This window comes from Sporosarcina aquimarina (assembly GCF_019748715.1).
Taxonomy (GTDB): domain Bacteria; phylum Bacillota; class Bacilli; order Bacillales_A; family Planococcaceae; genus Sporosarcina; species Sporosarcina newyorkensis.
Genome location: NZ_JACLBZ010000012.1, coordinates 57,672 through 115,342 on the forward strand (window position 1 = coordinate 57,672; position 57,671 = coordinate 115,342).

48 protein-coding genes (2 of these 48 cut by a window edge) are annotated in these 57,671 nt (G+C 42.4%); all 48 read right to left on the bottom strand.

The annotated features are described in order from the left end of the window. Positions 1–838: the 5' portion of a tRNA (adenosine(37)-N6)-dimethylallyltransferase MiaA gene (gene miaA / locus H7J92_RS06125; protein ID WP_009497288.1), read on the bottom strand. The gene continues 95 nt to the left of window position 1, outside the view; the window shows 838 of its 933 coding nt (coding positions 1–838); it begins with the start codon at positions 836–838; the stop codon falls past the left edge of the window. After that, on the bottom strand, positions 831–1,751 hold the full coding sequence (locus tag H7J92_RS06130) for an alpha/beta hydrolase (RefSeq protein ID WP_221835983.1): 921 nt from the start codon (positions 1,749–1,751) through the stop codon (positions 831–833). Before H7J92_RS06130 ends, miaA begins: the two co-directional genes overlap by 8 nt. Further along, complete coding sequence (locus H7J92_RS06135) at positions 1,733–3,388, bottom strand: glycerol-3-phosphate dehydrogenase/oxidase (RefSeq protein ID WP_009497292.1); 1,656 nt, start codon at positions 3,386–3,388, stop codon at positions 1,733–1,735. Before H7J92_RS06135 ends, H7J92_RS06130 begins: the two co-directional genes overlap by 19 nt. Before the next feature lie 22 nt (positions 3,389–3,410). Continuing rightward, positions 3,411–5,240: a DNA mismatch repair endonuclease MutL gene (mutL, locus tag H7J92_RS06140; RefSeq protein ID WP_009497294.1), complete on the bottom strand. Its 1,830-nt coding sequence runs from the start codon at positions 5,238–5,240 to the stop codon at positions 3,411–3,413. Positions 5,241–5,245: 5 nt separating this feature from the next. Then, a complete protein-coding gene (gene mutS, locus H7J92_RS06145) occupies positions 5,246–7,813 on the bottom strand; it encodes a DNA mismatch repair protein MutS (protein WP_009497296.1) in 2,568 nt (855 codons plus the stop codon). A gap of 143 nt (positions 7,814–7,956) precedes the next feature. Further along, on the bottom strand, positions 7,957–8,514 hold the full coding sequence (cotE, locus tag H7J92_RS06150; protein ID WP_009497298.1) for an outer spore coat protein CotE: 558 nt from the start codon (positions 8,512–8,514) through the stop codon (positions 7,957–7,959). A gap of 120 nt (positions 8,515–8,634) precedes the next feature. Beyond that, on the bottom strand, positions 8,635–9,069 hold the full coding sequence (locus H7J92_RS06155; RefSeq protein WP_009497300.1) for a YlbF/YmcA family competence regulator: 435 nt from the start codon (positions 9,067–9,069) through the stop codon (positions 8,635–8,637). Beyond that, positions 9,069–10,616 (bottom strand): tRNA (N6-isopentenyl adenosine(37)-C2)-methylthiotransferase MiaB, encoded by a 1,548-nt coding sequence (gene miaB, locus H7J92_RS06160; protein ID WP_078817723.1) that lies wholly within the window; start codon positions 10,614–10,616, stop codon positions 9,069–9,071. The genes H7J92_RS06155 and miaB overlap by 1 nt, the downstream gene beginning before the upstream one ends. A gap of 159 nt (positions 10,617–10,775) precedes the next feature. Next, positions 10,776–11,042, bottom strand: a complete 267-nt coding sequence (locus H7J92_RS06165; RefSeq protein ID WP_009497304.1) for a stage V sporulation protein S — start codon at positions 11,040–11,042, stop codon at positions 10,776–10,778. Between the two features lie 92 nt (positions 11,043–11,134). Next, positions 11,135–11,932 carry a TIGR00282 family metallophosphoesterase gene (locus H7J92_RS06170; protein ID WP_009497306.1) on the bottom strand — a complete coding sequence of 266 codons (798 nt, stop codon included), beginning with the start codon at positions 11,930–11,932 and terminating at the stop codon, positions 11,135–11,137. Positions 11,933–12,000: 68 nt separating this feature from the next. Next, entirely contained in the window at positions 12,001–13,560 is a 1,560-nt protein-coding gene (gene rny / locus H7J92_RS06175) for a ribonuclease Y (RefSeq protein WP_221835986.1), read from the bottom strand. 484 nt (positions 13,561–14,044) lie between these two features. Beyond that, positions 14,045–15,106, bottom strand: coding sequence for a recombinase RecA (gene recA, locus H7J92_RS06180; protein WP_009497310.1), 1,062 nt, complete (start codon positions 15,104–15,106; stop codon positions 14,045–14,047). A 165-nt stretch (positions 15,107–15,271) separates the two neighbouring features. Next, positions 15,272–16,528 carry a competence/damage-inducible protein A gene (locus H7J92_RS06185; protein WP_221835989.1) on the bottom strand — a complete coding sequence of 419 codons (1,257 nt, stop codon included), beginning with the start codon at positions 16,526–16,528 and terminating at the stop codon, positions 15,272–15,274. 16 nt (positions 16,529–16,544) lie between these two features. Beyond that, complete coding sequence (gene pgsA / locus H7J92_RS06190; protein WP_009497314.1) at positions 16,545–17,123, bottom strand: CDP-diacylglycerol--glycerol-3-phosphate 3-phosphatidyltransferase; 579 nt, start codon at positions 17,121–17,123, stop codon at positions 16,545–16,547. A 79-nt stretch (positions 17,124–17,202) separates the two neighbouring features. Beyond that, positions 17,203–18,072, bottom strand: coding sequence for a helix-turn-helix domain-containing protein (locus tag H7J92_RS06195; protein ID WP_050804631.1), 870 nt, complete (start codon positions 18,070–18,072; stop codon positions 17,203–17,205). Positions 18,073–18,108: 36 nt separating this feature from the next. Further along, positions 18,109–18,903 (bottom strand): DUF3388 domain-containing protein, encoded by a 795-nt coding sequence (locus H7J92_RS06200; protein ID WP_009497318.1) that lies wholly within the window; start codon positions 18,901–18,903, stop codon positions 18,109–18,111. Between the two features lie 131 nt (positions 18,904–19,034). After that, positions 19,035–19,769: an elongation factor P 5-aminopentanone reductase gene (gene ymfI / locus H7J92_RS06205; protein ID WP_009497321.1), complete on the bottom strand. Its 735-nt coding sequence runs from the start codon at positions 19,767–19,769 to the stop codon at positions 19,035–19,037. Beyond that, positions 19,766–21,061 carry an EF-P 5-aminopentanol modification-associated protein YfmH gene (gene yfmH / locus H7J92_RS06210; protein WP_221836006.1) on the bottom strand — a complete coding sequence of 432 codons (1,296 nt, stop codon included), beginning with the start codon at positions 21,059–21,061 and terminating at the stop codon, positions 19,766–19,768. Before yfmH ends, ymfI begins: the two co-directional genes overlap by 4 nt. Further along, positions 21,058–22,332, bottom strand: coding sequence for an EF-P 5-aminopentanol modification-associated protein YfmF (gene yfmF / locus H7J92_RS06215; RefSeq protein ID WP_221836009.1), 1,275 nt, complete (start codon positions 22,330–22,332; stop codon positions 21,058–21,060). The genes yfmH and yfmF overlap by 4 nt, the downstream gene beginning before the upstream one ends. Before the next feature lie 291 nt (positions 22,333–22,623). Further along, a complete protein-coding gene (locus tag H7J92_RS06220) occupies positions 22,624–23,577 on the bottom strand; it encodes an ABC transporter permease (RefSeq protein WP_009497329.1) in 954 nt (317 codons plus the stop codon). Between the two features lies 1 nt (position 23,578). Further along, entirely contained in the window at positions 23,579–24,625 is a 1,047-nt protein-coding gene (locus tag H7J92_RS06225; protein ID WP_221836013.1) for an ABC transporter permease, read from the bottom strand. Then, positions 24,615–26,183 carry an ABC transporter ATP-binding protein gene (locus H7J92_RS06230; protein WP_078817728.1) on the bottom strand — a complete coding sequence of 523 codons (1,569 nt, stop codon included), beginning with the start codon at positions 26,181–26,183 and terminating at the stop codon, positions 24,615–24,617. Before H7J92_RS06230 ends, H7J92_RS06225 begins: the two co-directional genes overlap by 11 nt. Before the next feature lie 292 nt (positions 26,184–26,475). After that, positions 26,476–27,564 carry a BMP family lipoprotein gene (locus H7J92_RS06235; protein ID WP_009497335.1) on the bottom strand — a complete coding sequence of 363 codons (1,089 nt, stop codon included), beginning with the start codon at positions 27,562–27,564 and terminating at the stop codon, positions 26,476–26,478. A gap of 54 nt (positions 27,565–27,618) precedes the next feature. Beyond that, positions 27,619–28,344 carry a GntR family transcriptional regulator gene (locus tag H7J92_RS06240; protein ID WP_009497337.1) on the bottom strand — a complete coding sequence of 242 codons (726 nt, stop codon included), beginning with the start codon at positions 28,342–28,344 and terminating at the stop codon, positions 27,619–27,621. Positions 28,345–28,477: 133 nt separating this feature from the next. Further along, positions 28,478–30,826, bottom strand: coding sequence for a DNA translocase FtsK (locus tag H7J92_RS06245; protein ID WP_221836015.1), 2,349 nt, complete (start codon positions 30,824–30,826; stop codon positions 28,478–28,480). A 109-nt stretch (positions 30,827–30,935) separates the two neighbouring features. Then, positions 30,936–32,603 carry a ribonuclease J gene (locus H7J92_RS06250; protein WP_040758229.1) on the bottom strand — a complete coding sequence of 556 codons (1,668 nt, stop codon included), beginning with the start codon at positions 32,601–32,603 and terminating at the stop codon, positions 30,936–30,938. A 389-nt stretch (positions 32,604–32,992) separates the two neighbouring features. Beyond that, complete coding sequence (dapA, locus tag H7J92_RS06255) at positions 32,993–33,886, bottom strand: 4-hydroxy-tetrahydrodipicolinate synthase (protein WP_040758231.1); 894 nt, start codon at positions 33,884–33,886, stop codon at positions 32,993–32,995. 42 nt (positions 33,887–33,928) lie between these two features. Continuing rightward, positions 33,929–34,954 carry an aspartate-semialdehyde dehydrogenase gene (locus H7J92_RS06260; protein WP_040758233.1) on the bottom strand — a complete coding sequence of 342 codons (1,026 nt, stop codon included), beginning with the start codon at positions 34,952–34,954 and terminating at the stop codon, positions 33,929–33,931. Positions 34,955–35,072: 118 nt separating this feature from the next. After that, on the bottom strand, positions 35,073–35,663 hold the full coding sequence (locus tag H7J92_RS06265; protein WP_009497345.1) for a dipicolinate synthase subunit B: 591 nt from the start codon (positions 35,661–35,663) through the stop codon (positions 35,073–35,075). Further along, entirely contained in the window at positions 35,636–36,442 is an 807-nt protein-coding gene (locus tag H7J92_RS06270; RefSeq protein ID WP_221836025.1) for an NAD(P)-dependent oxidoreductase, read from the bottom strand. The genes H7J92_RS06265 and H7J92_RS06270 overlap by 28 nt, the downstream gene beginning before the upstream one ends. Next, positions 36,435–36,713, bottom strand: coding sequence for a YlmC/YmxH family sporulation protein (locus H7J92_RS06275; RefSeq protein ID WP_040758235.1), 279 nt, complete (start codon positions 36,711–36,713; stop codon positions 36,435–36,437). The genes H7J92_RS06270 and H7J92_RS06275 overlap by 8 nt, the downstream gene beginning before the upstream one ends. A gap of 63 nt (positions 36,714–36,776) precedes the next feature. Next, positions 36,777–38,033, bottom strand: coding sequence for a M16 family metallopeptidase (locus H7J92_RS06280; RefSeq protein WP_221836028.1), 1,257 nt, complete (start codon positions 38,031–38,033; stop codon positions 36,777–36,779). A 77-nt stretch (positions 38,034–38,110) separates the two neighbouring features. Then, a complete protein-coding gene (gene pnp / locus H7J92_RS06285) occupies positions 38,111–40,234 on the bottom strand; it encodes a polyribonucleotide nucleotidyltransferase (RefSeq protein ID WP_009497349.1) in 2,124 nt (707 codons plus the stop codon). 143 nt (positions 40,235–40,377) lie between these two features. After that, positions 40,378–40,647, bottom strand: a complete 270-nt coding sequence (gene rpsO, locus H7J92_RS06290; RefSeq protein ID WP_009497350.1) for a 30S ribosomal protein S15 — start codon at positions 40,645–40,647, stop codon at positions 40,378–40,380. Positions 40,648–40,780: 133 nt separating this feature from the next. Then, positions 40,781–41,719, bottom strand: a complete 939-nt coding sequence (ribF, locus tag H7J92_RS06295) for a riboflavin biosynthesis protein RibF (RefSeq protein ID WP_078817732.1) — start codon at positions 41,717–41,719, stop codon at positions 40,781–40,783. A 12-nt stretch (positions 41,720–41,731) separates the two neighbouring features. Next, positions 41,732–42,643 carry a tRNA pseudouridine(55) synthase TruB gene (gene truB, locus H7J92_RS06300; protein ID WP_221836031.1) on the bottom strand — a complete coding sequence of 304 codons (912 nt, stop codon included), beginning with the start codon at positions 42,641–42,643 and terminating at the stop codon, positions 41,732–41,734. A gap of 98 nt (positions 42,644–42,741) precedes the next feature. After that, positions 42,742–43,092 carry a 30S ribosome-binding factor RbfA gene (gene rbfA / locus H7J92_RS06305; RefSeq protein WP_009497353.1) on the bottom strand — a complete coding sequence of 117 codons (351 nt, stop codon included), beginning with the start codon at positions 43,090–43,092 and terminating at the stop codon, positions 42,742–42,744. A gap of 39 nt (positions 43,093–43,131) precedes the next feature. Beyond that, positions 43,132–43,410 (bottom strand): DUF503 domain-containing protein, encoded by a 279-nt coding sequence (locus tag H7J92_RS06310; RefSeq protein WP_009497354.1) that lies wholly within the window; start codon positions 43,408–43,410, stop codon positions 43,132–43,134. Next, on the bottom strand, positions 43,407–45,764 hold the full coding sequence (gene infB, locus H7J92_RS06315) for a translation initiation factor IF-2 (protein WP_009497355.1): 2,358 nt from the start codon (positions 45,762–45,764) through the stop codon (positions 43,407–43,409). Before infB ends, H7J92_RS06310 begins: the two co-directional genes overlap by 4 nt. After that, positions 45,742–46,089 (bottom strand): YlxQ family RNA-binding protein, encoded by a 348-nt coding sequence (locus tag H7J92_RS06320; RefSeq protein ID WP_009497356.1) that lies wholly within the window; start codon positions 46,087–46,089, stop codon positions 45,742–45,744. Before H7J92_RS06320 ends, infB begins: the two co-directional genes overlap by 23 nt. Continuing rightward, complete coding sequence (gene rnpM / locus H7J92_RS06325; protein ID WP_040758238.1) at positions 46,086–46,364, bottom strand: RNase P modulator RnpM; 279 nt, start codon at positions 46,362–46,364, stop codon at positions 46,086–46,088. The genes H7J92_RS06320 and rnpM overlap by 4 nt, the downstream gene beginning before the upstream one ends. A 20-nt stretch (positions 46,365–46,384) precedes the next feature. Further along, positions 46,385–47,596 carry a transcription termination factor NusA gene (nusA, locus tag H7J92_RS06330; RefSeq protein WP_040758240.1) on the bottom strand — a complete coding sequence of 404 codons (1,212 nt, stop codon included), beginning with the start codon at positions 47,594–47,596 and terminating at the stop codon, positions 46,385–46,387. Between the two features lie 112 nt (positions 47,597–47,708). After that, positions 47,709–48,179 (bottom strand): ribosome maturation factor RimP, encoded by a 471-nt coding sequence (gene rimP, locus H7J92_RS06335; RefSeq protein WP_009497359.1) that lies wholly within the window; start codon positions 48,177–48,179, stop codon positions 47,709–47,711. 545 nt (positions 48,180–48,724) lie between these two features. Then, entirely contained in the window at positions 48,725–53,035 is a 4,311-nt protein-coding gene (locus H7J92_RS06340) for a PolC-type DNA polymerase III (protein WP_425516853.1), read from the bottom strand. Between the two features lie 60 nt (positions 53,036–53,095). Continuing rightward, positions 53,096–54,790, bottom strand: a complete 1,695-nt coding sequence (locus H7J92_RS06345) for a proline--tRNA ligase (protein ID WP_221836043.1) — start codon at positions 54,788–54,790, stop codon at positions 53,096–53,098. A gap of 18 nt (positions 54,791–54,808) precedes the next feature. Next, positions 54,809–56,068, bottom strand: coding sequence for an RIP metalloprotease RseP (gene rseP, locus H7J92_RS06350; protein WP_009497363.1), 1,260 nt, complete (start codon positions 56,066–56,068; stop codon positions 54,809–54,811). Positions 56,069–56,113: 45 nt separating this feature from the next. Next, positions 56,114–57,259 (bottom strand): 1-deoxy-D-xylulose-5-phosphate reductoisomerase, encoded by a 1,146-nt coding sequence (locus H7J92_RS06355; protein WP_221836045.1) that lies wholly within the window; start codon positions 57,257–57,259, stop codon positions 56,114–56,116. A gap of 21 nt (positions 57,260–57,280) precedes the next feature. After that, positions 57,281–57,671 carry the final stretch of a phosphatidate cytidylyltransferase gene (locus tag H7J92_RS06360; RefSeq protein ID WP_221836047.1) on the bottom strand. It continues 404 nt past the right edge of the window, so 391 of the gene's 795 nt are visible here — the last part of the coding sequence; its start codon lies off the right edge, out of view — the gene reads right to left on this strand; its stop codon occupies positions 57,281–57,283.

The window sequence follows — 57,671 nt, forward strand, 5'->3', positions numbered from 1 at the left end:
GGAAGTATGTCAATTGCCTTTTAGCATAGTTCCGAGTGTTTTTTTTGACGGCTTCAATCGCCTGTTCCTTCGTTAGCTGTCCATTAAAATGCGCGATCAACTCTTTATAACCGATCGCCTGAACCGCTTGTGTATCCCTGATTCCGCGCTCCCATAAAGCATGGACTTCCGCAAACAATCCCGCCTCCACCATCAAGTCAACGCGTCGGTCAATCCGTTCGTATAACTGTTCTCGAGGTAAATCCAACCCGATCAGCAACTCGCGGTACATTGGCTGATTTCCCTGTTGCTGTTCGTGCTCTTGCTTTGTTCGGCCAGTGACCTCCACTATTTCAAGCGCACGAATTAATCGTCGATGATTATTCGGATGGATACTTTCTGCACTTTTCGGATCCAACATTCGCAGCCTGGCATATAAATCATCTGACCCGGACGATTCCAATTCCTCTTCCAACCTTTGACGAATTACTGGATCGGCTGCCTGCTCCGTGAAACGATAATCAAATAAGACTGCTTGTATATACATTCCGCTGCCACCTACGATAATTGGCAATTTTCCTCGTGACTGGATATCCGCAATCCACTCTCTAACGGCTTCTTGGTATTCCGCTACGGAAAAACTTTCTGTCGGTTCTTTCACATCAAAAAAATGATGTGGTACTCCTCTCATTTCAGAAGGGTGGATCTTTGCGGTTCCGATATTTAATTCTTTATAGACTTGCATCGCATCGCCATTGATGATTTCTCCATTAAGAGCAAGCGCAAGAGCTGTACTCAATGCAGTTTTACCGGATGCGGTCGGGCCTACCACTGCAATTACGTCAATTGATTCATTCATAGTGTTTCATCCATCCAATTATATTCTGGAATACTTCAAGGCGATTCGTTTCCTGAAGCATTTCGTGGCGTCCGCCTTCATATAGCTGAACAGTCACGTATTGCAGCCCCGCCTCGTTGAACTGCTTTGCCACTTTCCAAACACCTTTCGCTCGATCACCTACTGGATCGTCTGTACCGGATACCAATAAAATCGGCAGCTCCTTCGGGATATTTCGTACGGATTCTTGATCTTCAATTGTATTCAAACCTTCCAATAAAACGCGAAACAATTGTGAAGTGGGAACAAAACCACAAGCCTCATCCTGTTCATATCCTCTGACTGTTTCACGATCCCTTGATAACCAAGCAAATGATGAACCGTCTTCAGCGAATGGTTTCGAAAAGTTGCCGAAAACCAATTGATTCAAGAATTCATCCGGTTGTTTATTCGGCAAATGATCTTCTCTCCACTCAGCCAGCAGTTTTCCGGCGTAACTGATGATTTTCGAATTACTTCCAGTTCCGGATAAGATCACTTTATCCACTACATTTCCATACAACTGAATAAAACGTCTGGCTACAAATGACCCCATACTATGTCCAAAAAGAACTACTGGAAGGTCGGGATATTCGTGCTGATAAAACTGGATGACTTCAAACACATCATCAATTAAATGATCAAAAGAGACTTGATCGCCAAGATCACCGTATGGCAGCTTATTTCCTCCAGCTGTTTTGCCGTGCCCTCTTTGATCATGTATCACCACAACATAGCCCTGTTCTACTAAATAATTAATGAACTCTCCATATCGTCCGCTGTGCTCTGCAATTCCATGTATAAGATGTACACGTGCTCTTCCGGATTCAGCAGACTTATGGAAGCTACTATACAGTTTTGTCCCGTCTCTCGCCTCTATCCAATACTCTTCCAATTAGCGCCACTTCCTTTCGCTTCCGCAATTGCATTCATCAGATCATTTACATATACCGTTTTCTCATTATCCGTGTAATGCAGCAAATTTGCCATATAGTCGGTTACTTGCTCCGCAAAAGTCTCCACGACATCGATTTGGAAATACAAATCGCCTTTTCGGCGAATAAAGAAGTCACTTGGTGATGTGACCATTTCATAATGAATGCCATATAGAATTTCTGCCCGTAAACTAATTGGCAAGCTATTCGTTTCCGCAGAAATAGAGTGGGCAAACTGAAATACTTTATCGCTATTTCTCCCATAAAATGAAGCAATCCGAGCACCTTGCTGTACAGTTAAACCGTAGTGTGGTGCTCTCACCGATTGCTCATCGATATAGTGTTGCAGTGATTGATCGTCCACAAAATCACTTCCTGAGACGGCAATTTTTTTCGTTTGACACGGTAGAATATTAGGATGCTTCAGTTTTTCAGAAACCCTATCGACGACGACTTCTGCCATTTGACGGTATCCCGTCAGCTTCCCTCCAGCAATTGTCAGTAACCCCGGAACCATTTCCCATATTTCATCGCGTCTTGAAATTTCTGAAGCATCCTTTCCTTCTTGCGCAATTAATGGACGTAATCCTGCCCAAGTTGACTCGACAGCCCTACGCGTTAATTGCACGCTAGGAAAGACTTCATTAACTGCTCCAATGATGTATTGAATATCTTCTTCTGTAGCTGTTGGATGCTGTTTGTTCGCTGAATAAAATGTATCCGTCGTACCGACATACGTTTTATTTCCTCTTGGAATCGCGAAAAGCATTCGACCATCCGAATGATCAAAATAGATCGCTTGCTGTAAAGGAAATACAGATTGGTCTACTACAATATGGACACCTTTTGAGATATGAAGCTGTTTTTTCGGTTTGCTGCTGATTTTTTGCTGCAGATCGTCCACCCACGGACCGGTTGCATTGATGACCATAGACGCAGCAACCGAAAATTTTTCACCCGATATTTGATCTTTCAGCACCGCACCGACAACATCATCTTTTTCAAAATTAAACTGCTCGCACTTTGTATAATTAACACAAAGCGCTCCATATTCCGCAGCCTTTTTCAAAACTTCGATTGTCAGACGCGCATCGTCTGTCTGGTATTCCACATAGTGCCCGCCACCTTGTAACCGCTCTTTCTTAAGCAGCGGTTCCAGCTCCAGCGTCTCTTCTTTATTCAACATTTCACGGCGTTCCGCATGTTTTACACCAGCCAAAAGATCATATGCCAACAGCCCGGCTGAGGTAGAGTATTTGCCAAATGTCCCATCTTTATAAATCGGCAACAGCATCGGTCTCGGCTTCGTGATGTTCCGTGAATTCCGATAGACGATTTCACGTTCCCTCCCAGTTTCCGCGACTATTTTGACATCCAACTGTTTTAAGTAACGCAAACCGCCATGAATTAATTTCGTCGAACGGCTGGATGTTCCCGCCGCGAAATCTTGCATATCAATGAGAGCAACTGAAAATCCCCTAGTCGCTGCATCAAGCGCAATCCCTGCACCTGTTATTCCGCCACCTACTATTAACAGATCAAATGAAAATCTTTTTAAATCCTCAATACTGTCTGCTCTTTCAATAGTTGAAAACATCTGATTGCTCCTCTCTGATTTGCTACATCACTCGTTTAAACATTTTTTCCAATTCATACGTCGTAAAATGAATCAATACAGGACGGCCGTGCGGACATGTATATGGATTGTGACACTTTCCTAAGTCATCGAGTAACCGTTCCATATCGGCTTGAGTTAAATAATAATTCGCTTTAATGGAACGTTTACAACTCATTAGGATGGCACTCTCTTCTCTTAGTTTTTCTACATCTACCTTACGGCTATGCAGCACTTGCTCGATCATTTCCTCAATAATCGCAGTTGCTTGGCCCTCAGGGAACCACGCCGGATATTCTTTGACTGTGTACGTAGCGGGTCCAAATGCTTCTAAAAAAACCCCTACTCGTTCAAGTGCTTCTTTACATTCTTCAATTTTCACCTGCTCATCCGCAGAATAATGGAAAACAAGCGGCAATAAAAGCTGTTGTCGTTCATCCGCACTCACTTGACCTAATTTCTTTTTGAAATACTCATACTTAATACGTTCTTGCGCAGCATGCTGGTCAATCATATAAAAGCCATCCTCGTTTTGAGCAACAATATATGTACCATGTACTTGTCCGATCGGTACGATGGAAGGAAACAAACTGGTTTCCGTCTCTGTTTCATTGTGAATTGGCTCTTCTGTTGGCGGCTCGTCATGTTGTTCGAAAATAGCCTCTGGAAATTCAGGTTCGGTTATTTCTGAAAAAGGATTTTGAACAGGTTTTGCAGGGACGACAGGCTCTAGAACTTGTTGTTGACGAGCGGGAGCTTCTTGGCGACGGAACGAAGGCGACCAAATCGTTTGTTGCTCAGAATCTGTTTTCGTTAGTTTCTCTTTTTTAATTGCATCCGGAATAATCGAAGCTTTTTGGATCGCCTCTCTGATTGCCTCTTTTATTAAAGTAAACAATTCACTCTCCTTACTGATTCGAATATGGCGTTTAGCTGGATGGACGTTGACATCGGTTAGGATTGGATCCGCCATGATATTTACAACCGCAATTGGAAAGCGGCCTATCGGCAAATACGTATGCAACGCATCGATCACAGCTTGAGTACCGGGGTAACTCTTTATCCACCGTCCATTCATCAGAAGTGAAACATAATTCTTCGATGCTCTGTTCAGTTCAGGTAATGTTATGAAACCATTAACCTTGAAATCTGCGTCTTCTTTTTCAAAAGGAATCATCTTGCGGGCAACCGATACTCCGTAAATATCAGACAGAACTCTCAATAAATTACCTGAACCTGAAGTCCGCAAAATTTGATGTTGATCATGCGTTAATGTAAAGGCGATATCCGGATGACTTAAAGCAAGCCGATTCAGCAAATCAATCGTGTGGCCAAGTTCTGTCTGAATCGTCTTCATATATTTTAAGCGAGCCGGTGTATTGAAAAACAATTGTTGGATCGTGAAATCAGTACCTTTACGTAAAGCTCCCGGTTCATGCTTCAATACTTTACCGCCTTCGATTTCTACGACGGTTCCTTGGTCCTCACCATCGGATGTCCATAATGAAACTTTAGATACAGCAGCGATACTTGCCAGCGCTTCCCCACGAAATCCTAGTGTACGGATACGAAACAAATCATGTTCATTGGAAATCTTGCTCGTAGCATGTCGTTCAAAACAGCGAATCGCATCTTCTTCAGACATGCCTTTGCCGTTATCTGTTACACGTATGGATGTCAGTCCCGCTTCTTCAAGAGTCACTTCAATTTGGGTGCTTTGTGCATCGATCGCATTTTCCACTAATTCTTTGACGATGGAAGCAGGCCGCTCGACGACTTCTCCTGCTGCAATTTTATTGGCAAGTGTATCTTCCATAATATGAATGTGATTCATTCGCCTCAACCTTTCATTTCTGCGGATACACGTTCTTTCCATTCCGCAATTTTCTGCATCGCTTGGAGTGGTGTCATATTCAGTACATCTGCAGCTTTGATTTCATCCAGAAGTTTTTGTTGTTCTAAGGACGTCGCTGACTCAATTGAAGTATCAAATAGCGCCAATTGCTCAGACACGCTGGTGGATTCATTGGCAGCACTTTCTTCCTCAAATCGCTGCAATAGTTTTTTCGCCCGCTCTACCAATTCGGCCGGCAATCCTGCGAGTTCTGCCACATGTATTCCATAGCTTCGATCCGCAGCGCCAGGCAATACTTTATGTAGGAATACTACTTTGCCGTTTTGTTCTTTTGCGGCGACATGCACGTTTAATAAGCGTGCGAGTACATCTTCGAGCTTCGTCAATTCATGATAATGCGTAGAGAATAATGTATTCGCTCCGACCTGCTCATGTATATGCTCCATCATTGCCTGCGCAAGAGCCATTCCATCATACGTAGAAGTACCACGGCCAATTTCATCAAACAGCAATAAACTTCGGGATGTCGCATGAGCGAGCGCATATTGTGACTCCATCATTTCCATCATGAACGTACTTTGGCCAGACGCGACATCATCTGCCGCACCGATCCGTGTGAATATTTGGTCTGTAATCGGCAGCACTGCTTTTTCGCATGGTACGAAACAACCGATTTGTGCCATTACGACAGTTAAGGCAACTTGCCTCATAAAGGTGCTTTTCCCCGACATATTCGGTCCTGTGATCAGTAACATATTGCTATAGTCGGCTAATTCACAAGAGTTCGGTATATAAAGCGAGTGATTCATCATCTTTTCAACGACAGGGTGTCTGCCGTTTTGGATATCCAGCGCTCGTCCGTTATGAAATTCTGGACGTATATAACGATTTCTTTCCGATACCACAGCGAATGCCAGCAACACATCCAGTTCACTTACAACAGACGCGAGTTTCTGGATACGCTGTACTTCCTCTTTCACTTGTTCGCGGATCGCCAAAAATAAGTTCGTTTCAAGTATTTGACCATCAGCTTCTGCATTCAATATTAACTCTTCTTTCTCTTTCAATTCCGTCGTTATGTATCGCTCCGCATTTGCCAATGTTTGTTTTCGTTCATATCGTGTTAAATCCGCTAAATGAACATTGGATTTCGTTATCTCGATGTAGTATCCAAATATTCGGTTATACCCGATTTTCAATGTTTTAATCCCAGTTGCTTGGCGTTCTTTTTGCTCAAGTTGCGCCAGCCAGCTTTTGCCGTTACGAGACGCATCACGCAGTTGATCTAATTTTTCGTTGTAACCATCTTTGATCAGACCGCCTTCTTTACTCGTTAAAGGTGGATTTTCGGCAATTGCATCCGCTAGTAATTGATACGTATCTTCGCATGGGTCCATTTTATCCGCAATTTGCTGAAGCATCGGCCGCTTGGATTCACTTAATATTTTTTGCAATTTTGGAATATGTGTCAATGAATTTCGTAGTTGTGCTAAATCTCGTGCACTTGCACTGCCCATTGAGATTCTACCGGCAAGCCGTTCTAAGTCATAGACATTTTTCAATTCCTCTACTAGTTCTTCACGCAGGAAAAACTCATCGACTAAATTACTGACAGTTTCCAATCGCTCTTCAATTGCTTTACGCTGTGCCAATGGCTGATGGATCCACATTCTCAGTTTTCTTGCACCCATTGCGGTGACCGTTTCATCCAATACCCAAAATAATGTACCTTCCTTCTTGCCTGAACGAATCGTCTGGACGAGTTCTAGATTCCGCATGGAGTTCGCGTCAATTGACAGTTTCGCGTCCTTTTCAATATAAACAAAAGGACGGATATGGCCGAACACCATTTTTTGCATGCGCATCAAATACGACTGTAGCTTATTGCAAGCTTCTTGTAGTTCATTGGGAAGGTGTCCATACGTGTCTTTTGCAATAGAGGCATTTTGCTCTGCATCTTCAATAGACAGCATAATTTCACGATTCTCAAACATTTCATGGAGAGTTAAATGCAGTGTTTGATCTACGACAATTTCCTTCATTCCGAGAGATTCGATTTCCGCTAGCAGCGAGCGCTCAGTTCCCTCGATTAATTCTACTTTCCCTTCGCCTGTTCCGACGTCTAGATAAGCGAGTGCAAACCGTTGATCTCCTAAGCTGTCGATCGCGCCAATAAAATGGTTCGCTTCCGTATCAATTGTTTTGCCTTCTGTCAGCGTACCAGGTGTGATCACTTTTACCACTTCACGCTTTACGATGCCTTTGACTGATCTTGGATCTTCCATCTGTTCGCAAATCGCAACTTTGTGGCCATTTTGGATAAGTGTTTCAATATAGCCGGTAGCGGAATGATAAGGTATACCGCACATCGGAATCCGGTCCTTAGCCCCTGAGTCCCTGCTCGTCAATGTGATCTCTAAAATGGAAGATGCATTCACTGCATCTTCAAAAAACATTTCATAGAAGTCACCTAATCGGAAAAATAAAAAAGCATCGGTGTATTGTTCTTTAATTTGTAAATATTGCTGAATCATCGGTGTATGTTGTGACATGTAAAACCCTCATTTATTCGCTCATTTTCTTTTCATTATAACAAACCTATCCGGAGTTAACGAATCAAAAGGAGCCACCTCTCTAAGAAATTCATTCTTTCCATGATAAGGTCAAAATTAAAAAGCCGGTGAAAAACCGGCTTTTAAAAGGGTGAATCTTTTCTTCTGACTGGATGAGGTGACGGCTCTTTAGCATGCGGTTCATTGGCCTTTTTATCTTCCATCACAACAGAAGATGATTCTGCTTCAGCTATCGGCCACTCTTCTTCATATGGATGAGGATGAATCGTCACGGATACTTTCGTTTCTCCTACCATTTCAACAAGCAATTCCCTTTCAATTGAGATGGAGAAATTCTGGCCACATTCCGAAATACTCGCTTCCGTGCAATTCGGGTGTTGCAATACCGTTACGATCGTCTCTTCTTTGCTTGACGTAGGCTCATCTCGATAATGCAGAGCAATTTTATCTTTGTATGGTATGGACTCAGTAAAGACCGACGTTTTGGAATGATCGTGATGAGAGTACCATACATTTACATCGAAGCTCCCTGTCACTTCTACATGGTTTCCAACCTTCTTCGCTTGATGCGTGTGGTTGATCACCCAGCAACCCAAAATGCTGGAAGGGCGATTTGGCGGCTTTAACGTTACAGTAGAATCCGATCGATGCTTCCCTTTGGCAATAACAGCTTTCGTCACAATTTGTCGTAAGTTTTTCAGTTTTCTTCCTCCTTCTTAGGCTTCTATCCATCCTATGCAACAGCAGCCCAGAAAGTGAAAAAAATCGGCAAGGAATTTCTCCTTAGCCGACATTTTTTATTAGGAAAGTGATTTGCGTGCTGTATTTTCAACGTATGAACCTGTTTCGCCGCGTAATACATCGCCGCCTGTAGATTCGATAATCTCATCTGTTACGCTGTTAGCGATCGTATTTGAAACGAGCTGAAGCAAATCGTTCACTTCAACTTGAGATTGTTTGAATTCCTGAACCAATGGAATTTCATCGATCTCCCCTTGTACTTGTTCGATTTTCTTTTCAATATTCTTTAGTGCACGTTCTTTTTCATAGTGCTGGAAATTCACAGCTTGTGTCTGAAGCGATTTCAGGCTTGCTATTTTTTCACGCACTTTTTGGTTTTCGTTAATTTGTGCTTCTGCACGTTTATAAAATTCCACTTCTTCCGTGTTCGCAAGCATATGTGCCAAGTCTCGTGCTTTAGCAATGATTTCGTCTTTTGTATATAGTTTTTCCATTATGACATCACCTTTTCTTCTTTAACTACTCCGATGAATTCACCATCGAGTGACCATGTTTTCGCTTCTTTGATTCGAACTTCAACAATCTCGCCAATCACAGATCTTGGAGCTCTGAAATTCACCAATTTGCTTTTCTCAGTGTAACCTGCAAGCACATCAGGATTCTTTTTACTTTCGCCTTCCACAAGCACTTTCACAACTTGTCCTTTATAAGGCTTCATTGCTTCTGCAGACATGTCGTTCACAAGCTTATTTAAGCGCTGCAGTCTTTCTTTCTTCACTTCCATCGGTACGTTATCCTGCATTTTCGCAGCCGGCGTCCCTTCACGTGCAGAATAAATATACGTAAAGGCCATATCAAAACCTACCTCGCGATAAAGCGACATGGTTTCCTCAAATTGCTCATCTGTTTCATTTGGAAATCCTACGATAATATCCGTTGTCAGTGAAGCTGTCGGGATAGCTGTTCTGATTTTATTGACGAGCTCTAAATAACTTTCTCGTGTGTATTTCCGAGCCATAATTTTCAGCATGTCACTAGACCCTGATTGTACAGGCAAATGAATGTGATCAACCAAGTTGCCGCCTTTTGCAAGCACTTCTATCAAATGATCATCAAAGTCTCGCGGGTGACTCGTCGTAAAGCGGATTCTCGGGATATCGATTTTTCGAAGATCATCCATCAAATCGCCTAGACGATACGTAATGTCATCAAAATCTTTACCATACGCGTTGACATTTTGACCGAGTAATGTGATTTCTTTATAGCCTTCCGCTGCTAGCTGTCTGACTTCTTGAATGATATCCTCCGGTCTGCGGCTACGTTCTTTCCCACGGGTATAAGGCACGATACAGTATGTGCAAAACTTGTCACAGCCGTACATAATATTGACCCACGCCTTGATTTTGCCATGACGTACTTTCGGCAAGTTCTCAATGACATCGCCTTCTTTTGACCACACTTCAATGACCATCTCTTTTGACATATACGCTTCGTGCAAGATATGCGGCAGGCGGTGGATATTGTGCGTACCAAAGATCATGTCTACTTGGTCGTAAGTCTTAAGAATCTTGTTCACTACTGATTCTTCTTGTGACATACAACCACAGACGCCAATCAATAAATCGGGGCGTTCCAGTTTCAATGGTTTTAGATGTCCCAACTCACCAAACACTTTATTTTCTGCATTTTCTCGGATAGCGCACGTGTTAAGCAAGATCACATCTGCGTCTTTTACGGTATCAGTTGCCTCGTAGCCGAGCGCCATGAAAATACCGGCCATTACTTCTGTATCGTGTTCATTCATTTGACAGCCGTACGTACGGATATAAAATTTACGTCCTTGACCCATACCTTTAAAACGTTGCTCTATTTGAAAATTATCGTGATATTCCACTTCTTTTTTCCCGCGTTTTTTTGCATCCTTCAGAGAAGGTGCACTATACACAGACTCAAAATATTTACTATAGTCTTTTTCAGTTGTTTTGCCTGATGGCGCGTCTTCTGTTGCGAGTCCAGCTTGCAAGCGCTGTTCTTCATTCATTATTGCAGTAGCCCCTTTCTATTACTTATCGGGAAATAAGCATACATGATGTTATTATACTGAACTTTTGGCGGATATGACAGTAAAGGGCCAAATTGTTGCTTGTTTGTCATGAAAAAAAGACCATGGCGACTTAGCCATGATCTTCTGGAAATTCTATTAACGAGTCTTTTTTTCAACGAGAAGTTTAAGCGCAGTCCGCCCTTCCCCATTGATTTCGATATCAGTAAAGGCAGGGGCGCAAATTAGATCCCCACCGCTTGGCGCGACAAATCCTCTTGCAATAGCAACTGCTTTGATTGCTTGGTTTAATGCACCTGCTCCTACTGCCTGGATTTCTGCATAGCCTTGTTCACGAATCACAGCAACTAACGCACCTGCTACAGAGTTCGGATTTGATCGGGAAGATACTTTCAAGGGACTCACGATATTTCCTCCTTATTTTGCAATGTCTATGGAAAGAGTGTATTCCATAAGTCATCCTATGATAGGTAAAGAGGATTTAGACACCATTCAGATTAGTTTATGAATGGATGGTCTTCGTTAATCCGGATTCGTTCGATTTTAAGAGCTTTTCCTGTCTTGTCATCCAGTTCCACAAATAAGCCATTGAGTTGCGGTCTTCCTTTTTTCGGAACTTCGAATCGAGTAGGTAAATTTGTATGGAAGCGATAGAGTACGTCTTCTTTTCTCATGCCCAGTATTTCATCATATGGTCCAGTCATCCCTGCATCTGTCAAATACGCTGTGCCACCTGGTAAGATTCGGTCATCTGCAGTTTGCACATGGGTATGTGTGCCGACTACAACAGATGCTTTGCCATCCAGATGCCAGCCCATAGCAATTTTCTCACTTGTAGCTTCCGCATGGAAATCGACGAAGACTAATGGAGATAAATTTAGAGCTTCTTCTACCAATTCATCCGCTTTGGTAAACGGATCGTCATGGGGAGGTAAAAATGTTCGGCCATGTAAATTAATAACCGAAAGCGTTACACCATTCTTGGTTATTGTGGTCATGCCTTTGCCGGGTGCTTGCTCCGAAAAGTTAGCGGGGCGTATCAAATAATCGACCTCATCAATAAAATCAAAAATCTCTTTTTGATCCCATGTATGGTTACCCATCGTGATCACATCCACGCCTGCATGCAATAGATCATGATAGATTGCTTTCGTAATCCCTCTTCCGGAAGCTGCGTTCTCACCATTTGCAATAATCACATCTGCTTGGTATTTTCTTTTCAGGCGAGATAAATAATCTATTACCATTTCTCGCCCCATCGACCCTACAATATCCCCAATAAAAATTACTTTCATCAAAAAAACCTCTTTCCAAAATGAAAACAGCTTCCAATCGAACCGGAAGCTGTTTACTTAGTTATTCTTTATTTCGCATACTCTACTGCACGGGTCTCCCGAATGACCGTTACTTTAATATGCCCAGGATAGTTCAATTCTTCTTCGATCTGTTTTCGAATATCTCGCGCTAGACGATGTGCTGTAATATCATCGATTTGCTCCGGACGGACAATGATACGAACCTCACGTCCCGCTTGGATTGCAAATGACTTTTCAACGCCTTCATACGATTCGGAGATTTCTTCAAGCTTTTGCAGACGTTTAATATAATTCTCCAATGTCTCACTTCTAGCACCCGGTCTTGCGGCTGAAAGTGCATCTGCTGCAGCGACAAGTACGGCAATGACAGAAGTCGCTTCTTCATCACCATGATGTGAAGCAATACTGTTGATAACCACTGGATGTTCTTTATATTTCGTTGCCAGCTCCACGCCAATTTGAACGTGGCTGCCTTCTACTTCATGATCGATTGCTTTTCCGATATCATGCAGCAAGCCTGCTCGTCTTGCGAGGGTTACGTCTTCTCCGAGTTCTGCCGCTAGTAAGCCTGATAAATAAGCTACTTCAATCGAGTGTTTCAAGACGTTCTGGCCATAACTTGTACGGAAATGCAGACGTCCCAGTATTTTGATAAGATCCGGATGTAAGTTGTGGATGCCTACGTCAAAAGTAGTTTGTTCACCTTTTTCACGAATTAGCTCGTCCACTTCTCTTCTAGACTTATCTACCATTTCTTCGATACGCGCAGGATGTATTCTTCCATCCTGTACAAGTTTCTCGAGCGCTAATCTAGCTGTTTCTCTCCGTATCGGATCAAATCCTGATAAAATGACTGCTTCCGGTGTATCATCGATGATTAAATCGATGCCCGTCAAAGTCTCAAGTGTACGGATATTTCTTCCTTCTCTACCGATAATGCGGCCTTTCATTTCGTCATTTGGTAAATTGACGACCGAAACTGTAGTTTCTGCAACATGATCTGCTGCAAATCGTTGCAATGCTAGGGACAGAATTTCCCGCGCTTTACGTTCGGATTCTTCTTTTGCCCGCAGTTCGGATTCTTTGGTCATGACCGCAATATCAGTGGATAGTTCATCCTCCACATCTTCCAAGATGATACGTTTCGCCTCATCTCTTGTAAGGGAAGAAATTCTTTCAAGCTCGGTCTTCTGAACGGTAACAAGTTCTTCCGCTTTGCGTTCCATTCGTTCAATATGCTGTTGTCTTTCTAAAAGCGCATCTTCTTTGCGTTCTAGACTCGCTTCTCGTTTATTGAGCGCATCATCCTTGCGATCAAGGTTTTCTTCCCGCTGTAAGAGACGGTTTTCTTGTTTCTGTAATTCCGCTCTTCTCTCACGGACTTCATTTTCCGCTTCAATTCGCAGTTCGTGAGTTTCATCTTTCGCTTCTAATAGTGCCTCTTTTTTCACTGACTCCGCTTCACGCTTCGCCTCTTCGACGATTTGATTCGCTGTTTGCTTGGCACCAGTCACTTTTGAATCGTTCACATTTTTCAATATAAAAAAGCTAACAACTGCACCGACGATGAGACTTAGCAAAACGGAGATGAGTATTTCAACACCCATTGAGGTCACCTCCTCCTGCTTATTCTTTTCTTTTCAGTCGGCTCGTATTATCAATTTTGCCATGGCGGCTGTGTTCACATCACCAATTTTACTGGATAAGTAATGTCCCTATTAACTGTGAAAACGCCGAAGGCACTAACTTAATCCAACAGGTATAAGCCTGCTGTTTCGGGACTGTTTGGCATTCAGTTTACTGCTTTTTAGATGAGCAAATTGTTTGCTGAATTAAGTTAAAATCAACATACTGCCAAAAAAACAATTCATTGGTTTGATCAATGTAGGGCATATATAATACGCCACTTTAATTGTATAGTTGTATTTTTATTGTGTCAAGGAATGATGAAGGAAATTGAAGGGGGTTCTGAACTATTTTGCAATAGTTGCGCCGCGATGCTTCTTTCCTTTCATATGAATCTAGGGAATAGGCTAGATAATGGAGCAGAAAAAATCCGCCAATTTTCATTGGCGGACTCTAGCTGCAAAATTATTTTTCGTCAGGAATCAAGAGAAGCTCTTCTAACTCGTCCTCTTCATCATGAGCCGCAATAACATAATCGGTTTTGTCCAAGCCGTATGTTTCCCGAATCTTACTCGCGATTTCCGAACGCATTTGTGGATTTTCTTTCAAAAATATTTTCGCATTCTCTCGTCCTTGGCCTAGGCGCTCGCCTTCGTAAGAATACCAAGCACCACTTTTTTGGACAACTTCTAATTCTGCACCTAGATCTAGAATTTCACCTTCTTTTGAAATTCCTTCACCGTACATAATATCGACTTCTGCTGTTCTGAAAGGCGGTGCTACTTTGTTTTTCACTACCCGGATTCTAGTCTTATTCCCCATAATGTCGTTTCCTTGCTTAATCGCTTCTCCACGTCGCACTTCAAGGCGCACAGAAGAATAGAATTTAAGCGCTCTACCGCCAGGAGTCACCTCAGGGTTACCGAACATGACACCGACTTTTTCACGAATCTGGTTGATAAATACTGCAATCGTATTGGACTTATTGATTGCACCGGAAAGTTTACGCAATGCTTGAGACATCAAACGTGCCTGCAAACCGACATGCGCGTCTCCCATTTCACCCTCAATTTCAGCTTTAGGAACCAACGCAGCAACCGAGTCTACTACGATAATATCTACAGCGCCACTGCGTACTAAAGCTTCCGCGATTTCCAAGGCTTGCTCGCCCGTATCTGGTTGAGACAATAGCAATTCGTCAATATTGACGCCTAGTTTTTGCGCGTACACAGGGTCAAGCGCGTGCTCTGCATCAATGAAAGCCGCTTGTCCGCCATTCGCTTGAACTTCTGCGATAGCGTGCAAAGCAACTGTCGTTTTACCTGAACTTTCAGGTCCGTAGACTTCAATCACTCGTCCGCGTGGATAGCCACCTATTCCGAGTGCTGCATCCAACGCCAATGACCCGGAAGATGAAGTGTCAATTTGACGGTCAGTTTTCTCTCCAAGTTTCATAACAGAACCTTTACCAAATTGTTTCTCTATTTGTTTTAATGCCATATCTAAAGCCGCTTTACGATCGCTCAATTAAAATTCCTCCTCAACTCTTTATCTATTTCTATTATACCTTTTTTCGTTAGAATACACAACAAATAAACGAACGCGTATTCGATAATTTGTTGCCGGAAATTGAAAAACAGTCTGTATAACCGAGGCGAAATTAATTTTCAACAGAGAAATCGACCTCAAAAATCAATACTTCAATTCTTTTTTCTCTTTCATTTTCTGTATTAAATAATGCAATGCAAACTGCACGGAACGCTTACGATTTGAATTGCGCGAGCCGGATAATTGCAGCTTATAAGATTCAGTCGCCATACCTTCAGTTGCAATGCCGATCCAGACAGTTCCTGGCGGCTCACCGTCATGTGGTTCTGGTCCGGCTGCACCTGTCAGTCCGACACCAAATGTAGTAGCAAATCGTTCTCTAACGCTTTCAGCCAAAGCTTCTGCACATTCCGAGCTGACGATTCCGTGGTATTCGAGTAGGGACGGCAAAATACCGAGCTGTTCAATTTTCATCTCTTTATTATAAACTACAACACCGCCTTTTAAAGCATTGCCAATTCCAGGCTCTGATCCCAGTTCTGCCATAAACATACCCGAAGTTAAGCTTTCAGCAGCAGAAATAGACCAATCGTTTTGCAGTAAAAGTTCAGTAGTTTTCGATGCCAATGTATCCTCATCGACTCCGTATATATACTCGCCCACGATAGAACGTATTTGGTGTTCTACCGGCAAGATCAATTGCTCAGCCTCTTCTTCCGATTTCGCTTTTGCCGTGATTCGCAACTTGACCATGCCCGGTGAAGCAAGCGGGGCAATAGTAGGATTTGTTTGATTTTCCAGTAATGATTGAATACGAACTTCTAATTCAGATTCTCCAATCCCCTGCAGTTTTAAAACTTTAGAAAAGATGATATCTTGTTTGCCATAGACACCTAATAAATAAGGTATGGCTTCATTCTCAAACATCGGCTCCAACTCATGAGGAGGACCAGGCAATAAAACATATTGCTTGCCATCTTTTTCAATTCCCATTCCCGGTGCCATGCCATGACGATTCGGCAAAACTGTCGCGCCAGCTAGAACAAGAGCTTGCTTCTTATTATTTTCAGTCATCGTTTTTCCGACTTGTTTGAAATACTGCTTAATCGTCTCCAGTGCTTCTTCATCAGAAACCAGTTCTCGCCCCAGTTCACGAGCAATCGTTTCTTTTGTTAAATCATCTTTCGTTGGTCCCAGCCCACCGCTGAAAATGAGGATATCCGCTCGTTGTTGTGCAAGTCTTATGGATTGAGCCAGACGTTCTGGATTATCCCCTACGACGGTATGATAATATACATCGATACCCGCTTCAGCCAATCTAGCAGAGATGAACTTTGCATTGGTATTCGTAATTTGTCCTAATAAAAGCTCTGAACCTACTGTAATGATTTCAGCTTTCATGAATACACTCCACTCCTCACATTGACTCCACTAACACTTTACGATTCTTAATAAAATAATCTACGCCAGACCAAATGGTAAATAGCAGCGCGATATACAGCATAATTGTACCGAATGGAACGCCGATCGCTTCAAAGAATATATTGTGTAATAGTAGAAATGAAATAGCCAAGATCTGTGTAACCGTCTTTATTTTCCCTAACTGATTCGCAGCTACAACTTCGCCACCGCCAGCCAAGATTAATCGAAGACCGGTCACTGCAAACTCCCTGCTTATAATGATAATTACAACCCATGCAGGTGCTGTTCCCATCTCAACCAACAAAATAAATGCTGCGGAAACGAGTAACTTGTCCGCAAGCGGATCTAAAAACTTCCCCATATTGGTTACTAAGTTATTTTTTCTTGCTAAATAACCGTCGAGCCAATCTGTCGTTGAGGCTATAATAAAAATAATCGCGCCCACTAAATGTTCAATCGGTAGTTCTACTCCGCCGATTTTAATAATTCCCCACCCAAAATCAACTGCCATGAAAACGATAAAAATCGGTATCATCAATACTCTTGATAACGTGATTTTATTAGGCAAATTCATAAAAATTCCACCTTTCCAGCTGTAGCGTCATAATTTCTTGTGAATAACAAAATAGTCATCTCAAGGGATGACTATTTTGCTACGGTTTTTTAATAATAATATTTTGAGTAAGACGTTCATTCGGATATTCGAGCACTTGATCATTCACGATCAGTTCTGTAGAATTTGTCCGTCCTACCCGGATTCGCACACTTACCGCTTCAGTTGCATCAATTTCAATGGTTTCGCCGGCAGTCATAATTCTACCTCCAGGCGCTGGCATTCTTTCTGTACCGGACTGATCGGTAACGGAAATCCAAGAATCGCCCGTTGTTTTAATGACCAACTTCAACTCAGCAGAATTAGATAACGTAAAAGTGGAAGTTTCTCCGGCGCTGGACTCCAATTCCAGCTGCTGTTCTGTTTCTTCTATCGGCTCTTCCGGCTCCTCTGGTGTTTCCTCAGAAGCATTCTTATCTTCGTCAACCGGTTTCTCAGTATCTGGCTGCCCTGGTGTTTCTTTTATCAGTGGAACATTTTGCGTTGGTGTATCTTTTTCTAATGGTGTTTCTGCAGCTTTTTCTCTAAATAAAATGTACACAATGACGATAATCATCACAATGAACAAAGCTACAATCACTTTAGGCATGATTTCTTTTAACTTGCTGTTACTCTTTAGTCCGCCGCTGCGCTGAAGTGTCGGCGGCGCAATATTTTCTTGCTCTTCTTCTGGAGTATCGCCTGACTCCTCTTTATAGAGAGCCAGCATTTCATCCGCATCCAAATCAACTGCTTCCGCATATTGTTTGATAAAAGCACGGATATAGAATGTACCGGGCATCATACTATAATCTTCACTTTCAATTCCCGAAAGATAACGTTTTTGGATTTTTGTGATTCCCTGTAAATCATCCAACGTATACCCTTTCGCTACTCTCGCTTCTTTCAAGCGAGCACCTAATCCGGTCAATTTTAACACCTACCTAATTCGTCAAGTCATTTTACTTTAGTTGAACATATTAAATCCGCCCATTGAACCGCGATCAGACATCTGGTCGTTTTTCTCCAGAATCTCATATGTAATTTCTTGATCGACACTAGACCGCAATTCAATAATGATATCAAAGTCATCAATTGTGTACTCGGATTGCTTCACGAACATATCTGGATGTTCTACCACTTTTATCGTAGGTAAACTCATCATTTCACGCACTAATTGCATATGACGTTCATCCGATGATTTTCGAGTCACAATTCCATCCAGGATAAAGATATTATCGCTTGAAAATTCTTCGCCCATCATACTCGTTCTCACGGTTTGTTTGATCATAGTGGAAGATAAAAACACCCACTTTTTATTCGCACACACACTAGCCGCAACCACTGATTCCGTTTTACCTACACGTGGCATCCCGCGTACACCGATTAGCTTGTGACCTTCTTGCTTAAAAATTTCGGCTAAAAAGTCCACTAAAATCCCAAGTTCACTTCGAATGAACCGAAACGTTTTCCGATCATCCGTGCCGCGCTGGATATAATGTCCGTGACGCACAGCCAACACATCTCTCAATTTAGGTTCCCTGATTTTATGGATTACAATCGTATCCATAGTGGAAGCAATTAATTCAAAGCGTTTAATTTGCTGGTCGTGATCCGTTTGTACAAGCATACCGCGATATCTGCCATCTACTCCATTGATGGTGACAATATCCACTCGCAACATGCCGAGCAGGGAAGCAATATCTCCAAGCAAGCCGGGCCGATTGACTTGAATCTCATATTCGACATACCATTCTCCCATTCGACACTCTCCTCGTTTGACTTCTTTATATAGGACGCATAAGTCTGCACTTAGTTCTATAATAACGGATAGCCGGAGTGAAGAAAAGAAAAAAAGAAAAGGACTTCACGAACCGTCCTTCTCTCTCGAGATCACATATACCAGCCGCCGTTGATCTGAACGATTTCTCCCGTCATATAATCGGCTTTTCCACTGAGCAAGAATTCGACCATATTCGCTATTTCTTGCGGAGTACCAACCGACAGCAAGGGAATTTGTTCCAAGACCATTTGCCGTTCTTCTGATGAAAATTCCTGATTCATCCGTGTATCGATCCAGCCAGGTGCGATGGCGTTAACCCGGACACCTGAATAAGCGGCTTCTTTGGCGTACGCTTTAACAAAAGCATGTTGTGCACCTTTGACCGCTGAATACATCACTTCTCCCGCAGCACCTGCGCTGCCCCAGATCGACCCAATAAACAGCACATAAGAGACCGTATGTTTACGCAACTTAGCAGATAATAAGGAAACGAGCCGAGCGGGATTTTGCATATGCACCCTCCATAACTCAGCCATTTCCACATCCGTCGTATCGGACAATAACTTAACGACCGCTTGCCCATTTGCCACGACAATTGCTTGTAATCCTTGTATTTTCGAGGCTAGCTCAGCAGCCGCCTGCTCTGATCTAAAATCAGCCTGCACACTGAGAAACTCTAGGTTAGGATAGTCCTTTTGCAAATCCTTCAACAATAAAGCCAGTTGTTGCTTATTGGAATTATAATGTAAGTAAAGAGACCAACCAGCGGCCGCCAACTGTCGGCAAACCGCTTCCCCTATCCCACCTGATGCCCCTAAGACGAGTGCAAAACGCGCTTCGTTCATTTGTTGTCTGCTGGCTTTACTTCAAATACTGTATAGCTGCTGTCATCCGAAAACATAGAAAAGGCTTGCTTCAATTTATCCATAGAGAGCTTTTCCAACGTCGGCACTACATCGAATAAATTCATTTCGTTAAACTCATAGCGAGTATATTGATTAGCAATAAATTCTATAGAATTCAGTGAACGCATAAACTGTCCGATTTTCTTTTTACGCATTCTCTCTAAATCTTCCTCTTTGACAGGCCAGTATTCTTTCGAATCTTGAATCGTTTGACGAATTAACTTCTCTAATCGTTCAGGCTCCTCCGTATCTGATCCGACCATTGCAAATCCATAGCCCTCTTCCATGGAAAACTCATAAGAGAATGATTCATCAATCAAACCTTCTTCATATGCCTTTTCATAAAACGGAGAAGTACGCCCAAATAAACTGTCCAACACTAAATTGGCAGATAGCTCAGACTCAAGCATCTCTTGACCCTGCTGGTCTGTAGATGTACATTTCATGCCTACATTGAGCTTCGGCTTTGATACATCCATCGTAAGCGTGCGTTTCGGAATATCCGCTCCTTTTGTTTCAGTTGGAAATTGGCGTTCGATCGGCTCAGGCTGATCAAAGGATTTCTTAGATTGGTTTTCTTTAACGAAAGCCATCATTTCTTCAGGATCAACTGCCCCTACAATGAATAGCAACATGTTGGACGGATGGTAGAAGGTTTCATAGCACGTATATAAATGCTCTGCCGTAATATCTTGAATCGATTCTACTGTTCCTGCAATATCAATTTTCACTGGATGCTCTTTATAGAGATTTTCTATTGTACCGAAGTATAAACGCCAATCCGGTTGGTCGTCATACATCGTAATTTCCTGGGCAATAATCCCCTTCTCTTTATCCACGGTCTCCTTAGTGAAATAAGGTTCTTGGACAAAATCTAAAAGCACTTCAGTATTTTCCTTGATTTTATTCGTTGCTGAAAATAAATATGCAGTCCTTCCAAAGGTCGTGTAAGCATTTGCAGATGCTCCATTTAGACCAAACTTCTGGAACACATCGCCATCTTCTTTTTCAAACATTTTATGCTCAAGAAAATGTGCAATCCCGTCAGGCACTGTTATGAATTCGTTTTTGCCATGCGGTTTGAACGTTCTATCAATTGAACCGTATTTTGTTGTGAACGTCACAAATGTTTTAGAATAACCCCGTTTCGGTAGAATGACCACTTTCAAACCATTTTCTAATGTTTCTGTATAAATTTTTTCTTGTAATTCATCAAATACTACTTCTTTCATTTGGAATCATCCTCCTTGCCTGACAACAGATAGACCACTTCTAACTGGATCGTGTTCGCCATTTCCTTCACGTCTTCCAATGTAACGGAATGCCATTTGCTGATCAGTTCGTCTGCAGTGAAATTCTCGTCTAACTCTTTATATTGGTCATATATTTCAATTTGACTGCGTGCAGAATCATTGGAGCTGCGAATACTATTCTCTAGCAATGCAACCGTTTGGTTCAATTCCAACTCTGTTATATCACCTTGCTGCATCACCTTTAACTGCTCAACAATTAATTGAACTGCTTTTTCTTCAAGTTCTGCATCAATTCCTGCTGTCACGTAGACAATACCATATTGGGAAGCAAACGCACTATTTGCGTAATACGCCATACTTTCTTTTTCACGTACATTCATAAATAATTTACTATGCGCAAAGCCGCCAAAAATTCCGTTCATCACTTGCATTTTATTGTAATCCGGATGACGGAATGTCACTGGCGTACTAAAGCCTAAATGCAGCTTACCTTGTTTCATATCCTGACGTTCTCTGACGGTTTTTACGTCTTCAGAAGTATTTGCATGCTTTTCTTCAAGCCGTTCATTCACCTTACGAGCCTTGAACGGCAAGGATTCTTTAATTTTCGTGACAATATCTTGCTCATCCACGTCTCCGACTACATAAATATCGATCAAGTCATGCTGAATCATGTCTTCATACGCTTGATGAAGACTTTTATTGGTGATAGCAGAAACAGCTTCTTCTGTACCGTAGGCGGAGATAGAAGCCGGTTGATCCGGTCTCATGATTTCCAGCATACGCTTTTGAGCATATCTTGTCTTGTCATCGTAAACTGAACGGATTCGATCACGTACTGTACGCTTTTCTCTTTCTACAACCGTTTGATCAAATGCATCTTCTGAAGCTTTTGGCTCGAAAACGACCGCACGGATAAGTTCGAAAAGCTGTTTAAGAACGTCTTCACCTGCAAAAAACTCATCGTTCACACATTCAGCAAACAAAGAAACGATGTGCTGAGAGCTTCTTTTGGAAACGTCTGTATACAACACAGTACCGTATAGCTCATCTAACGCTTTACGCATCGCAATTTGCGTAGGATATTTCTCATTAGACTCTTCCAATACATTCGCAAGCACTGTCCTTTCCGAAGCAGCACTCTGTTCTAACGGAGCCTTCCATTTAATCGTGACATTCACTGTTTTAAATTGTTCAGTTTTTCGTATATACAAATTAACGCCGTCTTGTAACTTTATTTTATTGAACATACAAACACCTCTCGTTTACCTTATTATATGAATTCCTATCCTCACTATACATTTTAGCTTTTGAAATAGAAAATAAAACGCAACCCCAAGTGCTGAGAGCGCCGGTTAGCCTCGACAGGCGTTGGAAGAAATGACAGAAAGGCGCTCCTTGCCTTTTTGGCAGTTCTGAAACGACCCCGAGAGGCTGGCGCTCGAAGCCGGATGAACCAAGTGCTGAGAGCGCCGTTCAGCCTCGACAAACCTAGAAAAGCTATCTGAAGAGTGGCTTCCCCAGATAGCTTTTCGTAACTATTATCGATTACCTTTAATGTACGGATTACCAAGCGATTTCGGTGCGCTAGATTTCCCAAGAAATCCAGCAAGCGCCAAGATCGTCAAGACGTAAGGGAATATATGGAAATAAACAGCTGGTATATCAGCTAAAATCTTAATACTCGACGAACTGATTGCCAATGCTTGTGCAAAACCAAAGAATAAAGCGGCTCCCATAGCACCAAGCGGATGCCATTTACCAAAAATCATTGCGGCAAGCGCCATGAAGCCTTGTCCATTTATCGTAGCATGCCCGAAATCATTTGTGATAGTCTGTGAATAGACTGCACCGCCGATTCCCGCAAGTCCACCCGAAATAATCACTGCAATATAGCGAATTTTCGTCACCTTGATTCCCATCGTATCTGCTGCCATAGGGTGCTCACCTACAGAACGCAAACGCAAGCCGAATGGTGTTTTGTAAATAACGAACCAAGCAATAAATGCTACAGCAATCGCTATGATCGAAGAACCATATACCAGTTTAAAAAACATCGGTCCGATGATTGGTATATCTTGCAAATACGGAATGTTAAATCTCGGAATTTTCTCCTGAATGAAATCCGTCTGTCCTTTACCGAAAATCATTTTAACAGAAAATAAGGCAATTGCGAGACCAAGCATGTTAATCGCTACACCTGATACTACTTGATCTGCACGGAATGAAATAGACGCTACAGCATGTAATGTAGCAAATAAAGCGGATACCAGCATGGCTACCAGCAAGGCGATCCATGGGGTCCAAGCACCTAAAGACTCTGCAAAAAATAAGTTAAATAGAATCCCGATGAACGCGCCCATAACCATAAGACCTTCCAATCCGATGTTAATTACACCAGAACGTTCAGAAAACACACCGCCAATTGCTGTAAATATAAGAGGGGCGGCAGAAGCAATCGTTATAGGTACGATGAAATATAACACATCTAACATCTTACTTCGCCTCCTTCTTATTACGTAAACGAATTAATCCGACACGGATAATATACCCGCAGGCAACAAAGAAAATAACTAGTGCTATGATGATCGAAACAATTTCTACTGGAATCCCTGCAGCATTCGGCATGTTGTTTGCTCCGTATTTCAATGAACCAAACAATGTAGCTCCGAAAATAACTCCAAGCGGCGTATTCGCACCTAAAAGCGCTACGGCAATTCCGTCAAAACCGATGCCCGTAAAGCCACCCATAGAGGACATGTTACCGAATGTTCCAAGTGCTTCCATCGCACCGCCTAAACCGGCAAATGCACCTGAAATAACCATCGCTAAAATGATGTTTTTGTTAACATTCATCCCCGCGTATTGAGAGGCATTTTCGTTAAACCCAACTGACTTCAATTCATATCCAGACTTTGTCTTCTCTAAAATAAACCACATGACGACAACCATCGCTAAGGCCACAAAAATTCCATAATGCAATGTAGAGTAATCGGTCAGGTTGGACAAAAATTCAGATCGCAGTGATGCTGTTTCATGGATCCTATCCGTTTTGAACCCACCGCCGGAAATGGTTTTTATCAATGCATTGACTACATGCAGCGCTATATAGTTCATCATGATCGTCACAATAACTTCATGCACTTTCAAAGTTGCTTTTAAAATACCCGGGATCAGCCCCCATAACGCTCCTGCAACTGCAGCCGCTAATAACGCAAGCGGTAAGTGAATGATTTTAGGTAGTTCAAACGCCATTCCGACATAGGCAGCCGCAAACCAGCCGACAATCAACTGTCCTTCTACTCCGATATTAAAAAGACCTGTCCGGAATGCGAAAGCGACTGCCAATCCGGCAAGAATATAAGGACTGATCTGACGGATCGTTTCACCGATTACATAAGAATCCCCGAAGATCCCATTCCACAATGCTATATAGCCTGTAACTGGGTTGTAATCACTGATGAGCATCACAACAGCGCCAACTAACAGTCCTAAAATAATAGATATCACTGGAACCAATATATTTATCATTTTATTCGACATGATGTTCATCACCATCTTTCCGAGCAGCTATCTGTTCTTTCGATACCGCATCTTTCGAATGGCCCGCCATCATTAAGCCTAACGCTTGTTCATTTGTTTCTTGCGGTGTCACAGTGCCCACAATTGTTCCATCGTAGATGACAGAAATTCGATCTGACACATTCATTACTTCATCAAGCTCGAAGGTTATGAGAAGAACAGCTTTACCACTGTCACGCTGTTCAATCAGACGTCTGTGAATAAACTCAATGGCTCCGACATCCAAGCCTCTTGTAGGCAGAGCAGCGATCAGCAAGTCTGGGTTACGCAAAATTTCACGACCAATGATCAATTTCTGCTGGTTTCCACCGGACAACGCTCTTGCCAATTCGTCTACGCCTTGAGTTCTTACGTCAAATTCTTCAATTAGACTTTTAGCCTTTTCATTCACTTCTTTATAATTCATTATTCCTTTTTTTGAAAATGGCTCATGATAATAGGATTGTAATGCGGCATTATAACCGACTGAGAAATCCAGTATCAGGCCATGTTTATGACGATCCTGCGGAATATGACCAATTCCTGTTTCTGTAATTTTTCTTGGTTTTTTGTTCGTAACATCTACAGAATTAATCAAGACTTTACCACTCTTCACTTTCGTTAACCCTGTAATAGCTTCGATTAATTCAGACTGTCCATTGCCATCAATCCCGGCAATACCGACAATTTCACCTCGGCGTACGGAGAGGTTGAGCCCTTTTAGCTTGGCAACCCCGCGATAATCATTGACAACCAAGTCCTCCACTTTCAATACTTCTTCTGTTGGATTAGAAGGTCCTTTTTCAGTCTTGAAAGTCACTTGCCGACCGACCATCAGCGTCGCCAATTCTTCCGGATTCGTTTCTGCTGTAATGACAGTCCCAATTCCTTTTCCTTTACGAATGACGGTTACTTTGTTTGAGACACTCATGATTTCCTGCAATTTATGAGTGATTATAATGATGGATTTACCTTCCGCAACGAGCTTGCGCATAATATTGAGAAGCTCTTCAATTTCCTGAGGAGTCAGTGAAGCTGTCGGCTCATCAAAAATTAAAATATCCGCTCCCCGATAAAGAGTTTTTAAGATCTCCACCCGTTGTTGCATACCAACCGATATATCTTCTATTTTCGCATGAGGATCTACATCCAGCCCATATGCCTTTGAAATCTCCGCTACCTTTTTAGCGGAATCTTTAATATTGAGCATACCGGATTTAGTCGGTTCGCTTCCCAAAATAATGTTTTCTGTGACCGTTAAGTTTTCAACGAGCATAAAATGCTGGTGAACCATTCCAATCCCAAGATCATTGGCCACGTTCGGATCGGTAATCGCTACTTTTTCTCCTCTTACACGAATTTCACCACCGTCTGGCTGATACAAACCGAACAACACATTCATTAACGTGGATTTACCAGCTCCATTCTCTCCTAAGAGTGCATGGATCTCACCTTTTTCAAGTTGCAGTGTAATGCGGTCATTAGCATAGAAGTTTCCGAATTTTTTCGAGACATCCAGCATTTCAATTACATAATCCAATCCAATCACTTCCTTGCCAGTAATAGAGTTCAAGAGCACAAAGCAGAATGTTCATTAGCTTCTTCCTAAGATTTAACTTCACGTATAAGGCGATTGCAGAACAATGAATCTGTAAGCGTTACCACTACTACTATTCGTACAAGTCGTCTTTTCGCCAAACTGTATGCAAATTCAATTCAATATAAAATTAATAAAATAAAAGCTCCAGTACAATAATCAAGGAGCCTTTATTTCACAAACTTTAATCAAATAAAGGCCGGACAATAAACCGGCCTCTATCTTATTCAGAAGATTATTTCTTCTTTTCTACGAACTCAGGTACTTCTACTTCGCCATCAGCAATCTTTTGTGCATATTCATCAATCTGATCTAGCACATCTTGTGGAATGGCACCGCGTGAATCAGCAAGTGACACACCGTTGTCATGGAGACCGTAAACTTTCGTTTCGCCACCAGGGAATTTACCATCCATAGATTGTTGAGCAATATCTTTAACTGCGACATCAACACGTTTCAGCATTGAAGTTAAAGTGATGTTATCATCGCCAACTTTACCTTCGTCATACTGATCGGAGTCCACTCCAATTACCCAAACATATGCATCTTTATCTGCTTGTTTACGTTCTTTCGCTTCAGAGAATACACCGTTACCTGTACCGCCGGCAGCGTGGAAAATGATATCAACGCCGGAAGAATACATACGGCTAGCTTCTGCTTTACCAAGTTCTGCTTTATCAAATGCCCCAGTGTATTTAGTATCTACTTTGATCTCTGGTTTTACTGCTGCAACTCCAGCCAAGAAACCAGCTTCAAAGCGCTCAATTACTGGAATATCCATACCGCCGATAAATCCAATTTTATCTGATTTTGTCATCAATGCAGCCGCAACTCCAGCAAGGTATCCGCCCTCTTGTTCCTTAAAAAGAATGCTTGTGACGTTTGGAGCGTCTACTTCACCATCGATAATAGCAAATTCAGTATCCTTTTGCTGTGCTGCAATGTCAGCGATTGCATCCTCCATCAAGAAACCTACACCAAATATTAAATTAAAGTCACGACGAGCCAAGTTGTTCAAATTAGTTGTGTAATCCGCTGGGTCTGTAGACTGAAGATAATCAAATCCGCCAGTTCCCTTTGCCCAACCTTGTTCTTCCCCAAATTCTTTGACGCCTTTCCAAGCTGACTGGTTAAACGATTTATCATCTACCCCGCCAACGTCTGTAACCATGGCAATCGAGAATTCACTCTTTTCGGTATCATTTCCGGCTGCAGGTTTTTCCCCTGCGTCATTATTGTCCTTATCGTTTGAACCGCATGCTGCCAACATCGTACCTGCGGCTAAAACCAAAGACATGGCCAAACCAAATTTTCTTTTCTTCATCAATAATGACCTCCCCTTTGATAATTTTGGTATGAAATCAGGACGTTATACGTCTTATACCCTTCTTCGCACTACATGGAACTTGAATTTATCTGCACGAAAATAGTTCTCAGAATAAAGAACCATTTTCCCTTCCTCGCTGAAATGCTCTTGGGAAAGCGATAAAAGGGATTGAGAGGTATCACAAGATAGCGCTTTAAACGCTTCCGGATGATAGCTAATCGGCTCTATTTCAGCTACAGCCTGTCCAATCCGGGTCATTCCGGACCGCTCAATTGTATCGAATAATGATGCGTCGAGCTGACTTTCTAAACCGTCCGGCAAACATTCCAACAGCACGTGATCCACACAATATACAACAGGTTCACCATCTGCTGTTCGAATTCGTTTGATTTGGACAATCTTTTTATCATTTGTTTTAAAACGTTCAGTTAACTCTTCAGTCAATGGGATGATAGACAAATTTTGAACAATGGTGCCAGGCTCCATATTCGCATTGTGGATCATCGTCGTTATACTTGAAAGCTGCTCAATTCCTGACAACACCATAGGCTGTGAAGTGACGAATGTGCCGACTCCATGCTTTCTGAAGATCACTTTCTCTTCTTCCAGTACCCTTAGCGCTTCGCGCAGTGTCGCACGGCTAACCCCCAGTAACTCTGATAATTTCGCTTCTGAGGGAAGCCGTTCATGTTCTTGAAATAGCCCAGATTCTATATCTTTTTTTAATCGCTCGATGACCTGAACATATAAATGTCGCGGATCTTTCTTCACGAACATTTAGCCACCTCCCCAGACGTCAGACATCTGATTACGTTCTGTCCTAACTATATCATCTTCTTAAGAAGAAGGAAATATCTAGTTAAGCTTACGAATAAAATTCTATATTTCAGTCGATTTCAACAATTTTACGTCAAGATTCTAGATCTGATTTTCCAATCATGACTTGTCTTGGCTTACTGCCTTCAGGCGGTCCTACTACTCCTCGCGCTTCCATTTGATCCACTATACGAGCAGCACGCGCATAGCCTACCCGGAAACGGCGCTGGATCATTGAAACAGAAGCTGTTTGCATCTCTACAACCATCTGGACCGCTTCATCATATAAATCATCTGTTTCTTCATGCGGTGGAACAATTTCCACTTCCGTAGGGATCATTTCTTCTTGATATTGCGCTTTTTGCTGTTCGATAATGAAGTCCACAACTGCTTCGACTTCTTCGTCCGATACAAAAGCGCCTTGCACACGGGTCGGTTTGGATGCACCCGCCGGAAGAAATAACATATCGCCTCGCCCTAACAACTTTTCTGCTCCGCTGCCATCCAAAATAGTACGTGAATCAATTGCAGACGAAACGGCAAATGCAATTCTTGAAGGAATGTTTGCTTTAATTATTCCTGTAATAACATCCACACTCGGCCTTTGCGTGGCAATGATCAAATGAATACCCGCTGCTCTAGCCATTTGCGCCAAGCGTGTGATGGCATCTTCCACTTCATTGGAAGCGACCATCATCAAGTCCGCCAACTCATCTACAATGACTACGATATACGGCATGCGTGGATGTTTTTCATCATGGTCTTCATTCCATTGTTCAATATGGTTATTGTATCCTTCAATATTCCTGGTACCTGTGTGAGAGAACAACTCATATCGTCTCTCCATCTCAGAGACCACCCTCTGCAATGCCTGTGCTGCTTTCCGGGGATCCGTGACAACCGGTGCCAATAAATGAGGGATGCCATTAAAGACATTGAGCTCCACCATTTTCGGGTCAATCATCATCATTTTCACTTCATGCGGTTTTGCACGCATGATAATGCTCATGATAATTCCATTGACGCAGACACTTTTCCCGCTTCCTGTCGCACCGGCAATAAGTACATGTGGCATTTTATTCAGTTCCGTCATCATCGCTTGTCCGGTTACATCCCGGCCTAGACCGACAAGTAATTTGGACTGAGCACGATTGTTTTCTTTAGATTCCAACACTTCCCGCAAACTGACCATTGCGACCGCATTATTCGGCACTTCAATCCCTACGGCTGATTTTCCGGGGATCGGTGCTTCAATACGAATTCCATTAGCCGCTAAAGCTAATGCAATATCATCAGCTAAACTGACAATACGGCTTACTTTCACACCGGAGTCCGGCAAAATTTCATATTTTGTCACAGCGGGACCTAAATGGACTTGTGTCACACGTGCTTTCACACCAAAACTGAGAAAGGTCTTTTCTAACTTTTTAGCATTTGCTTGAATCAGGTCATAGTCACCTGACTGATCACTCGCAACGGGAGGTTCAAGCAGACTGGTGGACGGAAGAATATATGATTCATTTTCCTGTTCTCCGCCCATCACCGGATAATCAGCAGTTCCTTCCGGTTGTTCATTCGCTGCTGAGGCTGAAGCTTTTGCGTCCGCCGCTTTTGTTTCCACTCTCTCTGGTACAGGTGCCTGTTCGATTTTCGAAGTGAAGGTTGAAATGATTGGTTGTTCGTCCGGCTCTTCACTGTGTATCATTTCGTCAGCAAGTTCCACAGTTTCGGCTTTGGGCTTTTGCTTACGGTTTCTTCGTGACAATTCTTTTTTGTTTTCTTCGGGTGACGGAACGACTTTTTTCTCTCGTGCTGTCCACTTTTCTTTCATTTTCTCCATCAATAAAGGAGTTTGCTCGACTAAGTAAGGAATCAGTGCTTTTCCTGTTAACAGAATTATCCCGATCAGCAATAAAAGAATTCCCGCCACTGTCGCACCTGCAGAGTCCACTAACGAATGGAACATCGCAAATAGTACAGCTCCGATCATACCGCCACCAAGCGTTCCTGATTGATTGAAGATTCCACCGCTTGTCACCAGGACTTTCCACGTCTCTTTCAAGGCCGAATTGGACATCAGTACCTTACTTTCATAGAGCGTTTGAAAAAGGTGGATATGACTGAATAACAGCATGCTGCTTAAAATGAACAAACAGCCTAACACGATTCGATGTTTATATCCCCCCACTTGCCTTTTTATCATAAATATTAGTGCCTGCATGATGATTAAGAATGGCAGGGCGGCATGCCAATTACCTAATAAAAATCGGGCAAATGCTGCTAATCCTCTGCCGATAACGCCATATTCAAATATCATGATGATGGCGATGCCAATCAATACCACACCCAGAATTTCGAACCAGAGCGGCTGCGTTGAACTTTGCTGCTTTTGCTGCTGTTTTTTCTTGGCTGTGGTCTTTTTCTTCCCTTTCTTTTTCGCCATAAGCTTACCCCCTTTCTGAAAAAAAGATTTCCAGCCTGTGCGGCATGGAAATCCTGTAGATTTTTAAGGAAGCTTTTCGAGCGAACTCAAAAAATCCGGAAACAATCGATCAGTATTCCATAATGATTGGAATAATCATTGGACGTCTTTTCGTTTGTTGATATAAATAAGAACTTAACGTCTCACGAATCTCTTGTTTAATGTTTGTCCATTCGAATGTTTCCTTACTAACGTATTTCTCCACAATCTTGCGAATTAACTTCGTCGCTTCTTCAAACAACTCTTCCGACTCACGGACATAGACAAAGCCCCGCGAGACGACTTCAGGTCCTGCAGCGATACGTTTTTGTTTTCTGTTCAACGTCACGACGACAGTGAAAATTCCATCTTGAGATAACAGTTTACGATCTCGCAACACGATATTCCCTACGTCGCCTACACCGATGCCATCGATAAGGACATTGCCCGCCTGCACTCTTCCGCTCATTCTCAGTTTATCGTTTTTAAATTCGACAATATCGCCTTTGTCCGCGATAAAGATTCGGTTTTTCGGCAAACCTACCTCTTGCGCTAATTTTGAATGCGCAATGAGCATACGGTATTCTCCTTGAATCGGAATAAAGTATTTAGGACGCATCAAATTTAGCATCATCTTCAAGTCTTCCTGCGAACCATGACCCGAAACATGAACATTTCTAGTTGAAGTTAAAACTGTTGCGCCTGCCTTCGCCAATTCATTCATCATCTGGTACATGGAAATTTCCATGACAGGTGACGGAGTAAATGTGATCAATACTGTATCTGTCTCTTTAATATTAATTTCTTTGTGATGCTTACGGACGATTTTCTCCAACGCTTCAAGAGGCTCGCCCTGGTTACCTGTTATGATGAGCACGATATCTTGGTCGTCATAACGATCCAAATCTTTTACAGGAACGACGATGTCTTCTTTTACTTGCAAATACCCTAGACGCAAGCCCACTTCAAAATAACTTTCCAAGCTCTTGCCGATGACAGCGACCTTTTTATCCTTTGCAGCAGCTTGGTCCAGAACTTGTTGAATCCGGATGAAATTCGATGCATATAATGCCACCAAAATTCGCCCTTCCGCTTCATGGAACGTTTTGGATAGTCTTTTTTCGATAACAGATTCAGATGTCGTATAACCAGGACGTTCTGCTTCCGTCGAATCCGACATTAAAATGAAGACACCTTCTTCACCTAGCGTCGCCATTTTCGCAATATCAGGACGGTATTTGCCCTTTGCTGCCTGATCGAACTTAAATTCACCCGTATTGACAATTGCTCCTTCACTCGTGTGGAAGACGATCCCTAATGAGTCGGGAATGCTGTGCGTCGTATAAAAGAATGTTACATGTGTACGCTTGAAATTCATTCGGCTTCGATTGGTCACTTCAAAGAATCGCACATTTGAAGGTGCCGGCATCTTTTTCAAATGCTCTTTTGCGAGAGCTAACGTTAATTTTGTTCCATAGACAGGCGCTTGTACTTTTTGTAACAAGTACGCAATGGAACCAATCGCATCTTCATGACCGTGAGTCAAGAAGATTCCTTTAACTCGATCTTTATTTTCTTCTAAGTAGGTCATATCCGGAATAACGATGTCGATACCGAGCATTTCGTTTTCAGGGAACATCAGCCCTGAATCCATTATAAATAGTTCGTCGTCAATTTCAACGACGTACATGGATTTACCAACTTCTCCTACCCCGCCCAGCGGGATTACTCTAATTAATTCATTTTGTATTTTGGTCACATTGTTTCCTCCTAATGATCTATAAATAATGAGATAAAATCTACATACAACGTACAGATATGCTCCGTTGATATCCGTTGAAGGCGGACCACTCCTCATTTACTTCGCTCCCTGTACGGTTCTCTAACGCTAATCAATGAGAATAAGTTGTAGCAGAGAGCCACTATTACTGGCATAAGCGAAGCATTGTGAGCACTTCTTTGTGTTTTACCGCGTTCCATTCCAATCAACTAAGTTTTCTTTTGCTCTTAGCGAGCTGTCTAGTATTGATATGAAAACTTTAACTCATCTTATAATATATTCCCGTCCACAACGACTAAAATCCATTATACGAGATAGTGGGCTTCTAGTACAAACAAAAAAAGCCGGATTCATCATCCGGCTTTACTTTATTCCGCAACAGATTGTGTTTTACTGAAATTTTCAAGTGCCAAATCGATCAGCTCAGATTGACTTGCGTCCATTGCTATGAGTGGTAAACGTACGCCGCCTGTTGGGATACCCAACCTTTCAAGTGCATATTTAACAGGGATTGGATTCGGTGAAGAAAACAAGGCGCTGAATACAGGCAATAGAGCACGGTGTAGCTTTGCAGCTTCTTTCGTCTGTCCGTTTTGAAATGCTTTGATCATCTTTTGCATTTCATTTCCTACTACATGAGCCGAAACAGAGACAATTCCTCTTCCGCCGATCGCGAGAAGTGGCAGCGTCATACTGTCGTCCCCGCTGTACACTTGGAAATCATCATCTGTTCCTTCAATGATCGCAGCCATTTGTTCAAGACTTCCACTCGCTTCTTTAATGGCCTTAATGTTAGCAATTTCTGATAACGCAATGACCGTTTCCGGCAGCAGATTGACGATCGATCTGCTCGGAATATTGTAGAGTAAAATAGGTAAAAATGTTTCTTTTGCTATAGCTGAAAAATGCGCATACATACCTTTTTGATCCGGTTTATTATAATAAGGAGTCACCAGCATGATGCCGTCAGCACCAGATAACTCAGCAGCCTTCGTCAATTCAATCGATTCCGCTGTATTGTTTGTACCTGTTCCTGCAATTACAGGCACCCGTTTATTCACAACTTTCACGACAAAATCCAATAATTCTCTTTTCTCCGTAACTGTGAGTGTGGGCGATTCGCCTGTCGTACCACTGACAATTATAGAATCTGTCCCATTTGCGATTAGATGTTCAAGTAATTTTCCGGTGTTTTCATAATTGATGGTACCATCTGGAGAAAAAGGAGTAACCATTGCTGTACCTATATTTCCTAGTTCCACGTTGATCATCCCTTTTCTTATTCATTCATAACACACGACAAATCAGTTGATCAATTCTTCGGCAATCTGCACAGAGTTCAATGCAGCGCCTTTTAACAAGTTATCCGACACAACCCACAAGTGGAAGCCCTTTGGATGATTTAAATCTTTGCGAATTCTCCCGACAAACACTTCGTCCCTGCCCTCTGCGTATAGCGGCATAGGATAGAGCTGTGCAGTCGGATCATCTTGTAGAACGATTCCAGGAGCCTTTTCCAAGAGAGCTTGGATTTCGCTTGTCGTGACATTGTCCTGATCGATTTCAATATATACAGATTCTGAATGACCGGATACGACAGGCAGTCTCACACAAGTCGCCGCTACCGACATTTCATAATCATTAAATATTTTCTTTGTTTCATTGATCATTTTTAATTCTTCAAGAGTATATCCAGATTCATCAAACGAATCGATTTGTGGGATTGCATTAAATGCGATGGGATAATGACGTTTTGCAGAAGCAGAAGGCAATACTTCCGCTTGGATTTCACTACGGTCAGAGAATTGCTTGCTTTGTTCAGACAACTCATCAATCGCTTCCACGCCTGCACCAGAAACTGCTTGGTAGGTTGATACGATTATTCGATTCAAGCCGTATTGATCCTTTATTGGTTTCAACGCCGCCACCATTTGAATTGTAGAGCAGTTTGGGTTGGCAATTATTCCGGAATGCTTTGTTAATTCTTTTGGATTTACTTCTGGTACGACAAGCGGTGTGTTTTTATCCATACGGAAGGCACTTGTGTTGTCAATAACGACCGCGCCTCTTTTCACTGCTTCATGGGCAAACATTTCAGAGATACTTCCACCCGCACTAAAGAATGCAATGTCGATACCTTCAAAAGCTTCAGGTGTTGTTTCCTGTACAATGTACGTGTTGCCGCCAGCTTTGATTTCGTTGCCTGCAGAACGTTTAGATGCAAGTAACTTGATGGATTTGGCTGGGAAGTTTCTTTCCACCAATTTTTCAAGTATTTTTGTTCCTACCGCCCCGGTGGCTCCGACAATTGCAACATTTACATTCTTCATTTCTCTCTTCCTTTCAATGATTAACAAGTAATTATTTGGAGCCATCTAGATTGCTCCGAACTCGTTAATTGTTATTGAACGAATTATAACATATTTTGCGATATTTAAAAATCTATTTTTATGCATCTTTATGAAGGATTAATAAAGGTTGCAATTGTTTGCCTTGTATAGCGGACGCTGTCGTTTCTGGCAGTAAAGAGAAATCAGCGATTAATGAGTTCGGTTTTTTTATACAGTCATCCTGTCCGAATGGTATAAAATAAACATTTTTCATATTTAATAACTTCATTAAATTCATGCCGTTCAACCCTAAGGCGTCATTTGTTGATACGCCAAGCACAACTGGTTTTTCATTGCGCAGTGTAGCTTTTGCTGCCATCAATACAGGTGAATCTGTAGATGCATTTGCAAATCTGCTCATGGAATTACCAGTAAGCGGTGAAATAACCATGCAGTCTAGCGGATTTGTTGGGCCGAATGGCTCGGCTTCAACAATACTAGACACAACTTTTTCACCTGTCGCCTCTTCAATTCGCTTAATCCATTCTTCTCCAGTACCAAAACGCGTGGCTGCATGGAGTACGGAATGCGTAATAATCGGTACTACTGTCGCTCCCTCTTTTTGCAGAGAGCTAATCATCGGAAGCAATTGGTCATAAGTGCAATGTGAAGCCGTAATTCCTAATCCGATTCGTTTTCCTTCAAGCATGTAACTCCCCTTTCTTCTATGTCCATTCTCAAAATCGCCTCAACCAGAGCAGCTGCTGCGTCCACTGGAAAATGAATTCCGGGCAATTTGAGGTGTATCGTATAGTATTCAGAAGAATAAGAGGGCTTTAGGCAGCCTGGAGCAGAAGCAAGGTCAAAAATACGTGTTTCACCGCTTTTTTCGGGGTCAAGCCATTGTGAGGGTATGGTGTTTACTAAGTAATCGTTCGAGAATACTGTACGTTCTGTTAATCGTAAAGGTTCATAACCCGCAATGGCCGCTTCCGCCAGCTGTTCATCAGATCTGGCGGCAATGGTTACGGTAGCTTGTAAGTTCCGTAAGACTTGTGCCACAGCCTTTCCTACTCTGCCAAAGCCAGCTACATAAAAATGCTTCCCTGCAATTTGCCGCTTCGTTTGTTCATAAAACACTTGGACAAAAGCCTCCGCTGTCAATCGGGCATTTTGCCAAATAAACGGTTCATAGTGCAAATAATTTGCGTGTCGTACTTTTTTTTCATCTAACTGATTCAGCCACTCTTGTGAAGCCTGGCCAGTAAATACTTTCATTGATGGTCCAAGTAATTCAGGAGGAATGGGATCTTTCATCGGTAATAACGGAAGTATTATTTGATCTGGCTGCCATTCAGTCAACACCTGTTTCAGTTCTTCATTGAATGCATCCGCAGCAACATATCGGCTGCTATAATTTTGTTCAAGCAATATATCATTGGCCATCTTCAGCCGCTGATCCTTCCCCACTACAAGCCATTTAGTCATCTTCAGACACATCCTTCCTGTCCAGTTCATGTGTTTTGCCGAATAAAATTCGATCCTCTCCTACGAGCACAATTTCATGCCATGGAATATATTCGACAATGTCATGATCTTTTTGACGGAACAGATTTTTTCCAAGCTTTTTCCGGATTTCAAATCCAATGATCTCACCCGTTTTGTGATTGAAAAGGAGATCGGTATCCGCAAGAAATCCATAGCGCATACCTTCCTCCACTTGAATCAGCTCTTTTTGTGCCAGCTCTGATAACAACATAACAATCCACCCTCTCTTATGATCTTCTATCATCATATGTATAGAAAGAGAGAAGTCGACTACTTAATTGAGCAGGTTTTTAAATTGGAGAATGTTTTTTTCAGGGGAAACAATTGATGTGGAGCGAGCACTCGTCAAAACTTGCTGGCCGAGACGATAAACACTTCTTTTTTCCACTAACTCAATACGCTCCACAACTTGTTCAATTGTTTGATGCATGCCAATTACTAATTCATTGCGGCCATTTCGGTACATGCGGGACTCTGAGTTTTCCAGTCCTAGAACAAAACTGCCTTTTAGCTGTTCTTTTGCATTGCGCAATTCTTTATCCGTCAAGCCATCATGCAATAGTTCCGCGATGACCTGTTCGATCGTTTGATACGTCTCTTGAAAATTCTCAGGGGAGGTTCCGCAATATATGACAAAGCCGCCTGCATTCTCATATGCGGAGTAATACGTATAGACAGAGTAGGCCAATCCCCGATTTTCCCGTACTTCTTGGAATAGTCTTGAAGACATTGTCCCGCCAAGTATACTGTCGAACAAACTTAATTCATAAATTCGGTCATGCGTTGCTGGAAGAGATGGGTAACCAAAGGCAATATGGGCTTGTTCAATATCTTTTGTTTTGATCGTCTGTTTTGCTGCGAAATTTGGCAAATGCATTTCATTTGGTCCAATTGTTGAATTTTTACTCTGATACGTACCAAAATGCGCTTCGATTAGCTTAATAAGCCGAACATCATAATTACCCGCGATGGAGATGACCAACTTATCGGGCCCATAATTTCGCGCCATAAATTCGTCTACCATTTCCTTGGTGAAACGCTTGATCGTCTCGCTTCGTCCACCTACTGGTTTACCGATTGAATCATCTGGGAACATCGCAGCCCAAAGTCTTTCATCGACGTCTTCATCCGGCATATCTTCTACTGAAGAGATTTCATCTAGAATAACGGATTTTTCTTTCTCCATTTCTTCTTCATCAAATACTGAGTGGAAAAACATATCCGATAAAATCGTCAACGCGTATGACGCGTGATGACTTAAAACGGTTGTGTAGTAACACGTCATTTCTTTCGATGTAAACGCATTAAGATCTCCGCCAATTTGATCGAATTGTTCAGCAATCATCCTGGCATTTCGGCTTTCTGTTCCCTTAAACAACATATGCTCAATAAAATGAGCAATTCCCTCTTGTTCTGCTGTTTCATCTGCAGATCCTGCATGCACCCATAATCCTACAGCTACTGACTTTACATAGGGCATCTTTTCATGAACGATCCGTACACCATTTGAACAAATATATTTTTGAATCATCGACTTCACTCCTTCTAAAAGTACAAAAAGCCTCCTTCGCCGCAACTTGTGCAGGAAGAGGCTCGTTCGCTTTTACATTACTCTTTGTTTGCTTTTTCTTGTGCTTCTTTTTCTTCTTGGATCACTACTTTTCTGGAAAGGTTCACTCGACCCTGCTTATCAATTTCAATGACCTTGACAAATAGTTCGTCACCAAGTTTCAATTCATCTTCAACCGCTTTTGTGCGGCCTTCTTGAATTTCAGAAATATGAAGCAATCCATCTTTGCCAGGGAAGATTTCCAAGAACGCACCAAACTTTTCAATGCGTTTCACTTTTGCTAAGTAGTATTCACCAGCTTTCGCTTCTCGAACGATGTCTTCGATCATCTTCTTAGCTTTCGCATTCATTTCAGAATTCGGTGATGCGATGTAAATCGTACCATCTTGTTCTGTATCAATTTTAACTTGAGTTTCCTCAATGATTTTATTGATAACTTTTCCTCCAGGTCCAATGACATCACGGATCTTATCTGGATTAATATGAATTACAACAATTTTCGGAGCGTATTCAGACAGTTCCTCACGTGTTGTAGAAATTGTAGTCATCATATGTTCAAGGATTTTAATACGGCCAATTTTGGCTTGTGCGAGTGACTCTTCAAGAATTTGACGAGAAAGTCCGTCAATTTTGATATCCATTTGAAGGGCTGTGATTCCTTTTTCGGTACCAGCTACTTTAAAGTCCATATCGCCTAAATGGTCTTCCATTCCTTGAATATCCGTTAGAATAGAGTAATCTTCTTCTTTTTTGATCAATCCCATTGCAATACCTGCTACAGGAGACTTGATTGGAACACCAGCATCCATCATAGCCATTGTAGACGCACAGATCGATGCTTGTGAAGAAGAACCGTTTGATTCTAATACTTCCGCTACAAGGCGCATTGTGTACGGGAATTCATCTTCATTCGGAAGGACTGGCAGCAATGCACGTTCACCCAATGCCCCATGTCCGATTTCACGGCGTCCCGGTCCTCGGATCGGTCCTGTTTCACCGACACTGAAGTTCGGGAAATTATAATGATGCATGAAGCGCTTAGATTCGTCTAAGCCTAATCCATCAATGATTTGAACTTCGCCGAGCGCACCCAATGTACAGACACTCAACACTTGTGTTTGTCCACGTGTAAACAGGGATGAACCGTGAGCACGTTGCAACAGACCTGTTTCTGATGACAATGGACGAATTTCATCCAACGCACGGCCGTCTGGACGCACCTTATCCACCGTAATCAATCGACGAACTTCATCTTTCACCATTTGCTCCAAAACAGCCTTCACTTGTTTCATCGTATCTTCATCAGCTTCATTCGCGATATAACGATCAAGCACAGCAGTCTTTACTTCATTGATTGCTTCTTCACGAGCGTGCTTTTCTTCAGTTTGAATCGCTGAAATCAAGTCGTTTTCACAGAAGTTTTTCACTTCTGCACTGATTTCTGGGTCTAGTTCGAATAGTTCAATTTCAAACTTTTCCTTGCCAATTTCTTGAGCAATTTTTTCTTGGAACGCAATCAATTTCTTGATTTCATCATGACCGAACATGATCGCTTCAAGCATGATCTCTTCAGAAACTTCTTTCGCTCCTGCTTCTACCATGTTAATGGCATCTTTAGTACCGGCTACGACTAAATCGATCTCTGATGTTTCCAGTTGCTCAGGTGTTGGATTGACGATAAACTCTCCATCAATGCGTCCAACTTGCACACCTGCGATTGGTCCATCAAACGGAATATCTGAAATAGACAGTGCTAAAGAAGAGCCGATCATAGCAGCAATTTCAGATGAACAGTTTTGATCAACTGACATAACAAGTGAAATTACTTGTACATCATTACGGAAGCCATCTGGAAATAACGGGCGGATCGGACGGTCAATTAACCGGCTTGTCAATACCGCTTTTTCTGACGGTCGGCCTTCACGCTTGATGAATCCACCAGGAATTTTACCGACTGCATATAAACGTTCTTCATAGTTGACTGTAAGTGGGAAAAAATCCAGAGGTTTTGGTTTCTTAGAAGCGGTTACTGTGGATAATACTGTTGTGTCGCCGTAACGAACCAATACAGCGCCGTTTGCTTGCTTTGCAAGTTGTCCTGCTTCGATTGTCAGCGGACGTCCTGCCCAATCAAGTGTATAAACATTTTTCTGTTCTGACATTGTAGAACTCCTCTCTAATGTGAAACTTGGTACATCATAGTTGTATGTAATTAGTAGTAGTGTATCAAACCAGATACATTTATGCGAAAGTTTTCGTCTTAATTCCATAGAAAAAAGCGGGCAATGCCCGCTTTTTAGTCTTATTAACGGCGTAAGCCAAGTTTTGCAATAAGATCACGGTAACGTTGAACGTTAGTTTCACGTAAATATCTCAAAAGACGACGACGTGTACCAACCATTTTGTAAAGACCGCGACGTGAGTGGTGGTCTTTCTTGTGCGTACGCAAGTGGTTGTTCAAGTTATTGATCTCTTCAGTAAGGATAGCAATCTGAACATCAGCAGATCCAGTATCATTTTCATGAGTCTTGAATTCGTTGATCAATTCAGCTTTTCGCTCTTGTGTAATAGCCATCCTTTTCACCTCCTAATTAAAAGTATCCCCATCTCCCGAGCAATCGTTGGTGATTCGCATTGCCAAGAAGCGGTTTGTGTCATTAACACTACTTTATCATATCACGCCATTCTGTCAGTTGCAACATTCAACTCTAGCCATTTAACAAGTCCATGGCGGTTTGTTTGTCTTTGCCGATTTGTTCTTTTAACGCCTCAAGCGACTCAAATTTCCGCTCTGCCCGAATCCGATGCAGCCATTCAATCGCCACCTGCTTACCGTAGAGATCCATGTTCGCATTTAGGAGATGAACTTCTGCTGTGGCCACGCGGTGTTCCGGGTTATGAAAAGTCGGTTTGACACCCAGATTGCAAACGCCTGGATGCCACTTCCCGTCTACCAAACAATATACTGCGTAGACACCGTTGGCAGGCACGATATTCTCCTCATCTGTTTGAATATTGGCGGTCGGAAAACCTAACTGACGACCGCGTTTCTCTCCATGTACAACTTCACCAAACGTACGGAAAGGTCGTCCGAGTAACAGCGCAGCTTCCTCGACATCACCTTCTGACAGCAGTTGACGCACTTTAGTGGAGGATACTTTGCCATCATGATCATATGTGACTTTTTGAATCGTCGTCGTACCGTACAAACCTTCAGAAAGGTCATGCATCTCTTTCATCGTACCGGAACCTTTCATACCAAAAGTAAAGTCAAATCCAGCGGTCACGTGCTTGACACCTAATCCTTTAACAAAAATATCGATAAACTGCTGTGGGGATAAGCTGGCTAAATCCCAATCAAAACTAACGATGAAAAGAGTATCGACTTGAAGCGCTTCCAGGAGCCGAACCTTTTCCTCTAACGGCGTAATGTAGCCTACATTTCTACCTGAAAAAAGTTGTGACGGATGAGGATCAAATGTCATGACAGCTGTTTGTATTCCTAACTCATCCGCCTTTTTCTTTGCGGAATCGATAACTTCCTGATGCCCTTTATGTACGCCATCAAAAAACCCAATAGCCATGGAATAGGCATGATGCAATTGGATGTTCAGTTGATCAGGATATCGTAATCTGTAGATTTCCATTTCTATCTCTCCTTACTCATTAGGCAGTAGCATTTTTTCAGGTTTCATCAACCCTGGCTTCGTTGGATGGTTTTGATAGATAGCCAACACACGGCCTTCATGCGTCATACTAATTGACGGATAGGTTATCAGCAATGTATCTGCCGGCAGTACTTGTCCATTTTGGATCTTCTCCAATAAATCCGGAGCAATCTCCACTCTAGGGAAATCGGTCAAGACCTCTTCAATTGGACGTAAGATTGAATCAATATTGCCTTCTTCCATCAACTCAGCCACTTCGGATAATGTTTTACACTGTGCTTGTTGAAAGTTACCGGACACAGTACGAACCAATGATTCCATATGTGCAGGGAAACCGAGTTGCTCGCCAATTTGAACTGCCAGAGTTCGAATATATGTACCTTTCCCACAACGTACTCGAATAGAAAAAGTAACTTCTTCACCACAAAAAGTATCTCCTTCATTTAAGAGCTCAATTTGCTCAATCAGTACTTTACGAGCTGGTCTTTCAACTTCCTGGCCTTTCCTCGCATATTCATACAATCGCTTCCCATTTACTTTAACTGCAGAATACATGGGTGGGATTTGAATAATTTCTCCTGTCAGCTTTTCCAGCGCCTCCAGGATCTGTGATCTGCTAAATTCTTTATATGTGTCGTCACTAGTTACTGTATCGCCTTGGGCGTCTTCCGTCTCAGTGGAGCGACCGATCGACACTTTCGCGATATATTCTTTTCCTGCATCGGTCACATATGAAGCGACTTTCGTAGCCTTGCCAATACAGATCGGAAGAACTCCTTCTACTTCAGGATCCAGCGTTCCTGTATGACCAACTTTTTTTGTGCGTAAAATCTTTCGCAATTTAAAGACACAGTCATGGGAGGTCATCCCCTTCTCTTTCCATAAAGGAAGAATGCCGTTCATCTTACTCCTCTTTTCTATAAGTCCATTCAAAATTAGTGATATATGTAAGAAGAGAGGAAGTCATTACGCCAAAGCGACAATGAACTTCCTCCTCATTTTTACTGCTCGTTCTCATCATTTACTTGACGGATTAAGCTCTCAATATGATTACCATACGCAACCGATTCATCCATCTCAAATTCGATTTCTGGTGTTTTACGTAAACGAATTCGCTGACCGATTTCCGTACGGATAAACCCTTTTGCTTTTGAGAGGCCAATTAACGTGTCTTCGCGTTCCTTAGCTGTACCTAGAACAGAGATAAATACTTTCGCCTGCTGTAGGTCTCCTGTCACATCTATACCGGTAACAGTAACAAATCCGATCCGCGGATCTTTTAATTTTTGGCCGATGATATCGCCCAGTTCTTTCTTCATTTGTTCGGCTATTCGATTTGCACGCACTGACATGGAAATTCACCTCTATCCATTATTAACTATTTGATCATCTCATAGATAATCGACTGTACACGCGGTCATTTCCCAATCTGGATTGGATTCGAACAGACGGATCGCTCTTCTCACTTCGCGTTCAGCAGCATCATTAGAAGATGCCACCGCCACTAATGCGAAAGTAGTTCTTTGCCATAAATCCTGGTGATCAATTTCCGCTACCGAGACATTATAGGAGTTTTTCACCCGATCTCTCATCCGGTTTAAAACGGCACGTTTCTCTTTCAAAGAAGCGGCTGTCGGTATGAAAAACGAACATTCCGCGTATACAATCATACTCGCTTAATCTCTTCCATTACATACGCTTCAATAATATCTCCTTCTTTGATATCATTGAATTTTTTAATCGTGATACCACATTCATAACCTTTTGCTACTTCTTTTGCATCATCTTTGAATCGCTTCAACGTATCAAGCTCTCCTTCAAAGATGACAATATTGTCACGCAGCACCCGTACTCCGGATTCTCGAGTAATCTTACCATCTATCACATAGCATCCCGCAATCGTACCAATTTTAGACACTTTAAATGTCTCACGAACTTCAGCCTGACCGATTACTTTCTCTTCATACTCAGGATCAAGTAATCCTTTCATAGCAGATTCGATTTCTTCAATCACTTTATAAATGACGCGGTGCAGACGGATATCGACACCTTCTGCTTCAGCAGCACGTTTCGCATTGGTATCTGGACGTACATTAAATCCAATCACAATCGCATTTGAAGCAGCTGCCAATGAAATGTCGGATTCATTGATTGCTCCTGCTCCCGTATGGATGATCTTAACGTTAACGCCTTCCACTTCAATTTTCATCAGGGATGCCGCCATTGCTTCTACAGCACCTTGAACGTCTGCTTTAACGATCAAGTTCAATTCTTTCATTTCGCCTTGCTTCATTTGATCAAACAAATTGTCGAGGGTTACACGTGTTTTTTCTACGCGCTGCTCTTGAAGAGCTTCCCCTGCCCGTGCTTCACCAATTTGACGTGCGGTCTTTTCGTCCTTAAAGACGACAAAACGGTCGCCAGCTTGCGGTACGTCGCTTAAACCAGTGATTTCTACAGGTGTAGATGGACCCGCTTCCTTCACTCGGCGTCCCAGGTCACTGACCATAGCACGTACACGACCGTACGTGTTCCCGACTACTATAGGGTCTCCAACATGCAATGTACCATTTTGTACAAGCAGTGTTGCAGCTGATCCTTTACCTTTGTCGAGCTGTGCCTCAATTACAGTACCTCTTGCTCTGATCGAAGAGTCTGCCTTTAATTCTCCGACTTCAGCAACTAACAGCACCATTTCCAGAAGCTGGTCGATCCCTTCGCCTTTCAAGGCAGAAATCGGAACAAAGATCGTGTCGCCGCCCCAGTCTTCAGATACTAAACCGTGTTCAGTCAATTCCTGCATCACACGATCCGGATTTGCTGTTGGTTTATCCATCTTATTAACTGCAACGATGATCGGTACTTCGGCTGCTTTTGCATGATTGATTGCTTCAATCGTCTGAGGCATGACGCCATCGTCTGCTGCTACAACCAAAATCGTCAAGTCAGTGATTTTAGCTCCGCGTGCTCTCATTGTAGTGAATGCTTCGTGGCCTGGTGTATCCAAGAAAGTGATTTTCTTACCTTTTTCTTTGATTTGATAAGCCCCGATATGCTGGGTAATCCCGCCTGCTTCACCTTGCGTAACTTTCGTATCGCGAATGGAGTCAAGCAAAGTCGTTTTACCATGGTCAACGTGACCCATGATTGTAACAACTGGAGGTCTTTCTTCTAAATTGACCGGCTGCTGTTCTTCTTCATCCGGATCTTCAAAGTAAATCTCCAAATCCGTAACATCAATTCTGATTTCTTCTTCCACTTCTACGCCGTATTCAGCACAGATTAACTCGATTGCATCTTTATCAAGCTCTTGGTTAATTGTCGCCATGACACCAAGCATGAATAGTTTTTTAATGATTTCAGAAGGTTCCTTGCCCAGTTTTTGAGCTAATTCGCCAACTGATAGCGACTCATAGAAAGTGATTTTCTCTGGTAGTGGCTTCTCAATCTTTTGAGCTGGAACTGCCGGACGATATCTGCGGCGTCCTTGGTTAATTCCACGTGCAGGTGGTCTTCCTCCACGACCGCGAGCTCCGCCGCCTGAACGTGCTTGATTCGCACCTTGACCTTGTTTTGGCTGTTGGTTTGTGCCTGCTTGCTGACCGCCTTGTGTTCGGTTACCAGCTCCTGCCGGGCGTTTCGCTCCTGTGTTGTTGCTTTGATTCGAATTTTGATTCGAACGGTTCGCAGGCTGTTGTGTACGGTTCGCACCGCCTTTAGCTGCTGTCTGTCCTGAATTCGATTGCTGTGGTGCACTTTTACCTGCGTTATTTCCACCTTGACGATTTCCAGCAGGACGTTGTGCCGGACGGTCGGATTTTTGGTTGTTGTTTGTCTTATTTGTCGTTCCAGTCGTGTTTCTGGAGTTGCCAGAGAACTTCTTGTCCAGCTTCGTAACTGTTTCTGGATCAATTACGGACATATGATTGGTGACTTCCACTTTCATATTCCCTAATTCATTAATAATATCTTTACTCGATTTATTTACCTTTTTGGCATATTCATGTACTCGTATTTTCGTCATTAGCCCACCCCCGGTTATATTCGTTGAGGAGCTCGGATAATTTTTTGGCGAATCCTTTATCCGTTAGCGCCAAGACCACTCGCGCTTCTTTACCAATCGCATGCCCAAGGTCTTCACGACTCCCGAAATCATGCTTCTCAACGTTGTAAGTATTACATTTATTCGTTAGTTTCTTCATTGTATTAGCAGATGCATCTTTTGACAGGATGACAAGTTCTGCATGTCCCGAACGGACTTCCCGTACGACTAAGTCTTCACCCGTCACAATTTTCCGTGCTCGGGCTGCCATACCGAGCAGCTGATAGATCTTCGTTGGATCTGTCATTTGATCGCCTCTCGCCGAATGGCATGTAAGAGGTCATCGTACACTTGCTCAGGAACTTTCGCACCCAATTGATGTTCAATTGAGTGGTGTTTTCGTGCTTTTTCTACCGCATCTTCCGTTTTGGATACGTATGTACCACGGCCTGACTTTTTTCCGGTCAGATCAACGGAAACTTCTCCTTCTTTCGTACGGACAATCCGGATCATTTCTTTTTTAGGTAGCATTTCACCTGTAGCTGCACATTTACGCAAAGGGATTTTCCGATTGTTCGACATGAGCATGCAATCCTTTCCAATCAATCTTCTTTGGTATCTACATCTGCGTATAAATCATAGTCTTCTGTCTCTTCGACAGGTGTTTCTTCTTCATACTCATATGCTTCCAGATAGTCACCTGTATCTTCAGTGTCCCCGTCTGGCTCCTCTACACTGTATGCGTTCAATTCTTCTTCAGTGCGAGGATAGACCCCCAACTCTCTTGCATCTGTTTCACTCTTAATATCAATTTTCCAGCCAGTCAATTTTGCGGCCAATCTTGCGTTTTGACCTCTTTTACCGATGGCTAAAGATAATTGATAATCCGGAACAACAACAGTTGTGGAACGCTCTTCCTCATCTACTTGAACATCGAGTACTTTTGATGGGCTTAATGCATTCGCTACAAACACTACAGGGTCTTCAGACCATTCAACAATGTCGACTTTTTCGCCATTCAATTCATTGGAAATAGATTGTACCCGAGCACCTCTAGTACCTACACAAGAACCGACTGGATCCACTTCTTCATTTGTCGTGTACACCGAAATTTTAGAACGGTCGCCAGCTTCTCTAGCAATGGATTTGATCTCTACAGTTCCATCATAAATCTCTGGTACTTCCAATTCAAATAAACGACGCAGCAAGCCGGGATGTGTTCTGGATACAAATACTTGAGGTCCTCTTGCTGTTCTCTCAACTTTTGTAATATATACTTTAATCCGATCGTGCGGTGCATACGTTTCTGTCTGGATTTGCTCGCTAGAAGGCAGGACTGCTTCTACTTTACCTAAACCAACAAATAGGTTCTTGGCATCCATTCGCTCTACAATTCCGTTCACGATGTCTTCTTCTCGATCGATATACTCTTCGTATATCAAGCCGCGTTCTGCTTCACGCACACGTTGGGTGACGACTTGCTTCGCTGTTTGTGCAGCAATCCGTCCGAAGTCGCGCGGAGTGACTTCTTCTTCTACAATGTCTCCGATTTCATATACGGGATTGATGACTTGTGCATCTTCCAATGAAATTTGCAGACGTTCATCTTCCACATCTTCTACAACATCTTTTCGTGAATAGACTTTCATCGTACCTTTATCTAAATTCAAATCAACACGGACATTTTGTGCCTGATTAAAATTCCGCTTATACGCTGTTACAAGCGCCGCTTCAATCGCATCCACCAACACATCTCTTGAAATACCTTTTTGCTGTTCAAGAGCTGTCAGTGCTTCGAGTAGATCACTACTCATGTTCATCACTCCTACATTCTATTATCATCCCGCCACTTTATAGTGATGGAACTCTTTGAAAAATCTTAGTTCCGATTCTTAACGGGGCTAAACGGCGTCTTCCACTTTTAAGTTAAAAGTCAATTGCCAGACGGGCTAGTGCAATTTTGGTTTTATCAATTTCTACTAAGACTTTTCGTGTTTTGATTCGTATTTCCACTTTTGCGAAGTCTGGCCCGTATCCAAGTAAATACCCTTCGAATTCTTTCATACCATCTATGGGTTCATAAGTTTTGATGAATACATATTGGCCGACTGCTTTTTCAAAATCTTCATCTTTTTTCAATGGTCTTTCCGCTCCGGGAGAAGACACTTCAAGGAAGTAATTCTGTGTTATCGGGTCTACGCGATCTAGTTCCTCGCTCAATTTTTCACTGACCGCCGCACATTGATCGATGTCAATATTTCCTTCTGGCGTATCAATATAAACACGTAAAAACCAATCTCGACCCTCTTTTACGAACTCAACGTCTACTAGTTCAAGGCCCAATTCTTCTACAATCGGACTTGTCAACTGTTCGACTTCCTCTGTAATTTTACTCAAATGTATCCCTCCCGAAATTAAAATCAATCACGCCTCGGCGTGATTGTGTCCGGACTTTGAATTGTGCTTGCACAATTAACTCCTTACAAAATCCGTGACATCCAGCTGCAACGGCTAGACCCTCGGGACGTTTCAGACTAGCAGTAAAGGCAAAAGGCGCCTTTATTGCTAGCCTTCCAACGCCTGTCGGGGCTAAACAGCCGTCTCCGCCTTTGATGACATCCAGCTGCAACGGCTAGACCCTCGGGACGTTTCAGACTAAGCAGTAAAGGCAAAAAGCGCCTTTATTGCTAGCTTTCCAACGCCTGTCGGGGCTAAAAAGCCATCTCCGCCTTTGATGACACCCGCCGGAGGCTTTATCTGGATTCAGCCGGAGTTTGAAAACCCATTGAACAAAAAAACACTTGCATTTCCACTGCTGAATTCAGATAAACAACAGAAAAGAGCGGGAAGCCCCACTCTTTTCCGTAAGACGTATAGCAAAAGTTGTCTCAATCTTATCACAACGCTATTTACAATGCAAATGATGTAGCCATTTACAAGCGTTAGAACAACGATAATTGATTCGCTTCTGGCATTCCTTCCAAGCAGCCAAAATTATCTAAGTACTCGACAATTGTTTTGGAAACTCGGCCTCTCTTCTGAAAATCTTCCTTGGATAAAAACTCTCCATCTTTGCGTGCTTCCACGATCGTCTTCGCTACGTTCGTTCCCAAGGAAGGAATCGCGTTAAAAGGCGGAATCAATTGGTTGTCTTCAATGATGAATTGCGTCGCATCCGATTTATATAAATCTGGTTTTGCAAATGTAAATCCACGTTCCACCATCTCCAGCGCAATTTCCAGGACGGTCACCAAGTTCTTTTCTTTTGGTGGGGCATCCAGACCTTTATCGTTTATTTCTTTAATCTTTGCACGGATTGAAGCAGAGCCTTTTGACATCGTCATCAAATCAAAGTCCGTTGCTCGCACAGTGAAATAGGTAGCATAATACATAATTGGATGGTGCACTTTAAAATACGCAATACGGAGTGCCATCAATACATATGCAGCTGCGTGCGCCTTCGGGAACATATATTTAATCTTCTTGCACGAACTGATATACCAGCCAGGTACTTTATTCGCTTTCATCTCCGCTTCGAATTCAGGCGTCAGCCCTTTTCCTTTACGCACCGACTCCATAATCTTAAAGGCAAGCGAAGGTTCCAGTCCTTGATAAATCAAGTAGACCATAATATCATCCCGACAACCGATTACTTCGGAAAGCTGACAAGTTTTATTCTGAATCAATTCCTGAGCGTTTCCTAGCCATACATCCGTACCGTGGGATAAACCTGATATCTGAATCAACTCAGAGAAAGTTGACGGTTTGGTCTCTTCAAGCATTTGTCGAACAAAGCGTGTTCCGAACTCGGGCACGCCAAGTGTTCCCGTCTTACAATCGATTTGCTCTTCCGTTACGCCGAGTGAAGACGTTCCGCTGAACAATGCCATGACACCAGGATCATCTGGCGCAATCGTTTTAGCATCAATACCGGATAAATCCTCCAGCATTTTAATCATCGTCGGATCATCATGTCCGAGAATATCCAGTTTCAATAAGTTATTATCGATCGAATGAAAGTCAAAGTGCGTCGTGCGCCAACTGGATTGTATATCATCTGCCGGAAACTGAATGGGCGTAAAATCAAAAATGTCCATCGTATCCGGAACAACAATAATTCCGCCGGGGTGCTGTCCTGTGTTTCGTTTTACGCCAGAACAGCCTTGCACCAACCGGTCGATTTCCGCGCCGCGCATCTGCAGATCGTTATCGTTCATATAACCGCGAACATACCCGTAGGCCGTCTTTTCAGCAACCGTCCCGATCGTTCCTGCTCGGTAAACATAATCTTCGCCGAATAATTCTTTTGTATAGTTGTGTGCGTGCGCTTGGTACTCGCCGCTGAAGTTCAAGTCAATATCCGGAACTTTATCCCCGGCAAATCCAAGGAACGTTTCGAACGGGATATCTTGTCCGTCTTTTTTAAACATCGTTCCACATTTTCCGCATTCTTTATCCGGCAAGTCATAACCCGACCCTACAGAACCATCATCGAAAAACTCGTTTGTTTTGCACGAAGGACAGACGTAATGAGGCGGCATCGGATTTACTTCTGTAATTTCCATCATGGTCGCGACGAATGAAGAACCTACCGATCCACGTGAACCGACCAAATAGCCATCATCCAACGACTTTTTCACAAGTTTATGCGAAATTAAATAAATAACCGCAAACCCATTATCAATGATAGAGGTCAATTCTTTTTCAATACGCGCCTCGATAATTTCCGGCAGCGTGTCTCCGTAAATACGTCGAGCCATTGAGTAAGTCAACTCACGGACTTCATCGTCAGCGCCTTCTATCGTAGGTGTATATAAATCATCTTTTATCGGTTTAACATCACCGACACGCTCGACAATCTTCAGCGGGTTCTCTACGACAATCTCTTTCGCCGCTTCTTCACCTAGAAATTCAAATTCCTTAAGCATTTCATCTGTTGTCCTGAAATGAACAGCCGGGAGTGAATGACGGTTCATCGGATTGGCGCCTCCTTGCGAGCGAACCAAGACTTTACGATACGTAGCATCCGTCTCATCCAAGTAATGAACATTGCCAGTGGCACAAACCGGTAAGCCGGTCTTTTTACCGAGCTTTAGCATTTTACGCATAATATCTTCTAAGTTCCATTCGTCACGAATCAAATCTAGTTCCAGTAAATGCGAGTAGACAGGTTTCGGATGGATTTCTAAGTAATCATAAAAACTTGCAATTTCTTCGACTTCTTCCATTGGTTTTTGCATTAACCCTTCAAATACTTCGCCTTTGTCGCATCCTGATCCTACTAATAGCCCGTTGCGGTGCTTCACTAATAAAGAACGCGGGATACGCGGGACACGATAGAAGAAATCCATATGTGAAATGGAAACCAACTTGAATAAGTTTTTCAACCCTTCATTATCAGTTGCGATCAACGTACAGTGAGATGGGCGTGAACGTTTATAGGCATCGCCTTCACCAATGTTTTTATTCAGGTCATCCAACCATTCAATTCCTTTTTCCTGCGCGTCTGCTAATAATCTTAAGAAAAGATACGCAGTAGCTTCTGTATCGTAAATCGCCCGGTGATGCTGCGTCAATTCGATATCGAACTTTTTAGCGAGTGTGTTCAAACGGTGATTACGCAATTCCGGGTAAAGAAAACGTGAAAGCTCCAATGTATCGATCACTGGATATGCGGGCGTTTCAATTTTCGCCCGTTTACAAGAAGCGTAGAAAAAGCCCATATCAAATGAAGCGTTGTGGGCAATTAGCACAGCATCGCCGATGAACTCAATAAAATCCGCCATAACTTCGGATACTTCAGGCGCATCTTTGACCATATCATCCGTGATACCTGTCAAGTTTGTTGTAACCGACGACAAGGGATGATGGGGATTAGCAAAACGTTCAAAACGATCAATAATCTCTCCGCCCCGTACACGGACTGCGGCAAGCTCGATAATCGTATCATACACTGCAGATAGTCCAGTGGTTTCCACGTCAAATACTACATACGTATCCGTCTCTAACAGTCTATGTTGTTCTTCGTAAACAATCGGTACTCCATCGTCTACAAGATTGGCTTCTAACCCGAATAACACTTTAATTCCATGCTTTTTCCCTGCATTGTAAGCTTCGGGAAAGGACTGAACATTCGCATGATCCGTAATTGCAATCGCGGTGTGCCCCCATTTGGCGGCTTGCGCGACTAGGGCTTGAGCTGACACGACAGCATCCATTTGACTCATCGATGTATGGGCATGCAATTCCACGCGTTTTTGTCCCTCAGGGGCTTTGTCTTTTCGCTCAATCGAAGATATAACAGCTAAATCTTGCGCCATCATGATCAAATCTCTAACGAATGTATCATTTTGAATACTTCCTCTTGCGCGTACCCACATTCCCTTTTTAAAGGATTTCATTAATTCCGCATCTTCATTGTCACGTGAAAACATCTTCACTAAAATTGAGTCGGTATAATCTGTTACTTTTAGCGTCAATAGCGAGCGGCCACTCCGAAGTTCTCTAATCTCAGCGTCAAATACAAACCCTTCAATGATCAGCCTGCGTTCTTCATCTTGAATTTCATGAATGGGTACAATCGCCTCGCCCTGCTTAATTGGAGTACCCAGTATTAACGGACGGTCGGAATCTCCTTGTTCGCTCTTCATCGTTTCACGTTGCTGTAACTGTTCAAATGCTTTCTTTGACAGTTCTTCTTCCTCTTGTTGTTTTTGAGAAAGAAATTGCTGAAGCTCTTCTTTAGCATTTTGATTTTCTTCAATAGTCACATCAACTGTCAATTGAGGAAACCCGAATTGTTGATAAAGATTCGCTAAAGGTGCTACATATTTATTTTTCAATGTCTGGCATTCCAAATCACTCTGACAATTAATCAATAATTTTTCACCGTGTAACGTCGGCAGTTGCTCCACTAAGCATTGACGAAGGGGCGGTGAAATATCAGCCAATTCTTCCACTACAAGCGGCCAGTAGGCTTTGATCAACTGCTCATCCGCGGATGTTTTACGGCTTTCTATTTGTAGATGGACATTTGCTATTGATGCAAATGCTTCGTGAACACGCTGTTGCATTAAACGGAAAACATCAAGAGGTAACACTTCATCCAGTGTGATATTGAACTTCCACACTCTCGACTTCTTATGTACCGTCACACGGTTCAGTTCTCCATTTTGAAAATAAGGCATTAATTGATCATCCGTTAAGCCTGACTGCTGCAACAAAGTTAAAAACTTCTTCCCAGCATCCAATATAAATTCCTCCAATCTATCGCGAAAAGAAGGGAAGTTCCGTTAACGGACTCCCCTTCCTTTTTAATCTGCACTGAAGAAGGATTGCAACTTTTCTAAGACTTCTTCTTTTTGCCAATCTATAGACTCCCCGCTCTGACGGAATGTCACTTCTACAATTCCTTCAGCGGCTCTTTTACCAATTGTAATTCGTACCGGCAAACCAATCAAGTCAGAGTCTGCGAATTTCACGCCTGCTCTTTCGGCACGGTCATCGTACAGCACATCATATCGATAGGATTCCAATACCGCATACAATTCATCCGCCAGTTGTTTTTGAACTTCATCTTTGACATTGACTGTTACCAGATGGATATCAAATGGAGCTAGATGTTTTGGCCATTTCAAACCGTATTCATCATTGAACTGTTCAGCAATGGCTGCGATTAAACGAGATATCCCTAGCTCGTAACTTCCCATGATGAAAGGTTTAGCTCTTCCATGCTCATTTAAGAAGTTCCCTTTCATTTGCTCACTATAAGAAGTGCCCAGTTTACATATGTGGCCAATCCCTATACCTTCTGCAAATTTAATGGAGCCCATACCATCTGGAGATGCTTCTCCTTCTTGGATATAACGGATATCTAAATAATCATCGATAGCAAAGTCGCGCTCCGGATTAACATTAATGAGATGATAATCATCTTCATTGGCACCTGCTATTCCATTAACAACAGATGCTACAGCATGGTCCGCAAACACCTTGACACCCACCGGAAGTTTTACCGGCCCGATTGAACCCGCATGACAGCCAAGCAATTCCTCGATTTCTTGTTCAGATGCCAACTCTACCTTTTCTACATTCAGTGCTTTTTTTAATTTATGTTCATTAATACTATGATCACCACGACACACAACGACCGAAAGTTCTTCGTCAATTTTATAAACTAACGATTTCAGAATTAACTCAGGATCGATAGCAAGAAACTCAATTAATTCTTCAATTGTCCGTTGGTTCGGCGTTGCAATCTTAGTTGTTTCTTTCAGTTTTTCCTCTGATGTCTCATATTCTACATTGACCTCTGCCATAGCAATATTGGCAGCGTATGTCGAACTATCACTATAGGCAATCTTGTCCTCACCGATTTCAGCCAAGGCAATAAATTCATGCGCTCCTTCACCGCCATCCGAGATAACCATTCTGAAATGCATACCTAGGCGCGTCAATATATTCGTGTACGCCTGCATTACCTCTAAATACTTTTCATTCAAGCTTTCTTGTGTAGCATGGAATGAATAAGCATCTTTCATAATAAACTCCCGGTTACGAAGCAAGCCATAACTCGGCTTATCCTCATCGCGGAATTTCGTTTGAATTTGAAATAGTGTCAAAGGCAATTTTTTGTAGGATCTTACTTCATCACGCAACAAAGAAATGATTACTTCTTCATCTGTGGGGCTGAGAACAAATTCTTTATCATGTCGATCTCGAAGTCGAAATAATTCATCTCCAAATGAATCTAAGCGTTCGGTTTCTTTCCATAATTCCGCTCGTTGCAACGCGGGCATGGAAATTTCAACACCTTCGATCGCTTCCATTTCTTGACGTATGATCTTTTCGATTTTGCGAAAGACTCTTTGAGCAAGCGTTAAATATGTGTAGATACCGCTCCCATTCTGTCGGATGTATCCTGCCCGCAGGAGCAATTGATGGGAACGAATATCTGCATCTGCCGGGGTCTCTCGCATCGTTGGTATAAATGTTTTCGATTGTTTCATGATATGCTTCCACCTTTTTTAGAAGAAAAATCGTTGAATGTCATTCCATGTCACAACAAGCATCAAGACCATCAGCAACATAATACCGACAAAATGCACCATGCCTTCTTTTTGTTTGTCGATCGGTTTTCCACGTAATCCTTCGAATAAGAAGAACAATAATCTTCCACCATCAAGAGCTGGCAGCGGGAGTAAATTCATAATCCCTAAATTGATACTTAATACGGCTCCCCAATTCATTAAATTGAAAATACCATACTGTGCTACTTCTTCAGTCGCTTTATAAATGCCGACTGGTCCTGACAATGCATCAATTGTAAATTGACCTGTTACGAGCATGCCTAACAACTCAAATATTTTCACAGTCCATGTATAAGTCTGTTCTGCTCCGAACACCACAGATTTAATGATACCTTTTTCTAAAGGACTAGAGTAAATCACACCTATTTGACCGAATTCACGTCCTGCATCTTCAATTGTCTCCGGAATTACTTCTAACGAAACTGTTTCTCCAGCCCTTTCCACTTCCAAAGCCATAGGAACACCAGGGCTTTCCTGAATTGCTTCAGAAAACTCTGTCCATGAGTCTATTGATTTCCCATCGACACCTGTTATTAGATCATCCTTTTTTAAACCTGCCATTTGTGCTGGCGTATCAGGTTTCACTTCAGAAATAATCGGTTCATTGGTCGGCACACCATTCAGTAAACCAAGTGCCAGAAAGATAAAGAACGCTAAAATGAAGTTGAAAAGCGGTCCTGCGAAAATAGCCATCGCTCTGCTGCCAAGTGACTTGGATTCAAATTGCCGATCATAAGGAGCAATTAATGTTTCTTGTCCTTTTTCTATAATCATAGCAGTTCTAGCAATTTTTAGACGTACTAATTTTCCATCTTCATCGTATCCCTCAATATATAACTCTTTATCCAAATCTGATTTTTCTACTTCCAGATTCAAAATATTCGGATTGGACACATTGCGATTTAAATAAATCTTTTCTATTTCGTCTTGTGCATTTAGCAACAAGCCAACTCGAAAGCCTGGCTGCAATTCGACTGTATCAAAGTCTTCTCCTGCCATCCGCACATATCCACCAAGCGGAAGCAAGCGAATGGTATATTGTGTTTCCCCTTTTCGAATCGCTAATATTTTAGGCCCCATCCCTATAGCGAATTCACGTACCATGATCCCTGCTCTTTTAGCGAAGAGAAAATGTCCAAACTCATGAAATGCTACAAGTGTCCCGAATATTACAATGAACGCAATAACGGTTTCCATTCAGTAACCACCTTCATCGGCCATCACAGCCTAAAATTAATCTCGTTACTTTACTATACCATACACTTTTTTTCGAGTAATGCGATCTGTCTCCAAAATCTCTTCTAAATTCGGCTCTTTTATCGTCTCATGTTGTTCCATCATGTGTTCAATGATGTCTTCGATTTGCATGAAGGAGATATGTCCCTCCATGAACAACTGAACAGCCACTTCGTTTGCCGCATTCATCGCTGTCGGCATAGTGCCCCCCTCCCTACCTGCATCATATGCAAAAGCAAGGGCCTTAAATCTCTCATAATCCATTTTTTCAAAATGAAGTTTACCGATTTCATCTAATCGAAGACGCTTTTCATTCGCCATCGGAATACGGTCCGGATAGGTCAATGCATATTGAATCGGCACACGCATATCTGGTGAGCCGAGTTGGGCCATGACACTCGTATCTTCAAACTCCACCATCGAGTGGATTATGCTTTCCTTATGCAGTAAACACTCGATCTGATCATACGGCATTGCAAATAGGTGATGCGCTTCGATCACTTCTAATCCTTTATTCATCATTGTTGCGGAATCAATCGTCAATTTATTCCCCATCGACCAGTTAGGATGTGCCAAAGCTTGCTCAACCGTCACATTTTGAAGTTGATCTCTAGTAGAGTCTCGGAAACTGCCGCCAGAAGCGGTTAGTATCAATTTAGTAATACGTTTTGGATTTTCTCCATTCAATGCTTGAAATAATGCAGAGTGTTCACTATCTACAGGCACCAAAGGTACATTATGGCGTTTAGCTGCCTGTACGACCAGATCCCCTGCAGCAACCAATGTTTCTTTATTGGCAATCGCGATTGTCATACCTGCTTCAATTGCAGCGAGTGTAGGTTTAAGCCCAACACTGCCAATTACAGAGTTCAGCAATACATCCGCTTCAAAACCTACTGCTGCCTCGATTAAACCGTCTTCACCGAAAACGATCTTTACATCAGGAAATTCAGCTTGTAAACGCTCTGCATCTGTTTGCTCTAACACCGATACCAACTTTGGTTTGAACTGTGCAATAATTTCTCTCACTTTGTCCATGTTCTTTCCTGCAGACATTGAAACCAATGTGAACAACTCTGGATTGGCTCCAATAATATCGAGTGTTTGGGTACCGATCGAACCAGTCGCCCCGAGCAAATTGATTTTCTTCATATTTCTCTAACTTCCTTTCCATTAACCTACGAACTGAACAAAATGAAGTAATGGCAAGACGAACAGCAAACTGTCAAATCGATCCATAATTCCGCCATGTCCAGGTAATAGAGTACCTGAATCCTTCACATCATAATATCGTTTCAATGCTGATTCTACCAAGTCCCCAATCTGACCTACAATAGATGCCACAACGGTAACTAGAATGAACGTCACGTAGGAATTTGCGATAGGATAAAATAGATTGTAGATAAGTGTTAAGAGAACCGCACATATAATTCCGCCGATAAATCCTTCAATCGTTTTGTTCGGAGAGATTTCCGGCCACAGTTTACGTTTACCAAGTTTGCGCCCGACAAAATATGCGCCGGAATCGGTCGACCAGATGATCAACAACGCATAACCGATGTAC

Excerpts from the sequence above, each read along its gene's own strand:
- H7J92_RS06135 (WP_009497292.1), bottom strand. The coding sequence starts at position 3,388 with ATGTTTTCAACTATTGAAAGAGCAGACAGTATTGAGGATTTAAAAAGA.
- mutL (WP_009497294.1), bottom strand. The coding sequence starts at position 5,240 with ATGAATCACATTCATATTATGGAAGATACACTTGCCAATAAAATTGCA.
- mutS (WP_009497296.1), bottom strand. The coding sequence starts at position 7,813 with ATGTCACAACATACACCGATGATTCAGCAATATTTACAAATTAAAGAA.
- H7J92_RS06155 (WP_009497300.1), bottom strand. The coding sequence starts at position 9,069 with ATGGAAAAACTATATACAAAAGACGAAATCATTGCTAAAGCACGAGAC.
- miaB (WP_078817723.1), bottom strand. The coding sequence starts at position 10,616 with ATGAATGAAGAACAGCGCTTGCAAGCTGGACTCGCAACAGAAGACGCG.
- H7J92_RS06170 (WP_009497306.1), bottom strand. The coding sequence starts at position 11,932 with ATGAAAGTAATTTTTATTGGGGATATTGTAGGGTCGATGGGGCGAGAA.
- rny (WP_221835986.1), bottom strand. The coding sequence starts at position 13,560 with ATGGGTGTTGAAATACTCATCTCCGTTTTGCTAAGTCTCATCGTCGGT.
- H7J92_RS06185 (WP_221835989.1), bottom strand. The coding sequence starts at position 16,528 with ATGAAAGCTGAAATCATTACAGTAGGTTCAGAGCTTTTATTAGGACAA.
- pgsA (WP_009497314.1), bottom strand. The coding sequence starts at position 17,123 with ATGAATTTGCCTAATAAAATCACGTTATCAAGAGTATTGATGATACCG.
- H7J92_RS06200 (WP_009497318.1), bottom strand. The coding sequence starts at position 18,903 with ATGGGAGAATGGTATGTCGAATATGAGATTCAAGTCAATCGGCCCGGC.
- ymfI (WP_009497321.1), bottom strand. The coding sequence starts at position 19,769 with ATGAACGAAGCGCGTTTTGCACTCGTCTTAGGGGCATCAGGTGGGATA.
- yfmH (WP_221836006.1), bottom strand. The coding sequence starts at position 21,061 with ATGAAAGAAGTAGTATTTGATGAATTACAAGAAAAAATTTATACAGAA.
- yfmF (WP_221836009.1), bottom strand. The coding sequence starts at position 22,332 with ATGTTCAATAAAATAAAGTTACAAGACGGCGTTAATTTGTATATACGA.
- H7J92_RS06220 (WP_009497329.1), bottom strand. The coding sequence starts at position 23,577 with ATGTTAGATGTGTTATATTTCATCGTACCTATAACGATTGCTTCTGCC.
- H7J92_RS06225 (WP_221836013.1), bottom strand. The coding sequence starts at position 24,625 with ATGTCGAATAAAATGATAAATATATTGGTTCCAGTGATATCTATTATT.
- H7J92_RS06235 (WP_009497335.1), bottom strand. The coding sequence starts at position 27,564 with ATGAAGAAAAGAAAATTTGGTTTGGCCATGTCTTTGGTTTTAGCCGCA.
- H7J92_RS06240 (WP_009497337.1), bottom strand. The coding sequence starts at position 28,344 with ATGTTCGTGAAGAAAGATCCGCGACATTTATATGTTCAGGTCATCGAG.
- H7J92_RS06245 (WP_221836015.1), bottom strand. The coding sequence starts at position 30,826 with ATGGCGAAAAAGAAAGGGAAGAAAAAGACCACAGCCAAGAAAAAACAG.
- H7J92_RS06260 (WP_040758233.1), bottom strand. The coding sequence starts at position 34,954 with ATGAAGAATGTAAATGTTGCAATTGTCGGAGCCACCGGGGCGGTAGGA.
- H7J92_RS06265 (WP_009497345.1), bottom strand. The coding sequence starts at position 35,663 with ATGCTTGAAGGAAAACGAATCGGATTAGGAATTACGGCTTCACATTGC.
- H7J92_RS06270 (WP_221836025.1), bottom strand. The coding sequence starts at position 36,442 with ATGACTAAATGGCTTGTAGTGGGGAAGGATCAGCGGCTGAAGATGGCC.
- H7J92_RS06275 (WP_040758235.1), bottom strand. The coding sequence starts at position 36,713 with ATGTTGTTATCAGAGCTGGCACAAAAAGAGCTGATTCAAGTGGAGGAA.
- H7J92_RS06280 (WP_221836028.1), bottom strand. The coding sequence starts at position 38,033 with ATGATTCAAAAATATATTTGTTCAAATGGTGTACGGATCGTTCATGAA.
- pnp (WP_009497349.1), bottom strand. The coding sequence starts at position 40,234 with ATGTCAGAACAGAAAAATGTTTATACACTTGATTGGGCAGGACGTCCG.
- rpsO (WP_009497350.1), bottom strand. The coding sequence starts at position 40,647 with ATGGCTATTACACAAGAGCGAAAAGCTGAATTGATCAACGAATTCAAG.
- ribF (WP_078817732.1), bottom strand. The coding sequence starts at position 41,719 with ATGGAAATCTACAGATTACGATATCCTGATCAACTGAACATCCAATTG.
- truB (WP_221836031.1), bottom strand. The coding sequence starts at position 42,643 with ATGAACGGCATTCTTCCTTTATGGAAAGAGAAGGGGATGACCTCCCAT.
- rbfA (WP_009497353.1), bottom strand. The coding sequence starts at position 43,092 with ATGTCAGTGCGTGCAAATCGAATAGCCGAACAAATGAAGAAAGAACTG.
- H7J92_RS06310 (WP_009497354.1), bottom strand. The coding sequence starts at position 43,410 with ATGATTGTATACGCGGAATGTTCGTTTTTCATACCGACAGCCGCTTCT.
- infB (WP_009497355.1), bottom strand. The coding sequence starts at position 45,764 with ATGACGAAAATACGAGTACATGAATATGCCAAAAAGGTAAATAAATCG.
- H7J92_RS06320 (WP_009497356.1), bottom strand. The coding sequence starts at position 46,089 with ATGACAGATCCAACGAAGATCTATCAGCTGCTCGGTATGGCAGCCCGA.
- rnpM (WP_040758238.1), bottom strand. The coding sequence starts at position 46,364 with ATGTCGAACAATCGGAAAATCCCTTTGCGTAAATGTGCAGCTACAGGT.
- nusA (WP_040758240.1), bottom strand. The coding sequence starts at position 47,596 with ATGAGTAGTGATCTACTCGAAGCACTGACAGCTCTTGAACAGCAAAAA.
- H7J92_RS06345 (WP_221836043.1), bottom strand. The coding sequence starts at position 54,790 with ATGAAACAATCGAAAACATTTATACCAACGATGCGAGAGACCCCGGCA.
- rseP (WP_009497363.1), bottom strand. The coding sequence starts at position 56,068 with ATGGAAACCGTTATTGCGTTCATTGTAATATTCGGGACACTTGTAGCA.
- H7J92_RS06355 (WP_221836045.1), bottom strand. The coding sequence starts at position 57,259 with ATGAAGAAAATCAATTTGCTCGGGGCGACTGGTTCGATCGGTACCCAA.